Below are 52,345 nucleotides of genomic sequence, written 5' to 3' on the forward strand. Positions count from 1 at the left end.
GCCTCATGCGCTATTCCTGGCCGGGGAACGTGCGTGAGTTGTCCAATCTGGTAGAGCGGCTGGCGATTTTGCATCCTGATAGCGCCGTGAGTACGGCAGATCTGCCCGCGAAATTTGTTGCCGGGTGCGCGGTATCCCAAGTTGATGTTGCCGATGTCGTGCTGCGGGGTGATGAGGCCATGGCGATGGAGGGCTTGCTACGCGATAAGCCGAGCCCTGAAGAAACCGCCTCACCCGCTGCGCCGGCTCAGAATTCACCGACGCTATTGGGCGGTGATGGCATGGATCTCAAAGCTCATCTTGCTGAACTGGAGCGCTCTTTGATGGTTCAAGCCCTGGAGCAGAGCGTCTGGGTGGTTGCCCGGGCGGCCAAGATGTTGAATTTGCAGCGCACGACGCTGGTGGAAAAAATGCGTAAGTACGAGATAGTCAGGCCTGAGGGAGCGCCAGAGTCTTGACGCTAGCGGGCTTAGATAATCCTAAGTATTTGAAATAAAACAATAAACTTTTTGGGCACAAGCTTTGCATAGACCTGTATCGAGATACCGGAAACGGAATGTACAGGAATGGCACAGATTTCCACCTCAGAATCGGCTGAGAACCAGGGGCCAGCGCTACTGGATGAGCGCTCGCTAGCCTCGCTTACTCAGGTTTCCCGCGAACTCGATAGCAGCTATCGATCAATGCAGGAGCAGGTTCTGCGCTTGCGTGGAGAGCTGGCTATTAGTCGCAGCGCGCGATTGCGCGAACTCGCAGAGAAAGAGCGACTACTGGGTCGGTTGGCTTCACTGCTAGCGGTACTGCCCGGTGGCGTGATGATTCTGGACGCTGAACATACGATTCGTGACGCCAATCCCGCTGCCCTGGATATGCTGGGCGAGCCCTTATTGGGTGAGACATGGCCACAGGTAGCCCAGCGCAACCCCGAGCTTTACGAGAGCCAGCCAGGCCAGCGACGTTTATCCATTAACGGTCGCCCCCTGGATGACGATGGCGAGCAGGTTGTGTTGATTACCGACACAACCGAGCTTCACGACCTACAGGAGCAGCTTGGCCGACGTCAGCGCCTCGCGGCATTGGGTGAAATGGCCGCGCGACTCGCGCATCAGATTCGAACCCCTTTATCGTCAACCACCTTGTATCTGGCGCAGCTTGCTCGGGATGATCTGCCCGTGGAACAGCGCACAAAGATTTGTGATCGACTGTCGGGACGATTGCAGCATATGGAAGGCTTGATTGAATCGATGCTGAGCTTTGTGCGTGGAGGCAGTCCTGAGATGCGGCCCTTATTGCTTCGCGACGTGATGTCGGCTCTGGAGGCGGTGGTGCGTCCGACGCTCCCCGCCGCGACGACGTTCGCGGTGACACCCATAGATGACACAGTATCTTTGAGCGGAGCCGCCGACGACCTCGTGGGGGCTCTGGCTAACCTGATTCAGAATGCCGTGGATGTGGCCGGCGCAGCGGTGCGTATTGATGTCTGGGCCGGCGCTACCAGTCACAACTCCCTGCAAATATGCGTGCGGGACAACGGTCCGGGGATTTCCGCGGATGTCTTGCCGCGTCTATTCGATCCGTTTTTTACAACGCGGGCCCAGGGTACGGGTCTGGGATTGGCTGTTGTTGCCAGAACAGTGAGCCATCACGGAGGCGAAGTGCGCGCTCGTAATCACTCCCACGGTGGTGCCGAATTTTTGATTGATCTTCCCTTGCTGGATACCGCGACATCCTGCGGTGATACCGCGGTATCCAGCTCCCTTCTTAGTTCTGAGAGAGGCAAACCATGAACCAGGCGACAAGCGTATTGATTGTCGAGGATGACGACACCCTCCGAGATGCTCTTTGCGACACTATTGAGTTTGGTGGCTACCGAGCGGTTGCCGCCGGAAACGGTCGTGAGGCTTTATCGCGAATGGACGCAGAAAGCTTCGATATAATCATCAGTGATGTGCAGATGGATGGGATGGATGGTCACGGTTTGCTCCGAGAGGTTCGCAACCGGAAACCCGAGATGCCCTTTGTTATGATTACCGCACATGGCTCAGTGCGTGATGCCGTGTCGGCGATGCGCGATGGCGCTACCGATTATCTGCTCAAGCCATTCGAGGCACAGGTGCTGCTGGATATGGTGGCCCGCATGCAGCCTCCCGCAGAGTCCGACTTACCCATGATTGCCGAAGACCCCGTGAGTCAGCAGCTGTGTGCCCTCGCGAAGCGTCTCGCTCCGAGTGACGCCACGGTCTTGATTAGTGGTGAATCGGGAAGCGGCAAAGAGGTGCTTGCCCGTTACATTCACAGTGAGTCAAATCGTGCAGATAAGCCATTTCTTGCCGTTAACTGCGCTGCGATTCCAGAGAACATGCTGGAATCCATGCTCTTTGGTTATGAGAAAGGCGCCTATACCGGGGCGTATCAGTCACGTCCGGGGAAATTTGAACAAGCCAACGGCGGCACGTTACTCCTGGATGAAGTCTCAGAGATGGATCTGGGACTACAGGCAAAACTATTGCGGGTGCTGCAGGAACGTGAAGTTGAGCGCTTGGGCGGCAACAAACTGATTCCTCTGGACGTGCGCGTGATTGCGACCACGAACAGATTGCTGGAGGAAGAGGTACGCGATGGCAACTTCCGCGAGGACCTTTACTATCGACTGAACGTATTGCCGCTGAACGCGCCGCCTTTGCGGCAACGCCCCAGGGACATTCTGCCTCTCGCTCGACTGTTTCTTGATCGTTATGCACCGCGCTCTGGATCGTGTTTTGATGCTTCCGCTGAGGTGGCCCTGCAGCAGCACGCCTGGCGAGGCAACGTGCGAGAGCTAGAGAATTGTGTGCAGCGTGCGGTCATTCTTGCGCACGGCGAAGTGCTCGGTGAGGCTGATCTGATTCTCGCCGATCGGCTTTGTGCCGCTGTGGAACCTCTTGCCACTCTCTCGTGTGAGCGTCCGGCCCTCGAAGGTGACCTCAAGCTACGTGAGCAGGAGCTGATTTTGCAGGCGCTTGATTCAAGCGGAGGCAGCCGCAAGGAAACCGCTGAACGCCTCGGCATTAGCCCGAGAACCCTACGTTATAAATTGGCCCGGCTGCGAGAGCAGGGCATTAGCTTACCGATATCTGCCTGAGGGCAGTCTTTCTCGGGTAGAGAGTGAACACGGAGATAATGGACTATGAGTGATATAGCAATTAATCAGGTGATTGCGCAGATGCGTAGCATGGCATCGGCGGCGGGCAATGCGTCCGAGCTTGCCGGCCCTGAGCAGGTGACCGGTGCGAATTTCTCCACCTTGATGCAGGACTCTATTGAGGAGGTCAATGCGTCAATGATGCAGTCGAAGGCACTGGCGACTTCTTTTGAGTCCGGTGATCCGCAAATTTCAATCACCGAGGTGATGGTGGCTTCTCAGCGCGCGGGTCTGGAATTTCAGGCGATGACGGAAGTGCGCAACAAGCTGCTGACGGCCTATCAGGAAATTATGAGTATGCAGGTCTGACTTTTGCTTTTTATAGGCATCCACAGACCGCTGAATTAATGAGAGCGCAGAACCATGGCTGAAGCTACCGACAACACTTTATTTGCCCGCTTTAACGGGTTTTCCCGCCAGCCGGCGACCCGTCAGCTCGCGCTACTGATCGGCTTGGCGGCAAGTATTGCCATGGCCATGGGATTGGTTCAATGGGCTGTGGAGCCCAATTACAAGCCGCTCTACGGCACCATGGCGCCCGCGGACACCAACGATGTCATTGCTTCATTAGAGGCCAATGGGGTGGATTATCGAATGGATCGACGCAGCGGCATGGTCGCTGTGCCGGCCGGGGAGATTCATCGCGCGCGTTTGCTTCTGGCTGGTGATGGTTATCCCCGGGGAGAAGGTGTCGGTTTTGAGAGTCTTTATCGTGAGCAGGAAATCGGCCTTTCCAGCTTTATGGAGCAAGCGCGTTTTCACCGCGCCCTGGAATCTGAACTCGCGCGCACCATCGGGGCCATGGATAGTGTGCGGGGCGCTCGCGTGCATCTAGCCATGGCCAAGCAGTCGGCCTTTCTTCGCCAGCGGGAGCGGCCTGCAGCCTCGGTGATGCTTAATCTTTATGCTGGGCGAACACTAAATGAGCGTCAGCTTTCCGGAATTATTCACCTCGTAGCGTCCAGTGTGCCTAACCTTGATTCTGAGCAGGTGTCAGTGGTGGATCAACAGGGCAAGCTGTTGTCGGGCCAGGGTACGGACGAGGAGTTTGGGTTTACCCAGGATCAGTTTAGGTACACGCGGCAGCTTGAAGCGAACCTTAACCAGCGTATCGTCGATATTCTCGAACCTATTCTTGGTGCGGATGCGGTTCGAGCCCAGGTTGCCGCGGATTTGGATTTCACTCGAGTCGAGCGCACCTTAGAAACTTACGCGCCGGATACTCGGGTTCGCAGTGAGCAGACCTCTGAGGAAATTTCCAATCGGCCCTTCTCGGGAGGCGTGCCGGGGACACTGTCGAATGAGCCGCCCATTGATACGACGGTTGCGCTTCAGCAAGCGGCACCCACAGCGGGTGTAGGCGTTGAGGCCGCAGAGCAGGCTGCAGGGGTTCCGCCGGCGCGAACGAGCCGTCGATCAACCATTAACTACGAAATGGACAAGACCATCAGCCACGTTCGCGAAACACCGGGGACCCTGCAGAAGCTGTCTATCGCGGTAGTACTGGACTACATTGAGTCCACCGCCGACGATGGTACGACTAGCCGGGCAGCTATGCCTCAGGAGCGTATAGACGAGATAACATCTCTGGTGCGTGAAGCTGTAGGCTTCGACGCCAATCGAGGTGATACGGTCAGCGTAATCAGCGCATCGTTTATCGAGGTGCCAGCGATTGAAGATACCGTGATCGAGAGTTCACTCCTTGAACAGGATTGGATTTGGCAGCTAGCCAAAGGCCTGCTGGTTTTGATTGTCCTGTTAACTTTGGTGTTTGTGGTGGTCCGTCCGCTGGTGAAGTTTGCCGCCGTACCGATGCCGCTGATGCAGTCGCATCAGGGGCTTGCGGGTCTTGGGCAGCAGGCCATGGCAGGGGGCATGACTGACGATCAGGTAACCCTGGGTGGTCAGGGGCAGATGGGTCTGCCGGGCGCAGCTGGCGGCGGTGCCGGTGGGTATCAGCAACAATTACAAATGGCACGTTCCGTGGCAGCAGGTGAGCCGGATCGCGCTGCGCAGGTAGTAAGGGGTTGGGTGTCAGACGATGGCTGAGGCAGGTTCAAAGCTTAGCGGCGCACAGCGCGCAGCAATATTTTTGCTCGGCGTGGGGGAGGATTCCGCCGCGTCGATCATGCGTCATATGGAGCCGCGTGAGGTGCAACGCGTGGGTGAAGCGATGGCCTCACTGTCGGGCGTTTCTGATGACCAATTGACCGAGGTGCTTGGAGAATTCAACACCAAGGCCGGCGCGATCAATCCTCTGGGTATGGGGGCCTCGGATTTTGCTCAAAGGGTAATGATTCAGGCTCTCGGCGAAGAGAAGGCGAAGAGCATGTTGTCCAAGGTGATGCCGGGCAAGGCGAAAACGCGAGGTATCGAAGCACTTAAATGGATGGATGCCGGCAGTGTGGCCGATATCATTGTTGAGGAGCACCCCCAGATTATGGCCATTGTATTGGCCTCGCTGGAAGAAGATCAGGCGGCGGAGGTGCTGGGAGAGTTGCCCGAGCACATGCGCTCGGGTCTAGTGTTGCGGATTGCCAAGCTCGAAATGATCGACCCCGCGGCCATGGAAGAGCTCGACAAGGTGCTGGAAAAACAGCTGGGTCGTGTCTCCAGGACGCCACCTCGGTTAGTGAACGGTATGACCAGTGCCGCAGCGATTATGAATAGCGTAAATGCCGATCTCGAGGCCTCGGTAATGGGGGCATTACGCGAAAGTGATGCAGAAATCACCGATAGGATCGCTGAGCTGATGTTTGTGTTTGATGATCTTATGGGGCTCGATGATCGTGGTATGCAGCGCCTGATTCGTGAAATATCGGTGGATACCCTGGTGGTTGCGCTCAAAGGCGTGGACGATGAATTGCAGGAGAAGTTTTTTGGCAATATGTCGTCGCGAGCCGCGGACATGCTCCGTGAGGACCTCGAGGCCAAGGGACCTATGAAGTTAGCTGAAGTCGAGGCGGCTCAAAAAGAAATCCTGGGTACGGCCAAGCAACTGGCTGATGAGGGTGAGCTCATTATTGGTAAGGGCGGTGACGATTTTGTCTGATCCGATCGAGGCAGACAGCAGCTGGGCGCCCTCGGTCCTGAGCGCTTTGTCGCAGCACGGCGGCGCCGCTAAGCCGGCCGCTGATCGCGGCGTGGATGTTCAAGCTGAACGACAGAAAGCGTACGACGACGGTTACGTCGAGGGCCTTGCTGCCGGGCGCGCGCAGGCAGAAAGTATCGTAGCGGAGATGGGATCGTTGCTAGAGGCGATGTCGACCCCCTTTGAGGACACCGATGCAGTCTTGTTACGAGAGTTGCTGGCTGTCACCGAGCAGGTGGCCCGGGCGGTTATTCGTCGGGAGCTGGAGGCCGGTGTGGATATCGAGAGAGTGCTCTTCGATGCGCTGGCGGCCCTGGGATCCGTTTCTACCGCGGTACAGCTAACATTAAATCCTCTGGATGCATCTGTTTGCAAAGATCTGGGTCTGCTTGCCAGTGAGCGTTTTGAAGTACTTGAGAATTCAGATATGCAGCGCGGGGGATTGCAGCTGCGCGCCGGTCACAGTTTTGTCGATGCGTCGGTGGAGTCGCGCATCGAAGCGTCCTTTGCCGAGCTTCGATCGAATGCGGGCGTGCCAGAGCAGGCTCCTGGGTCGTCCTCTTTAGACGCTTCCGTGAGTACGGAACAATCCAGTAATTCTCCAGAGAGGGCTTAAACGGTGCAGTCGGCACAGCGACACGGTGAGGCTCAAACACAGCGACTGGGACTGCGCTTGCGGGCGCTGGCTGAGCACGTGAAGGCACCTGAGCTGCTTCGCGAGGGCCGGCTCATGCGTATGGTAGGCATGAAGCTCGAGGCCGAGGGCTGCGACGGCGCTATTGGTGAGCGTTGCCGGGTGGTCAGCGGTAGCACGGTGGTTGATACCGAAATTGTAGGCTTTGCCGAAGGTCGATTGGTGTTAATGCCCGAGGGTGATGTATCCGGGCTCCAGCTCGGCGCTCGGGTGCAGCCTCTGGGCGAGTATGCGTCGGTTTCGGTGGATGAACAATTGTTCGGACGGGTTATCGATGGCGCAGGCAGGTTCCTCGACGGCGGGCCCGCACCCAACTGCAGCCACAGTGTGGCTCTGCGTGCCAAGGCTTTAAATCCACTAGATCGAAGGCCGATTCGTGAGCCACTGGACGTGGGCGTGCGAGCGATTAATGCGTTTCTTACCATGGGTAAGGGGCAGCGCTTAGGCCTGTTTGCCGGCAGTGGCGTTGGAAAAAGCACGCTATTGGGCATGATGACACGCCACACCGATGCAGATGTCATTGTGGTGGGGCTGGTGGGAGAGCGTGGTCGCGAAGTGCGGGAGTTCATCGAGGATATTCTCGGTCCCGAAGGTCTGGCTCGGGCTATCGTCGTGGCTACTCCTGCGGACTATCCTCCATTAATGCGTGTTCACGGCGCCTGGCGGGCAACGGCGATTGCGGAGCACTTTAGAGATCAGGGGCGCGATGTATTACTGCTCATGGACTCTCTAACGCGCTTTGCTCAGGCGCAGCGCGAAATTGGACTTGCTGTGGGAGAGCCTCCGGTCTCCAAGGGCTATCCGCCATCGGTGTTCTCCCTGCTTCCTAATCTGGTGGAGAGGGCGGGTAACGGTCCCAAGGGGTCGATTACCGCTGTCTATACCGTGCTCGTAGAAGGCGATGATCACAATGATCCCATCGCGGACGCGGCGCGGGCGATTCTTGATGGGCATATTGTGCTGTCGCGGCAGGTGGCGGACTCGGGCTTGTTTCCGGCGATCGACCTTGAAGCATCGGTCAGTCGCGCCATGCCGAGCATCGCGGATGAAAGTCAGCAGGAGCTTGCCAGGGCACTCAAAGAGTTATACTCGGTATATCGTCAGAACCGGGATTTGATATCCATTGGTGCTTATGAGCCTGGCAGTGACCCCAAGATCGATCAGGCCTTGCGTGCCCATGAGCCCCTGCGCCAGCTTGTTCGTCAGCCCCAGCATCAAAAGGTGGGGATGGAGCAGAGCGTCAGTGACCTCCTTAACATGGCGCGGCAACTCACCAACATGCACCCGGGTAGCTGATGGAACTTGATAAACTGGACAAGGTTGCCATGCTCGCGCGCTCACGGGAGAGCCGGGCAGCGGGTAGCTTTCAGCGGAGTCAGCAAGCGCTTGACCAGTCCGCGGCGCGTCTTTCGCAGCTTGAGCAGTTCAAACAAGAGTACGAACTGCGTCTGCAGGCCGTGGCGAGTTCAGGGATGGATGCCCGACAGCTCGCCGATTACCGGCACTTTCTGCATAACCTCAATGACGCGATAAGTGTTCAGGATCAGGAATTCAGCCGCAGCGAAAACGAAGTCGAATCCAGTCGTGAGGCATTGGTGGATCGCAGCTTGCGTCGTTCCAGCGTCGATGAGTTGATTAATCGCGGTCGATTGAACCTCCTCAGAGAAGAAGATAAGCGCGAGCAGCTGCATAGTGATGAACTGAGCCTGCAGCGTTTTGAATCTACGAACTGATTTGGCATAGCGTTTGCTCTATGTATGCCAATAGAGAGCCCGAACCGAAAGAGACCGTCATGGCAGACCCTGTTAACGCCCGATTGCTAAGCGTCACGCCCACCGATTCACCGGGCGTAAAGAGCGCGAACGTCGGCAATTCGGCAACTAAAAGTGGCGAAAATAGCGAGTTTTCACGTGTTTTGGATACGCAGCGTGCCCGTGACAGGGATTCTGCTCGAAGCACGGCAGAGTCGTCCTCCGGTACCGATTCTAGCGGCAAGGCATTGCCGCCAGAAGGGAATGAAACTGCCGATTCACCAAGCAGTGGCTCTGCGGTAGCCGCCGATAATGCTGCTGTAGCGAACGACGATGGCCCTGCCGAAGCTGATGTAGATACCAGTGCGGGCCAGAATACGCCCGCGGGTGATGAGCCTGCGGAGCAGGGAACCGGCCAGTTTTCTTCTTCGCTTGATGATTCTCTGGCGCGGGAATCGCGGCTATTGCCTTCGGGTGATGCACAGGCGGGAGCCCTGCCTGAAGCCAGGCCCTCTAGCTTAAACCCGGCACCCGTTCTTCCGGGTGATGCATTGCCCAAGAACGCCTTAGCAGCGGCCGGGGTCGCCTCTGCCGCCAAGTCAGCATCTACTAATAGTGATGTGAGTTCTGCGATTCAGTCAGGGCCGGTTCAAACGGCCACGACGGCGCTGTCGTCGCCCACCAATGCGCCTCTGTCTGGCCTTGGAAATTTGAGCGGTTCTACTCCCGATATAGTCTCCAGCGCAGCTGCGGCCGCCTTGTTAACACCGGCTCTTAAGGACAGCGATGCGCTGGCTAGGTCACCTGCGTTGGGCGATACACTTTCCAGAGCTGTTGGGGCTAATGGGGCTAATGCCGGAGAGCGCAGTACTCTGTCGCAAATTGATTCCGGAACACTCAACCGGAGCACCGCAGATTGGTTGGGTTCAGGAATGGGATCGGAGGCAGCAGGGCAGCGTGGCCTTGCTGATATGCAGCTTGATAGCACGGCTGATCTCGCCCGCGGCCTGCTGTCGTCTCAGCGTGCCGACGGTTCGGCCCCGGTACTCGCCGCATCTACGGCAGCCGGTTTGACGCCGGCATCGAGTGTGGCGGGCTCCACTTTGCCTGCGGCAACAGCTACAACAGGGGCCATGGCAGAGTACTCCCTCGCTCGGGCTCCCGATGATACTGAGTTCCCCGGGGAACTCACCGCACGAATGAGGACCCTCGTGCGTGATGGTGTACACGAAGCCCGGCTTAACCTGCACCCCGCGGAACTGGGTCGCCTGCAGGTCACTGTGACTACTGAGGGTGACCTGACCAAAGTAGCTTTCACCACGGAAACCCTCGCTGCCCGCGATGCCATTGAGCAATCAATGCCCCGGCTGCGCGAGATGTTGGAGCAAAGCGGACTGCAACTGGCGCAATCAGATGTGGGTCAAAGGGATCTGCAGGGCAATGGTGAGCGAGGTGGAGATGAGCAGTTTGCCGCTCAACAGGGGGCGTCAGAAGACGCTGATGCCGATGCCCCGGTGCTTGTGACAGCACATCCCGCTAATTCGCGAATCGACACTTATATTTAGCCCGAGCCCGGGATCTACCTGTCGCCGTTTGAACCATTGGTGATAGCTGTCACCTAGAATCGTTTTTCTCCGAGCCCAATTCGTTCTACCATCCCCCCCCCTTGCGACAGTAACAGGGCGCTACAGCGCGCTGGTTTGCTGACGCCGGAGCGGTGTTCGTGCGTCAAAAAACCGGCGAAAGGCATCGCTGTAATACTATAACTCATTGTATTTATTGTGGATATTTCCACTGGTATGGCAATTGCTGAGTGTTTCCTGTGTATTCGTGCGCGGCGGACTTTCGGTAAGCCGATGACACGGGAGAGAACTGATGGCCGACAAAGGCAACTTGAATTTAGGTGGTGACGCTCCACAAGCCGAAGAAAAGTCCGGCGGCAAGGGAAAGCTGATCATTATCATCGTGGCCGTGGTAGTTCTCCTTGGCGGCGGTGCTGGAGCATTTCTATTCCTCTCTGGTGGCGATGAAGCCGAAGGAGAAGAGGCTGTAGAAGAGGTCGTGGAAGAAGCACCAAAGATTCCGCTGTACCGGGATATGGAAAAACTGTTGGTGAACCTGGAGCACGGTGGTCGCACGCGTTATGTGCAAGCCGAAATGCAGTTGATGTCCTACAAGCAAAAGGCCATCGATCAGGCGGCACGAGATATGCCAGCCATCAGAGATGGATTGATTACTTTGTTCAGTAGCCAGGATTTTGCGGCGCTGAAAACCATAGAGGGCAAGGACGCACTACGTGCGGACGCGCTCCAGGCGGTAAATCAAGCGCTGGGCCTAACGCCCCCGGACGCGATTGAAAAGATTTACTTCGAGAACTTTGTCTTGCAATGATCATGGAGCGGGAATGGCCAGTGACGACGTCCTGACAGAAGGTGAAATCAATGCGCTTATGGAAAGCGTTGACGATGGCACCTCGGCGGCTGATGCCGCCGACGACGGCCAGTTCCGCCGCTTTGATTTTGCCGCGCGGGAGCAATCGCTGCTCCGCGAATTTACCGCGCTTGGGCCTCTCATCGAACGGCATGCGGAGGTTTTGGGTGTAGCGCTGGAGTCCGGCTTTTCTATTGAATTTACCGTCCTTGCAGAAACTCCCGAGTTGCTTAGCGTTGCCGACGCGTTAGCCTCGCTGGAGCGCAGCGTTGCAGTTACTACCTCAACTTTGTCGCCCTTGGTCGGGCCGGTGTTCGCTATCGCGCCGGCCGCGCTACTTTCTTATGTCGTCAACGCCTATTTTGGCGGCGGCAGTACATCACCTTCCGAGTCAGCCCGCAGCAATCTGACGCCTACCGAGCTTCGCCTAGCCGAGCGTATCGCCGAGTTTCAGCTAAGCAGTATCAGCCAGGCCTGGGCGGATAAGTTGTCCCTGGAGGCTGGAGAGCTCGGCACGCTGGGTGTGCCGGATCGTCTCGAAATGGTGCCTTCTTCAGACATGCTCCTGCGTCTGGCATTCTCGCTCCGCGCGGGCGAGTTCTCGAGTCAAATCAGCTTGATGCTTCCATTCGCGGCTTTAGAGCCTTATCGCGAGCGTTTTTTTCCTCCGCGCAAAAAAGACGTAGTGTCGAATGGTCAGACCTGGGAGCCCTTTTTCCGACGAGAGCTCCCGAATATTGAATTGGAAATTGCGGGCGTGTTGGCCACTCAATCGATTGCGCTGGCAGATCTTCTGCAATTGCAGGTGGGCACGGTGATACCGCTAAAGCCGCCGGAAGAAGTGAGCCTGAATATTGACAACGTAAGCCTTGCAGAAGGGCGTTATGGAAGTTTTGACGGCGTTAAGGCCGTGCAACTCCATCGACTGGCCAGCCTGCTTCTTCCAACGAATTAGGGCAAGGAGAAACCTATGAGTGACGAGCAAACCACCGAAGCTGTTGCAGCACAGCCCCTCGAAGAACTGCAGAGCGCTGCGGCTCCCTCGGTCAGTGCCGGGGGCAAGATTGACCTTGATTTGCTAATGGATGTGCAGGTCACGTTGTCTGTGGAGATAGGCCGTACACGGCTCCCCATCAAAGACTTGCTGGCTCTCAATCAGGGGTCCATCGTCAGCCTCGATCGCGGTGTGAAAGAGCCTCTGGACCTAATGGTCAATGGCACGCTGATAGCCCGGGGTGAGGTTGTGGAATCCTCGGGACAGTTTGGACTTCGGCTCATTGATGTGGTGAGCCCCTCAGAGCGCCTTAAGAAGCTCAAATGAATAAAGCCATCCCACAGCTAAGTCTGCCTGGCTTGTCTCTTGCGTCCGTTGCAGGGGCTCAGGAGGCTGTGAGTACCGAGTCGGCCAGCGCGGCCCCGGAGCTGTTTAGCGCAAGCTATCTTTTCCAGGTGCTGGGTTCTTTGGTACTGGTGTTTGTGTGTCTGTTCGCCGTCGTCTATTTTCTCAAGCGATTTAACGGTGTGGGTGTTGGCTCAGGTTCTGCCTTGCGTGTCTTGGGTAGTGTCAACGTCGGGCAGCGAGAAAAAGTCGTGCTCATGGAAGTCGGTGGGGAGCAGTTGCTCATTGGCGTTGCTCCGGGGTCGGTGCGCAGGATCCATGTTCTTGCAGAGCCTGTGCTTGAGGGCGTGGGCTCAGAGTCGGCTTCGCCGGATTTTGCGGCCGTGTTGCGTGCGGCAAACCCATTGGGTAGTAAGTCATGAAGCGCTTGCTGCTGCTGTTGCCGCTACTGTTGTCACTGGTGCCTGAGGCCGCATTGGCGCAGACGGGTATTCCCCTTGTGTCAGTGCAGCCCAGCGCTGCGGGCGGCAGCGATTATTCCATGAGCATCCAGATACTGTTGCTCATGACGCTGCTGACTTTGATTCCTGCAGCACTGATTACCATGACCTCGTTTACGCGGATTCTGATTGTTCTGGCGATCTTGCGTCAGGCTCTGGGAACTGCACAGACGCCTTCTAATCAGATTATTTTAGGACTATCTTTGTTCTTGAGTCTCTTCATTATGGCTCCCGTTTTTGAAGTTGCCTGGGCAACAGCGCTAGAGCCTTACATGAACGAGACTGTGGGTTTCACTGAGGCCCTGGATGCAGCAAAGATACCGTTTCGCGAATTCATGTTTGGGCAAACGCGTGAAACTGATCTTTTGTTGTTCGCAGAACTCGGCGGTTACCCCGCGTTTAACACGCCGGACGATGTGCCCATGGTTGTGCTTCTGCCATCGTTTCTCACCAGTGAGTTGAAGACGGCATTTCAGATCGGATTTTTGATGTTTGTGCCATTTTTGATCATCGATCTCGTGGTGGCAGCGGTACTGATGTCCATGGGCATGATGATGTTATCGCCCATGCTTATTTCCTTACCGTTTAAACTCATGTTGTTCGTCCTCATTGATGGCTGGTCGCTTGTCGCCGCCACGCTCGTTACCAGTTTCGCGGTGTAGGAGCAGACTATGGGGCCGGAAACAGTACTTGCCATCGGAAAAGACGCCCTTTGGCTCGCAGTGCTCCTCGCGGGTCCCTTACTCTTGTCCGCCCTGACGGTGGGTCTGCTTATCGGTATTTTTCAGGCTGCAACCCAGATTCAGGAAATGACCCTTAGCTTTATCCCCAAGCTTCTGGCGCTTGTTGTGGCGCTGCTTGTGGCAGGGCCGTGGATGATTCAGGTGGTGGTTAGCTTTTCGCGACGCCTGTTTTTGGAAATTCCGTCCCTTCTGGGATGAATCCTATGGTGTTTACGCCAGATGAACTCATCCTCCTGTTCCATACTTATCTCTGGCCGTTTTTGCGCCTGTCCGCGATGCTGCTGGCAGCGCCTATTTTTAGCTATTCGTCGATTTCGATCAGGGTGCGTGTGCTGCTGGCGGTATTGGTATCAGCATTGGTTGCGCCGCTCTTACCTGCGACTCCCGTGGTAGAGCCCCTGTCAGCGCTGGGTCTGGTGCTGGCATTACGTGAAGTCGCCATTGGCCTTGTGATGGGCTTTGTTATGCAGTTGGTCTTTGCTGCGGTGGTGGTTGCCGGGCATAGCGTGGCAATGAGTATGGGCCTGGGTTTTGCCATGGCTGTGGATCCACAGAACGGGGTTCAGGTGCCGGTAGTGAGTCAGTTGAATGTGGTGCTGGCAACGCTGCTGTTTCTGGCGATTGATGGCCATCTCATGCTGATTACGGCGGTGGTAGATAGCTTTGAACTGATACCCGTGGGTAGCGGATTTAGTCCTGAAGGTATGTTTTCCAATGTAGCGGCGCTGGGTACACAGCTGTTTGCCAGCGCGTTGTTGTTGGCACTGCCGGTGCTAACGGCAATTCTAATGATCAACGTGGCGTTTGGCGTAATCACACGTGCTGCGCCGCAGCTAAATATTTTTGCCGTGGGCTTCCCGGTCACAATCATTGCCGGATTTGTATATATGCTCCTGGCGCTTCCTATGTTCATCTCCACCTTGCAACGTTTTCTCAGCCTTGGGCTGGAGCAGACCTTGCTGGTGTTGGGCTGATAAGGGGGTTCTGGCATGGCAGAAGAACAAACCGGTCAGGAACGCACGGAACAGCCGACGGAGCGCCGAAAAGAAGAGGCGCGACGCAAAGGCCAGGTTCCTCGATCCCGGGAGCTAAACACCATGCTCTCTTTGTTGATCACGGGCGTGGGCCTTTGGGTGCTCGGTGGTGGCTTGGTAGATAAACTCTTCGCCATCACTATCTCGGGCTTTAGTGTTGATCGAGCGCAAGCCTTTGACACAGAACAACTGCCGGTGCACTTCATGCACATGGCCATATCGGCGCTACTGGCGCTTGCTCCGCTTTTTGCCGTCACCGTTGTTGCTGCGCTCGCAGGCCCACTGATGATGGGGGGTTGGTCGTTCAGTCTTGAAGCGATGGCTTTTAAGTTAGAGAAACTCGACCCGGTAAAAGGCCTGGGCCGCGTATTCTCGCTAAAGGGACTGGCTGAGTTGGCTAAGGCCCTGCTGAAGTTTCTCCTGCTCATGGGCGTAGCCTATTTGATGATTAGGTCCTTCGAGCGCGAAATTCTCACGCTGAGTGCTTTGACGCCGGGGGAGGCCAGCGGCCGAGTAGTCAGCATGCTTGTCACGGCTCTGATTATTCTGAGTTCAGCGATGGTGCTCATTGTGATGTTCGATGTACCCTTTGAATTGTGGAACTATAACAAGCAGTTACGCATGACTCGCCAGGAAGTGCGCGACGAAATGAAAGAGACTGATGGTCGTCCCGAGGTCAAGCAGCGTATTCGAAACCTGCAACGGGAAATTTCCCAGCGGCGGATGATGCAGGACGTACCGACTGCCGACGTGGTGATCACCAACCCCACTCACTATTCCATCGCTCTGTCCTATTCCGATGGGACTGGTGCGCCCCGGGTTGTGGCTAAGGGTCGTGATTTGATCGCCCTGCAAATACGCACCATCGCCATTGAGCACGATGTTCCTCTCTATGAGGCGCCCCCGTTGGCGCGTGCACTCTATGCAAGCACAGAAGTCGGTGACGAAATACCCGGTGATTTGTATTTGGCGGTAGCTCGCGTTCTCGCCTATCTCTTTCAGCTGCGTCGATCGCGTCCCACAGATTACGTGCCGCGACCCGCAGAATTAGATGTACCTGATAATTATCAACACCTGATGGATGAGGAACCAAGTGATGGCGACGACTAACGCTTTGCCCGGTGCCACGACTGGCTCTATGGGCGTACTGTCGGGCATTGGTACGCCAATGGTAATGATGCTGTTGTTGGCAATGATTGTATTGCCACTGCCTCCGATCATGCTGGACATTTTGTTCACCTTTAACATTGCATTGGCGATTATCGTGCTGCTGGCCGCTGTTTATGCGGGGCGGCCGCTGGAATTTGCGGTGTTCCCTACGGTCCTTCTGATATCAACGCTGCTTAGACTTGGTCTTAACGTGGCCTCCACGCGGGTGGTGTTGCTGGAAGGTCATACCGGCACAGCTGCTGCGGGAAGCGTGATCGAATCCTTTGGTGAGTTCGTGGTAGGCGGCAGTTACGCGGTGGGTCTTGTGCTGTTTACCATCTTGGTCGTGATCAACTTTGTGGTGGTCACCAAGGGCGCGGGACGAATCTCAGAAGTTACTGCACGCTTTACTCTGGATGCAATGCCGGGCAAGCAAATGGCGATCGACGCAGATTTGAATGCCGGATTGATTACCCAGGATGATGCTCTGAGGCGACGCGAGGAAGTGGGCAACGAGGCCGACTTCTATGGCGCGATGGATGGTGCCAGCAAGTTTGTGCGCGGTGACGCGGTGGCCGGCATTCTGATCTTGTTTATCAACATTCTCGGTGGTTTTGCTATCGGGACCCTGCAGCATGATCTCAGTGCGAGTCAGGCGGCGGAAAACTACGTGCTGCTGACTATTGGTGATGGCCTGGTCGCGCAGATTCCTTCCATGCTTCTCTCCACTGCCGCGGCGATCATTGTTACCCGCATGTCCGGGACCGCTGATATGGGCGCTGAGGTGGTGTCGCAGCTGACGGACAAACCGCGGATTCTATTTGTCGCCGCGAGTATTATCGGCATCATTGGTCTTGTTCCCGGTATGCCTAACACCGTCTTTTTGGGGATTGCCGGAGTGCTCGGTGTACTCGGTTATCTCCGCGCCCAACCGTCACCGGAGGCCACGCTGGAACCTGAAGTCGTTGATACACCCAGGCCCGCTGAGTCCAAGGAGCTCAGTTGGGATGATGTTGCTCAAGTTGATGAAATAGGCCTGGAGGTGGGCTATCGACTGATTTCACTGGTAGATCGAAATCAAGGCGGCGATCTTTTGAGTCGCATCAAGGGCGTGCGCAAGAAGCTTTCCCAGGAACTTGGTTTTCTTGTGCACTCGGTGCACATCCGCGACAACCTGGATCTATCCCCCAATAACTACCGCATCAGTCTTCACGATGTAATCTCCGGCGAGGGCGAGGTGTTCCCGGGAAGAGAGCTGGCGATTAACCCCGGTCAGGTCTTTGGGGAGTTGGAGGGTGTGGCCACCAAGGATCCTACTTTCGGCCTGGATGCCGTGTGGATTGATGCCTCTCAGCGTGACGATGCGCAAACTATGGGCTACACAGTGGTCGACAGCAGTACGGTTATCGCCACGCACCTGAGCCAGATTTTGAAAAATCAGGCCCATGAACTCATCGGGCAGGATGGAGTGCAGCAATTACTGGATAAGCTCGGCAAAACGTCGCCAAAACTTGTGGAGAGCCTGGTGCCTGGCCTTATGAGTCTCGCGGAGCTCACCCGGGTCGTGCAAAACCTGTTGGAAGAGGGTATTCCGGTGCGTGACATGCGCACTATTACAGAGGCCCTCGCGGACAACGGGGGTAAAGGTCAGGATTCTGACGCTTTGACCGCCAAGGTTCGGGTCGCTCTGGGCCCTGCGATCTTCCAAACCGTCAATGGTACGACGCGCGAAATGCCCGTTATGGTGCTTGATTCACAACTGGAACAGATCTTGCTTTCTTCTGTACAGGGCTCTCCGGGTGGATTGGAGCCTTCGCTGATGGATACTGTGATTCAGCAGGTTATTCAGGGGTCGGGCAAGCTCGAAGCTGATGGCCACAATCCGGTGCTGCTGGTTGCCAGCAATATACGGTTGTTCTTATCGCGATTGTTGAAAGGGCGGATGAGTAATTTTTACATCCTCGCTTATGAGGAAATACCGCCCAGCAAATCAATAAGGGTTGTTGCGACTGTAGGCAGTAACCCTGGCGCTGATGCCAGCAAAGCAGCAGGTACAGGTTCCGGGACTGCCACGGCAGCGGCCTGAGAAGGAGGCACGAACTTATGAGAATTGAACGTTACACAGGACGAGACAGTCGCAGCGCTATGGCGCAGGTGCGTGCTGAGCTCGGATCAGATGCTCTGATACTCGCTAACAAGCGGGTCGGGGGGCAGATAGAAATAACGGCTGCAGTCGATGTTGAGCACGCGGTGGCATCTGCCATACCCGCCAGGTCTGGCAGTCCCGTGAGTGGGCGACGCGTGGTCAGCGCTGATACACCCACTAGTGAGATTCAGCTCAAGGCTCTGGAAAAAGAGCTTGACCGTCTTCGTGGTATCCTTGAAAAAGAGCTCGGTGGCCGCAATTGGCAGGAAGCAACAGTCGCGCGAGGTCCTTCGTCAGCACTACGTCAGCGACTTCTGCGCATGGGCTTATCGCGAGTGTTGGCCGGCGAGTTGCTGGATAGTCTCCCAAGCGTCGAAAGATTGAATGAGGGCTGGCAACTGACACAGCTATCTCTGGCTGAACGTTTACAGGCTAAAAGTATTGAGCAGATCCCGGGCAACATTACAGCGGTATATGGAGGCACCGGCGTAGGGAAAACCAGCACCGTAGCCCGTTTGGCCGGATCTCATATACAGCGTCTTGGACCTGAGATGGTGGGTTTGATTACCCTAGATAACTATCGCATTGGTGCGCAGGAGCAGTTGGCGAGTTTCGCAGATACTTTGGGCATCCCCTTGTTTACTGCGAATGATCGTCAAAGCCTGTCCTTGGCTGTGCGCAAAATGCAGGGTCGGCGCATCTATATTGATACGGCTGGCATGAGTCAGCATGACTCCCGTCTCAGGGGGCAGTACGCACTCATTCGCGAGCTGCGTAAGCCCGTGAGGCACTTGTTGGTGCTGGCTGCCTCCGCGCAGGCGTCGCAATGCCGGGCACTTGCAGCGAACTTTGCTCCTCGAGCGCTTAGCGGTGCTATTATTTCAAAAGTAGACGAAGCTCAAAGCCTTGGCGGCGTTTTGGATGTTGTGATTAGCGCGAATTTGCCCGTACTCGGATATAGCGACGGTCAGCGCATACCTGAAGATCTTTACGAGGCTGATGGCATAAAGCTCGTGCGTCGTGCGGTGCAACTCGCTGAAGTCGGTAGTGCTTCGGTAGTAAGCAGGCCACTGCGGTCCGCGGGCTAGCGAGCTTCCCGAACGTGCGCAGCGAGTATTTAGCAGTCGGCGCACAAAAAGCGAGGATCGCAAGTAAGCGATGACATGCGACAGGCATTGGGGCAGGAAGCAGTGATGAGCAGGAAGCAGTGATGACAGATACAGCCCCGGTAAATGTGATTGCTGTCACCAGCGGTAAAGGTGGCGTTGGTAAGACTAACGTGGCGGTGAATCTTGCTGTGAGCCTGGCTGAAAGCGGTCAGCAGGTGCTTCTCTTTGACGCCGACCTGGGGCTTGCTAACGTGGATATTGCGCTAGGACTCAAACCGCAGTTCGATATACAGCATGTCATTAGTGGTGAGCGCAGTCTCGAAGAAATTCTCATTCTAGGGCCTGCAGGTATTCGTGTGATACCAGCCTCGTCGGGTGTGGCTCGAATGGCCGCTTTGTCACAGACCGAGCAGGCAGGTCTGGTGCGGGCTTTTAGTGAACTTGCTATTCCCGTTGACACTTTGATCGTGGATACCGGAGCGGGAATCGATAACACCGTATTGACCTTTACCGCAGCCTGTCAGGAGCTGATTGTCGTTGTCTGCGATGAACCTACCTCTCTGACTGACGGTTATGCACTGGTCAAAGTGCTGAACCAACAGTGCAATATCAAGCGTTTTCAGGTGCTGGCCAATATGGTCGACAACGAGCTTCAGGGCCGTCAACTTTTCGAAAAACTCTGCAAAGTCACCGATCGTTTTCTGGATGTGCACTTGGGCTATCTTGGCGCCATTCCCAGAGATGAGTACCTCCGGCGGGCGGTACGGGCTCAGCGAGCGGTGGTTACCGAGTTTCCTCGCAGCGACTCAGCTAAAGCATTGCGTGCAATGAGCGAGCGGGTGCTGGCACTTCCAAAAATGCACTCAGAAGGAGGGCTGGGATTCTTTGTTGAGCGGCTCATCGAATACCGCAGCGGTAGCGTCTGAGCTGCAGATGAGCCCCGTGTCGGCCTACGCAGAACCGGTGGTGTCCAGTGCTGATGCACTGGTGCGCGAGTATCTGCCACTGGTTAAAAAAATCGGTTTGCGTCTTGCGGCCAAATTACCGGCCGAAATTGAACTCGACGATCTCATGCAGGTGGGACTCATTGGCTTACTGCGGGCCCGGGAGAGTTACGATGCCTCTCAGGGAGCCAGTTTCTCTACCTACGCGGGCATTCGCATTAAGGGCGCGATGCTCGACGAAATTCGTTCTCATGATTGGTTGCCGCGCTCCGTGCAATCACAGCTTCGGCAGGTATCTGAGGCCATAGATCGGGCCGATGCGCGCCTTGGGCGACCGGCTCAGGATGCTGAGATCGCTGCCGAACTCGACATGCCTCTGGACGCGTACCAGCAGCTTTCAGGGAAGCTTGCTTGCGCGAGAATGACCCATATAGAGGATAGCGTCGAAGCAGAGACTGCTGTATCGAATACCCATACGCCTCTTGAAGAAGTGGGCGAGGAAGGCTTTCGGGATGCATTGGCGGAATCTGTAACACAGCTTCCGGAAAAGGAGCGGTTGATGATGTCCTTGTATTACGCCGAGGGTCTCAACTTAAAGGAAATCGGTGCGGTACTGGGGGTCTCCGAATCTCGAGTATCTCAGTTGCACGGCCAAGCGCTGGCGCGGCTGCGCGTTACGCTTGCACACTGGCGCGGATAGGGGGCCAGAACGTGGCAAAGGAACCGGCAAAGTCGGCCAGGAATAAAGGCAATCCCGCGGGAGTCAGTTTTGACTTTTTGACCCTCATTGGGGTCACCATGGCTGTGGGTGCGATTCTTGGTGGCAACTGGCTCGAAGGCGGTCACATCACTGCGCTCCTGCAGCTCACGGCTTTTGTCATTGTTCTCGGCGGCACCCTCGGCGCTGTTCTGATTCAAACGCCGCTGCGCGATTTTCGTGAAGCGCTGCGTCGCTTCGCCTGGGTTTTTCTGCCGCCCAGCTACGATCGAGAGGCTGTTCTTGCTAAGACTATTGAGTGGAGCCGCACGGCGCGTCGCGATGGACTACTAGCACTGGAGCAGCTTGTGGATAAAGAGTCCGACCCCCTGACTCAAAAAGGCTTGCAGCTGCTTGTGGACGGTCTGGAGCCAGAAGCCATTCGCACCGTGATGGATGTGGAAATTGACAATGCTCTGGCCAAAGATGCTCGGGCAGCTAAAGTATACGATGCCATGGGAGGGTATTCCCCGACCATCGGTATCATCGGTGCGGTACTGGGTCTCATCGACGTTATGAATAATCTTTCAGACCCCACGCAGTTGGGGGCGGGTATCGCCGTTGCGTTTGTCGCTACGATCTATGGCGTGGGCTTCGCCAACTTGTTCTATCTGCCTATCGCCAATAAGCTTCGAGCGGTTTCCGGTGATCAGATGCAGTATCACGAGATGGTGGTTGATGGCATCGCGATGATCGCTGATGGGGATAACCCTCAGACGATACAGAGTAAGCTCGAAGGGTATCTCGATTAAGTATGGGCCGACGTAAGCCGCCAGAGAGTGTCGATAACCAGGATCGCTGGCTGGTTTCCTATGCGGACTTCATTACGCTCTTGTTTGCATTTTTTGTGGTGATGTACTCAACGTCGGCAGTGGATGTGGGCAATTTTCGGGTTCTGTCTGACTCCATAGTTCGTGCCTTTGGGCTTCCCGGAGTGTCCTATGACCCGAGTCGACCGGACGGTGATGGCGCGCAATCTTCGCGGTTGGGTATGCCTCAGCTAACTGCACAGAGTGAACAGGTACGAGTACCTTTACAGGCTGCCGCAAATATCGACTCTACGACTGCGGCACTGGGCGATGTTAAGGCAGAGGAAGAGATAGCTGGCGTTGAGATGGCCCTTCAGAGTGCCATAGGTGACCTGGTTGCTCCGGACCGCCTGGCCATCACCGGTAATGACAAATGGTTGGAGATCAAGATCCCGGCGCGTTTGTTATTCCCCTCGGGCTCTCGCTCACTATTGGCAAGCTCTATTCCGATGTTGCGGCGATTGGCAGAAACGCTCAGGGCGCTGCCCAATGAAGTCGTGGTGCAGGGGCACACCGATAATCAGCCGATTCGCAATGGCCAGTTTCCTTCGAACTGGGAGTTATCTACGGCGCGTGCGGCGGCGATCGCTCGGGTGTTTGAGGATGAGGGCGTTGATCCGGCCAAGCTAAGCGCCGTGGGCTTTGGTCCTAACAGGCCCATCGCTGATAACGAGAGCGATGAGGGTCGCACCGAGAACCGCCGAGTCGTTGTGCTGGTACGTAGCGCGCTATTGAGTCAGGTAGTGGGCGATGGCTGATCCCTCGGGACCTGGGCCTGTGACCGGGGTGTCCGGTACGCCGCCGCTGCGTAGGCTCCGGCGCAGCGGTGAGCGCAAGACGCGTAGAAAGCAGGAGCGAGAAGCGGAGCGTTCCGATCATGAAACTGCCAAGGATCCCCGGGGACGCAAGGGACGTTTTCTGGATGAGCGCTGTTAGCGCTTGTTATCAAGTGCCGGGCTGTCTGAGAGCAGGGCACCTTGTTTTTGCACAACATGCTGGATCAGTTGCTCCTGCGCCAGCAGATCATCATCAAAGTCCACACGAATCCAATACGGCATTGTGGCTGAGTCGAGTCGCTGCTCGCCGCTGATTACCGTTCCGGCAATAGACAGCGTTACCTGCGATGGCTTTAGAATAATGCTCAGTTGCAATCTGGTGCCCGGCGTCAATTGCTGTCGAGCCTCAAAGGCTATTCCGCAGCCGCTTAGATTGACCATGCTGCTGTCATAGGAATGTACGCTTGCTTCTTCGTATTCCAGTGCCTGGGTGGCGATGACCGAGACCTTGCGGTTGAGCAAGCCCAGGGCCTGAGCAACCATGGGGTTGTCGCGCCACACCGCGTTAATACTCTTGTTGAGTTCACGGTCCAGTTCAGCCAATAGCGTGCCGGTGCCGATTGCAAGTCCGCCTGTATCCTCCAGGGGTTGTTGTCCGGCCGGAGACTCTGGGGTGACTTCGTAACGCAGCAAGACCACGTCATTGATTCGGTAGTACTTTCGTCTTTCAACGCTATTAATGTGTGGCTCGCTCATAAATCTACTTTAGTCCCAGTATGTCCAGGGCGTCTGAGTTTATCTCACGAATACTGTCTAGTTCGGAGCTCTCAGCGCTCTCAATGCCCTGACGAATCACGATCTCGACGCGCCGGTTGGATGCTCTGCCCTCAATCGTATCGTTAAAAGTGAATGGGCGCGTGTCAGCAAAGCCAACGACCCTCATGCGCTCATCCTTAAGTAGGCCGTCTCGAAGCAACTCGTGGGTTACCGAGAGAGCCCGACTCGACGATAAGCCCCAGTTGGACTCATAGCGGCCCCCGCGTAAAGGTGTGCTATCGGTGTGCCCTTCAATAGAAATGGTGCCCGGAATCTCGGCAAGTGCATCGCGGATACGCTGCATGACCGGGACGAAATCGGTGTTCAGCGTCGCGGAACCGGAAGGAAATGACCCTTGCTCCCGGATGCGTACGGTGATGGTACGGCCATCTGATTCGACATCAACCTTGCCGGTTTGTGTCTCGTCTTCAAGCATATCTTTGAGTTTTTCGGCGTCGACCTGTGTTTCTGCAAGCAAAGCGGTGATCTTTTTCTGTAGCAGTTCCTCGGTTTCGGCGTCGTCCATTTCTCCGTCACCGACTCTCAATGAAGGGTCCGTGGTCTCGTCTGTAATTTGCTGGATTGTTTCGATAGGGGTATCGCTGGTCTGACCGGGGCTGAACTCCGTGGCCACGACACTGGTCCCCTTGGGGATGTCCTCGAGCTCAAATTCGCTCTGAACACCGAAGGCTACTTTCATGGAGCCGGCGATTTGTTTGAATTTTACTACATCCATTTCGGCGAAGGACAGCAGCAGTACAAAGAAGCACAGCATCAGCGACATTAGATCGGCAAATGTCGCCATCCATGCCGGTGATCCTGCGGGGCGGTCGTCAGACATGCTGGCTATACCTCGCTGCCGCGTTTTTCAGGCTCGAGGTAGGCTTTGAGCATTGATTCAATAATCCTAGGGTTTTGACCTTCCTGAATGGCTAAAACGCCATCGATGCACATGGACCGTACCCGTAACTCATCGGCTTTGCGCAGAGTAAGCTTGTCGGCAATGGGCATGGCAATCATGTTGGCCAGCATCGCACCATAGAGCGTGGTCAGCAGAGCAACAGCCATCGCCGGACCAATAGACTTGGGGTCCGACATGTTCGAGAGCATTTGTACCAGGCCGATCAGCGTCCCGATCATGCCCATAGCCGGTGCAACATCAGCGGTAGCGCTAAAAACTTTTGCTCCCCAGGTGTGCCGCTCAATGGTTTGCTGCATGTCTTTGCTCAGAACGGTGTTCACCACTTCGCGGCTGTTGCCATCGATGAGCATTTTGACCCCTTCATCGAGGAAGTGGTTGTCAACCTCCTGATTCTCCAGAGCGAGCATGCCTTCTTTGCGTGCAATGTTGGCGAGCTCAACGATCTTCACGATGAGAGCTTCTGGATCGACTGTCTTATTGACGAAGGCGGTGAGCGCGACTTTAAAGGCACCAAAGAACTGCCCCAAGGAGAATTTGATCATGACTACCATCACCGTGCCTCCCAGCACGATGAGAATCGATGGCACATTGATGAACACCACCGGTGAGCCGCCGGTCAGAATGGCTGCCAGGACGACTCCAATTGCCCCAACCATACCAAGTAGTGTCGCCAGATCCATTTCAGTCCTCAGTAAAGATCGTTGTAAATTTTGCCGCTAAAGTATACACAGGCTATGTAGAGATAGCGGCACTGTAACAACAATCTGAAGCGCGGTTTTGCGAAAGCGCTCCGGGCATTAAAGTTCGCACGTTCTTGGTACCGAGGTGGTCGTGGAAGAATTGCAACTGGCGTTAACGACGGCCCGTGTTGATCAGCGAAACTTCGGTTTGTGGATCAACAACTGGCAGATCGGTCAGACGCTCAATGCACTGGTGACGAATCAGTTGTCTACGGGGGAGTTGGTCCTGCGCGTCAGTGGTCAGCAGATCACCGCGACGGCTGATATTCCCATACAACAGGGCGCACGACTGAAACTGGAGGTGAGTCAGCTGCTACCGGTTCCGACCCTTCGTGTCTTGAATCCTGTGGTCAGTTCTGGTGCGGCAAATGTTGGAGGAACGCTGCAGTTGTTGCCGGGGAATTCCTCTGGTATTGCCAGTCCTCCGCTGGCAAATGTCGTTCAGGCACTGCAAACGAATCAGTTGGCCTCCGCGCTGCCGGCTATGGTCACGGAGTCTCTTGGGCAGTTGTTGAAGCAGGTCGGTCGTCCGGGCCTGGTGTCACAGCCCGAGGGCCTTGCAGCGGCCATGCGGGAGTCGGGTGTCTTTTTTGAGAGTGGCTTGCGTGCTTCGCTGGCGGGACAGCCTCCGGCCGTAGAGGGAGACTTCAAAGCCGGGCTGTTTCGGGTTCTTGCAAGGGTGGAGGCGGCGCTCGCGCGGATAGAGGCATTGGGTATGCCTGCAGCGGATGCCGAAGCGCTGCTCGATATGAAACGCGAACTCGAAGCCGGTTTGGGGCGGATTACCCTCCATCAGTTGAACTCCCAGCCCGACGAGATCCAAGCGTCCCGACACTGGCAACTAGAAATTCCGCTGCAGGTGGGAGGGTCTCTGCATAGCTTGCGCATGGAAATAGACAGGGAGGCTGGCGGTGGACCGAACTCTCAGAGCGATTCTGAGGAGGAATTGTGGCGAGTGAAGCTGCAGCTGGAGCCTAGAGCGCTAGGGGCGCTAGAAGTATCCATGCAGCTTCAAGGTGACCGGCTCTCACTGCGCATTGCAGCGGCTAACGACAGTGTCCGGCAACTTATCGACGCCGGAATGCCTGGTTTGGTGCTTGCCCTGGAGAATCGTGGGATCGCACTGACCACCAGTCCGAGCGCTGAGCTTGTTCCTAAAAAAGTCAGTACCGAAGGGCTGCGATCAAGCGCCGGATTGGATTTGCGAGCATGACAGATAAAGATAAGCGCTCTTTCGGGGCGTCGACTCATTCCGCGGCACTGTCTTACAGTGGAGAGGGTGCGCCGATACTAGTGGCAAAAGGAGAAAATGCTATCGCCGATCGTATTGTGGAGCTTGCTGCCGAAAACGGCGTGCCTATTGTGCAGGATGCGCAATTAACCGAGCTCCTGTGTCAGATACCTCTAGGCGATGAGGTTCCGCCCGCCTTGTATGTCGCTGTCGCAGAGGTTCTTGCCTACGTTTATCGCCTTAATGCACAGCTGGATCGTCGCGTCTAGGCCACTTTAGTACTGTCGCCTAGCGCGCATTGCTGTTGTATGCTTACTGGCGTTATTCTACGTTTGGCTACGGCAATGGACAAAGTAAAAGCGCTTGAACAACTGGTAACTCGCCTCTCGCATATGGCAGATGGCGTAGACGAGGAGGTCGATGCTCTTCTTGTGTCTATCCGCAAGGAGTTAAAAGATGGCGGTGACGCGAGCAAGATAGAAACCCTTTCCGGGCGCTTGGCTCGAACTATGATGGCCAGTGCGGGTGTTAATGCCGATAAAGGCAGGACGGTCGAAAGCGGGCACGACCTGTCAGGTTTGCGCAAGCTCATAAAGACCATGCCTGTGCGTTGTGACGAGCAGGAACGGATGGGTAGCTTGGTGCAGCAAGTGGCGTCGGGCACGACGGCCATGGCTCGACAGAAAGCACTCGTTGACTTACTCGGCACTGTTGCAGAAGCATTCCGTGAAGTCGCAACGCCAGACAAGTCAGCCAGTGGTGTGTTGGGTTGGCTGGGTAAGAAGTCAGGTCCCGGCGGCACGGATGATCGCTACGTCGCCTTGTTCGTCCAGTTATTGCAGCGGCTCTTGGAGCATATTGATGTTGTGAACGGCAACGCCCTTGGAAGTCATGCCATTAAAGAGTCTCTTGAGCAGGCGGTGCATCCCGAGCAGGCGCAAAAACTGCTGGCTGAGGTCACCGACGAAATAGAAACCATCGATGCCAGGATTCGCGCGGAGAGAAATCAAACCACAGACTTTCTCGGCGACCTTCGGGAGCGTCTCGATGGATTCGAGGAAGTAATTAATTTTCTCGGAGACGATTGCGACAGCTCTCTTAAGCGTTCGGAGCAGTTGCAAAGCAGTGTGGATGAAGACACCCGGGAAATGGGTGAAGCGGCCAAGTCCGATGACATCAATCAGGTTCGAAGTGTTATCTCCAGCGGTTTAACCAAGTTAACGAAGCGCCTGGCCGAGCATGTCCTGTCCGAACGCCAGCAACACGAGACTTCAAAGGCTCGGGTTACAGAGTTGAATGAACGTCTTTCGCACCTGGAAGACGAGGCTGACATTCTGCGAAGCGAAATTCGAAACAAGAATGATCTTGCACTGAAAGATGCGCTCACCGGGGTTTACAATCGCGCGGGCTACGATGAGCGCACGCATGAGTTATATGCGCGTTGGCAGCGCTCCGGCGCTCCGTTGTCAATCGTGTTTGTGGACTGCAATAAGTTCAAGAGAATCAATGATACTTACGGACATACTGCTGGTGATTTGGTGCTCGTAAAGATATCTGATGTTCTGCAGCTCAGGGCGCGGGCCAGCGATATCGTATGTCGATACGGTGGGGACGAGTTCGTGATCTTGCTGCCTGATACCCGTGTGCAGGGCGCTGAGGTATTTGCTCGAAGTGCCTGCGATGAAGTACGCAACGCCGGCTTCAACGACAATGGCAAGCCATTAGATGTATCAATTGCCTGTGGAGTTACCGAGCTGACCAAAGGTGACACATTGGAAAGCGCCGTCGGTCGCGCCGATGAAGCGATGTATCAGGCTAAAAAAATGGACGGCATGAAGGTCTGCGTAGTGACCTAAGAACCTTAGGGTTTCGCTGTACGCAGGACCATCGTCTTACTCTATAGCCTCCCTAGGCTCTCCCGCTTGATTCAGCGGATCGAGAATAGCGGGCCTCTTGGCTGCCCTTCTATTAAAGTTATCTAATATACAGCGTGGTCAATGCGCTGTTTGCCGCCTTCGGTCCGTAGGCGTTTGCTTACGGTTAGCCCCTTGGCTTATTGCCAAGGGGCTTTTTTATGTCTAACCAACAGGCGCGAATAAGCCGCGAGCTGGCTGTAGACCTGTTCGTCAGACCTTGTGCCAGCTTGCTGCCTTACATGCTCGGATCAAGCAGCCAGTGCCCGCAGCATCCATGCCGTCTTTTCATGCGCCCGCATACGGTCAGAGACCAGGGCCGCCGACGATTCGTCGTCTGCCCCCTGAGCTTTCACCAGAACTTCTCTGCAGGTTTTAACGATCTGCTCATGCCCTTGAGTGAGAATACGAATCATCTCCGAGGCGGATGGCACACCATCGACCTCGTCAATATTTGAGAGCTGTGCAAAGGCCTTATAGGTTCCGGGAGCGACTACATCCAGCGTTCGAATTCGTTCAGCAATCTCGTCAACGGCGAGTGCCAGCTCGTTGTAGTGCTCTTCAAACATCAGGTGTAACTCTCGAAACTGTGGGCCGGTTACATTCCAATGGAAATTGTGGGTTTGCAGGTACAGGGTGTACGAGTCCGCAAGTAAAATCTTCAGTCCGCCTGCAATACTCATTCGATCCGCTTCGTTGATACCAATGTCGATGCCGCTCATAGCTACTCCTTTACTCACTAATATTCTCTGGTTTCGTATGTATTATGCTCTTTGTTATGGTGGCGGCCTACCTAATTTCAAGTAATGGAATCCTATACTGTGACCACTCTAAAAGAACCGCTGACGCTGCCTTGTGGTGCTGTCGTTCCCAATCGTCTAGTCAAAGCGGCTATGACCGAGGGGCTTGCGAGTATCGGCGGTGTTCCCACGGGCTCGCTTGAGCGTCTCTATGGGATCTGGTCTCAGGGTGGATCGGGTGTATTGATCACCGGGAATGTTGTCGTAGATGCTCATCATCTGGAGCGTCCCGGCAATGTTGTGCTTGATCGAGTTCCGGATGCTGTGATGAAGGACGCTCTTGCAAGCTGGGCTTCGGCGGCGACAGCAGCGGGCAATCATGCCTGGGTTCAGATCAGTCACGCGGGTCGACAGACACTGAAGACCGTTAACCCTCACCCTAAAGCTCCCTCTGCGGTAAAGCTGGGACTGCCCGGAGGGCAGTTTGGTGAGCCTGTGGCCCTGACAGCTGATGAAATTACTGAATTGGTGCAGCGCTTTGCCATTGCGGCGAAAGCCATGAAAAATGCTGGTTTTACGGGTGTGCAGATTCACGGCGCCCACGGTTATTTGATCTCACAGTTCCTAAGTCCAAGAAGTAACCATCGTGATGATAGCTACGGCGGCGAGCTCGAGAATCGCGCACGTTTCCTCCTTGAAATTGTCGACGCAACTCGCGAAGCCGTGGGTCCAGAGTTCCCGGTATCGGTGAAGCTCAATAGTGCCGATTTTCAAAAGGGTGGTTTCGCCTTTGAGGACAGCCTCCGAGTCGCAAAGTGGCTTGAAGAGCATAGTGTTGATGTCATCGAGATTTCCGGCGGCACCTATGAGCAGCCGAAGTTGTTGGGCATGGAAGGTGTGGAGCCGGTGGAACAGCAACACGTGGCTGAGTCAACGCTGCGCCGGGAAGCGTACTTTGTTGACTTCGCTCTAGCTATGCAAAAACAGGTGTCTATTCCGCTGATGGTCACGGGTGGCTTTCGATCCCGCGCGGCTATGGAACAGGCGCTGGAGGAGGGCGGAGCATCGCTCATAGGTTTGGGTCGGCCGCTCTGTGTCCAGACTGATGGGCCCACAAGGTTACTGGCTGGCGCAGAATCTTTGCCTCGCTACGAGGATGATTTAGCGCTATTGCCATCCTGGCTTGGCTTCTTGAAAAGCATAAGCCTCATTCGCACCTTGAGTACCTTCGCAACGACCTACTGGTTTTATGCGCAGCTGGATTCTTTGGGGCAACGAGGTGAAGTCATACCTAAGCTATCTGTTTTCAAAGCAGCACTGCAGGTGAGCAAGCAACAGGCTTCGTTTATGAAAGCGAGGGAGCGCCAGGCTTGATCGTTGCGCCTGTTAACGTTTTTTCTGCGCAACCCATGAGACTTAGTGCTCTTGGGGGTATTCGCATGGCTGTAAACAGTGGGACGCTAGTCGACGAGCTCTAAATCCATCCAAACTAAGCGATGATCAGAGGATGAGTTACGCTTATTTACTAGGCGCCGCAAAGGGTCATCCGGTGCAGGCCAAAACACCCCTGCATCGATTACCCGCCATCCCGCCTTGCTGGGCACTACGTAATCGGCGCGCATGCCCCAGCTTGCTGTATGCGTGGGGCCAAAGGTACTGTCAGTTCGGTTTGCTCGTCCACCATCACTGGTGGGTAGGAGGCCCCGGCGAACCTTCTCGTGGCCTAGCAAGGCGGTTATTCCTTCGCGTCGCGCGTCGCCTTCTTCCGTGGAGGCATTGAGATCACCAACGACCACAAAGCGGTCGTCGGTCAGACCCCCGGATTGACCTTTATCATCGTAGATGTAAGCACCTTGCTTGCCGCCCTCAATGTAGTCTGCCCAAAAGCGAATTTCATCGTGATTGCGACGACCATTGCGATCTTCCGGCCCATCGAATACCGGAGGCGTGGGATGACTCGCTAACACATGTAAAGATCGGCCATTGATGCGTACGGGAATGTCCCAGTGCGACTTGGAGGACAGACGCAATTTCTCCTGCACGGCCTTGGGGTACCAAAGTTCGCCATCCGCACCACGCATGTCGGCCATGAGGTTTTCCGGCATGTCTTTCCATTTGAACAATTGGAAACTGCGAATGGCTTCGAAATCGATGGGGTAGCGACTCAGGATGAGCATGCCGTATTGACCGGGATAGAGGCCAAAGCCAAAGGCGTCGTTGCCAGTTCCTGACGCCTTACCATCTCGATCGAGATCCATGCCCGAATCAACACCTGCGTTGACGGGACCCTGATAGAAGTATGGGTAATCAATTGCTTCGGTTCCCGCTCGGGACTGTTGGAGATAGCGCTCGAGGAAGGGCTGCACGCCGCGGGCGGGGTCCGAGTGATAGTCAAACTCGTTGAGGAGCAGTATGTCCGGGCGCACGCGCTGGATAATCTCTGCAATATTGCTGATCTGCGGGTGGTCGCTATTACTCAGCGCCGCAGGTAGTTCATGGCCACTGGGCGTGACACCTTTGCCGACGTAATTACCCCCTTCCATGCTGACGTTAAAAGTGGCGACGCGGATCACGCGGCCCTCGCTGTGCGCACCTACGGGCACTAGCAGCGCAACAAGCAGTGAGACAACGCGGAGGCTGGGCATTTGAGCTCCATCATGGATTACTGAGTTATTCCCCTGAAAAGAGGGGCGTCACGTTAGCATGCCATTGGCAATTTCACCCATGGTTTTCGCAGCGTATCGAGTCGTGTTGACGTAGAATATGCCCTTCAATAGCGACATTGATTTAGTTGTTTGCCGGAGTAAAAGTTGAATGAGTATTGATGTTGATGCCGTAAGGAAGTTTCTGTCCCGGGATTTTATGGACTTTTGCATCAGACTGGGTTTGATCGTGGCGGTTGTCGTCGCCTGTGAGCGCATTTTCGCGCCCTTTATACCGATCATGCTCTGGGGCGTTATTTTGGCGGTCTCACTCTACCCGGTGTTTTTATCACTGTGTCAGCGCACAGGCTTTAGTGCCGGCCGCGCAGCGACTCTGATCGTCGTATTGGGGATATTGTTGTTAGGCGTCCCAAGCGTGATGTTGGGGAGTTCTTTTGCGACGCATGTTTTTGATGTTGTCGGTAACTTCGACGTTAATACGTTCACTGTTGAAGCCCCGGATGCTTCCGTAAAAGAGTGGCCGATTGTTGGCGAGAAAGCTTACGCCGCGTGGTCCGCCGCCTACACTGATTTGCCGGCGTTTATCGAGGGCCTTCAGCCCCAGCTGGGTAGCTTTAGTAAGAGTGCACTTAGAGCAGCTGCCAGCACAGCGGGAACTCTTTTGTTTTTCTTTGGTGCACTGATCATTGCAGGAATCATGATGGCCTACGGTGAGTCCGGGACCGCTGCCATGGGGCGTATTTTTTCTCGTATGGTTGGAGACCAAAAAGGTCCAGCGATGCATACGATTACCACGCTCACTGTCCGTTCAGTGGCCATGGGTGTCGTGGGTGTCGCATTTATTCAGGCGTTGCTACTAGGTGTCGGATTTATGCTGGCAGGTATTCCCGCTGCAGGGTTATTGGCATTGGTGGTACTGGTAATCGGGATTCTTCAGCTCCCGGCGTTATTGGTCTCTATTCCGGCGATTGCCTTTGTGTGGGGTATGGGTGATGGCGGTACTGTGGTGAATATCGCGCTCACTATTTACTTTGTAATTGCCGGGTTTGCCGACAACGTCCTCAAGCCGATGCTACTGGGTCGCGGTGTGAGTGTGCCAATGCCGGTTGTGCTCCTGGGCGCCTTGGGTGGAATGATGGGGGCTGGCATTGTGGGACTCTTCGTTGGAGCGGTCGTACTGAGCGTGGGTTATGAGCTGTTTATGGGTTGGGTGGATGATGAGTCTCTCGTGGCTGTGGCGTCCGAAGGAGAGGCGACAGGCACTTCCGATGGCGCAGCGGACTGATTGACTCTTTTTGATGATCTCTTCGATGCTGCGCAGTAGTCTTATTGCACTGATCGGTGTGGCGCTTATTGGATGCACGACACTGGGCCCTGACTACCAGGAGCCGACGCCCAGTTGGCTTGCCGAGTGGCAGCCGGATCTCTATGGGCACCTTGATAGCACAGTCGACAATACAAACCTGGAGTTGTCCGACTGGTGGCTGCGTTTTGACGATCCTGCTCTCAACGCACTGATCCAGCGGGTCGTTACGCGAAACCTCAGTTTACAGGTCGCGGGGCTGAGCGTTCTTGAGGCTCGAGCGCGGCTCGGTGGTGCGCAGGCGCTGCGCTTCCCTCAGTCTCAACAGTTAGGCGCGTCCGCAGCCTATATACGCCAGCGTCGCAGCGACGGCTTGCTGCCAGCCAGCGAAGACAATTTTGGTAGCTACGATGTGGGCCTCTCAGCGGGTTGGGAGATCGATTTTTGGGGGCGGTTTGCCCGGGGCGTAGAGTCTGCCGATGCTGCCTTTCTGGCGTCCATCGCGAATCAGCGAGATCTACAGGTGCTTCTGATCGCTCAGACCGCTGATGTTTATTACGCCTACCGGACGGTGCAGCTGCGAATTACCATCGCCGAGAAAAACGCGTCGATACAAAAGCGCAGCTTCGAAATCACGCAGCAACTGTTTGACAGCGGTCAGGAATCGGAACTCGATTTACAACAAGCTCGCACCCAGTATCTTGCGACTCTCGCTACGATCCCGGATTTGGAGCGCAGCCGTGTTCAGCTGCGCAATGCTCTTGCCGTACTACTTGCAAGACCTCCGGGTCCTATCCGCGAACTAGAGGGCGAGGTAAAGGCATTGCCAGGTATGGCGCCTGTCGCACTCAGTGGCATACCCGCGCAGTTGGTGCTTCGCAGGCCTGATGTGCGAGCCAGCGCCTGGCAAGCGGGAGCTCAGTCCGCGCAGATTGGTGTTGCCAAAGCGGACTTGTATCCCGCCCTATCACTGTTTGGAAGCTTTGGTTGGAATGGTGACAGTTTGGGCGTTACCAGAGATGGATTGACCTTTGCCGCGGGCCCTGCGATTAGCTGGAATATCTTTGATTATGGGCGGATCCGTTCAAATGTTCGGGTGCAGGACGCGCGACTACAGCAAGCTCTTACCGCCTTCGATGCGACTGTTTATCAGGCAGCTCGAGAAATTGATGACGCCGCAATTGCGGTGATCAAAACTGCCGAGGCTCGGGATGTGCTCAGTGAGTCGCGTTCCGCTGCTGAGCGGGCACTCGAACTTGCGAACCGACGGTATCGGGAAGGCTACGCGGATTTTCAGCGGGTACTTGATGCACAGCGATCGCTGTTTTCTCAAGCCGAAAAAGAGCTGATCAACGAAGGTGCGCATATCTCCGCGGTTATCACACTTTATAAAGCGCTGGGGGGCGGTTGGCAGTCCCAGTCCCTGGAAGACATGATTCCCCAAAGTGTGCGCGAGACTATGCGCAGCCGAGTTAACTGGGGTGAGCAATTGGAGGCTACGGTACCCGAGGTGCTGGACAACGCCCAATCAGGAGGAAGTTCGCAATGAGTGATACACAGGCAGAGGCGAACGCGGAAACAGAAACAGCCCCTGCGATCAAGCGTACTACCTGGATAGTGCTGGCAGTGATTGTGGGCAGCTTGGGCTGGTATCTGTTGTCTGATCGCTATGCACCGTACACGAGCCAGGCGCGAGTGCAGGGCTATGTGATTGGCGTTGCTCCAGAAGTTGCCGGCACCGTAAAAAAGGTTCTTGTCGGGAATAATCAGGAAGTAGAGGAGGGCGATGCACTCTTTGAGATTGATCCGTCGCAGTACCAAATAGCATTGTCCCGCGCTGAGTCCGACCTCGTGAATGCCCGCAGCCAGGTAGAAGCGGGCAACGCTACAGTGGCAAGTGCTCGCGCTAATCTAACTGCCGCGCAAGCCAATGAGCTCCGAGCGAGCCAGGATTACTCACGACTTAAGCGGCTTCGGGAAACGGACCCGGGAACTCTCTCTTTGCGTCGATTGGAGTCGTCCAAAGCCTCGTTAGATCAGGCCCGAGCCAAGGTCGTGGCGGCGGAGTCGGATATTCAGCGTGCCATCGAACAAAAAGGTGGGGATGACGTTGGCAGTAACGCGATTTTGCTGTCCGCGCAGTCCGCGGTGGAGAAAGCGCGATTGGATCTCGCAAATACTGTGGTCAAAGCGTCGTCACGAGGACTCATTACTGATTTGCGCGCGGATGTTGGTCAATATGCAGGAACCGGTAAGCCGGTCATGACGTTGATTGCGATTCATGATCTTTGGGTCAATGCTGCCTTTACCGAAAACAATCTTGGGCACATGCATTCCGGTAGCAGCGCAGAGATCGTGTTTGATGCTTTGCCGGGTACGGTTTTTGCTGGCAATGTTCGCAACGTCGGACTTGGCGTCAGTGCTGGGCAGGCTCCAGCGCCTGGCACCCTGCCTACAGTGAGCAACAGTCGCGACTGGCTTCGTCAGGCGCAGCGCTTTCCCGTGGAGGTAGGTTTCAAAATGACGGATAGTGCAATGCTCAGCCAGTTGCGAATCGGTGGTCAGGCCTCGGTGATTGTTTATAGTGATGATGCGACGGTACTGCGCCTGCTGGGTCGGCTGTACATCCGACTCATGAGTTGGTTCTCCTACGCCTATTAACCGCGACGTCCAGTTAAACGTGATCCCGTCATTGCTAAGAGCCTATCCAAAGTGAGCGTTGCCGAAAATCGCGCATTGCGATTTGCTTTTGCCACGGCTCTCGCTCTGGCGATGGCCTACGCTTTAGACTTTCCGCTGCCATTTCTGGCGCCTTTGTTCGTTGTGTTCTTGAGTGCCATGCCGGGCCCCCCTATGGGGCCAAAAGGCTTGTTTGGCTTGCTCATGGTCATAATTGCGTCACTCACGGTGGGGGTTCTGCTCATACCGTTGATTCGCTATTACCCCTTCAGTGCAGTCCTGATAGTTGCTGTGGGCCTGTATTTTTCGATGTATTTGACGCTGATACATGGAAAACGGCTTCTGGGTACTTTTTTGACGATCGGCTTTACGCTGATTTCTGTTGCGGGGAGCGTCGACTTTCTTCTAGCGACCACGGTCATCAAATCGCTTGTCTTGGGAATTTCTGCCGCCGTGCTCTGTCAATGGTTGGTGTATCCCTTTTTTCCCGAAAAGGCAACGGCGGTGCCTCCGTCAGAGGCTCCCAGTGGTGAGGCGCTTTCGAATTGGTTTGCCGTTCGAGCAACGCTCATTGTGATGCCAGCGTATTTGCTCGCGCTAACGAATCCCTCGCAGTACCTCATGACGATTATGAAGTCCGTGTCTCTTGGACAACAAACGTCGGCTATGGACGCGCGACATGCCGGGAGAGAGCTCATTGGATCGACCTTTGTGGGCGGGATCATGGCAATCCTGTTTTGGGTGCTACTGACTATCGCGCCCAATTTATGGATGTTTTCTTTGTGGATGTTCGTATTTGCGTTTTACACCGCTGCAAAGTTGTACGGCTTTTTGAAAACCCGGGTGGCCCCTTCATTCTGGATTAACGCGCTGGTCACTATGCTCATTCTCTTAGGGCCGGCGGTCGAAGACAGCGCAAATGGTAAAGATGCTTTGACCGCGTTTGTTCAGCGTTTTGCGACATTTATCGCCGTGACGCTCTACGCCTGGGGCGCATTGGCGTTTCTGGAGAGCTGGCGCAAACGCCGTCTTGCGAAGGCTGAGGCAGTAATAGCTGCAGGGCCCTAACGATAGTTTGGCGGCTTAGCGCGGTACATCTCGGTACAGCGCCAGCCTGGAAACAGCTACCCGGGCGGGTCCGGGGTCGCCAATTGAAATCAAGCCAATACGCCGGAGCCGACAACGGTCCAGCGGCTTTTCAATTCGGTGCGCGATAAAGTCTGAAAACGGCAGGTAGTGAGTTTTCCACTCCTCGGTGCTATCCATACGACTGCGGTAGCTCTGCCAGGGCCGCTGCGTGTCCGCGGTTCGCAGGTTGATCGCGTAGCTCCCACCATCGCCACACAGACAGACGGCAATGCCTCTTGCAGCACTAGCGTCGACAGTCTCCCCCAAGGCACCGAGGTCCAGAGCGACCTGAATAAAGCCTCCGTTGTTCTCGAGGCTCACAGTGCCCCCCAGTTGCAGTGCCGGGCGACTGGCCAGAACGCCGTGCCGGGCTGCGCCCTGAGAAACGCCACCCATCACCGTATCGCTGATGTACTGCCATTGAAAACCATTACTGGCGCGCTGTGGCTCACTGAAATCATCGAAGAGAAAGGTCTCTTCTACCGCTAAATTCATGCCCCGTTGACCCTTATCTATTGTCTCCCGTCTGTGCTGTGTATACGCTCGGTCCATCGCCGTGGCTCAGCGTGATTTCCTTTGAGCTAGTGACAACTCAGTTGCTGTCTAAAAATAATGAGAAACCTACACAAAGGACTTGCCCCATGAATCAAGCTCTCTCGACATCTACCAAGTTGGCGCTCGGTGTAACGGTGCTCTTTGGACTGCTGTACTTAAGCTTTGGATTAGCGTGGCTTGCGGCGCCTTCGACCATCGCAGCTGCTTTGGGTGCGTCTCTTTTACAGGGAACAGGTCTGACGACCCAGTTGGGCGATAGCGCTGCGTTTTTTCTCTGTGCAGGTGGGTTCATGCTCTACGGCGTTTTTCGACGTCAGCCTGACTATCTCATGGCTGGAGCGCTGATGATCGGTGTGGTGGCGCCGGCCCGTCTCGTAGCATGGCAGTTCCATGGCGCGGCCTTAACTGTCGAGCCTATGGTTGTAGAGATCCTTACCTTTCTGGCGGTGTTCTGGGCATCTCGTGCTCTGCGATCCGACTAATCTCCAACCAGGATTTGAGCTCCGTTGTCGCTCGGCGATTAGTTAAGTCGTGAATTATCTGGCGCATGCGCTACTTGCTGAGCCGTATGCACACAGTTTGATCGGGAACATCGCGGGTGATCTCGTAAAGGGCCCGTTGAGCAGACACGCTTTGCATCCCCGGGTTGCCGATGGCGTGCGCCGGCATCGTCGCGTTGATACACTTACCGACCGGCACAGCGCGTATCTTGCGCTTAAAACTCTATTTCCCAGTGGGTATAGGCGTTACGCCGGTCTGGTGTTAGACGTGCTTTTCGATCATTACCTGGTGCAACACTGGCATCGCTACAGCAATTGGAGTCGTGATGCCTTTTTGGACGACACCTATGCTGTGCTGCGCAACAATCCGCAACTTCTGCCCGAGGGTCTTGCAGTTGTCGCTTCGCGTTGGGTGGATGCTGATTGGCTGCGAGTGTACGAGACTCGGGAGGGTGTTGCCGCGGTACTCGAGCGCCTTTCCCAGAGGCTGTCGCGACCGGTAGATCTTGTTGCTCTACTGCAGGTAGCCGATGAGCATGCTGATGAATTTGAAGCGGGTTTTCTTGAGGTATTCACCGATGTGCAACTCACTATCAGTTATTAATAAGGATTGATCCATGACACTCACAGCTGAGCTCAGCCTGTATCCCCTTGATGAAGACTATATTCCGGTCATCCAATCGCTCATTGACAGCCTTAACGAGCGCGAGGGATTGCAGGTTGTCACCAATGCAATGAGTACGCAGATACAGGGAGAGCATCATGCAGTGATGAGCGCTGTAAGCGATACCTTGCTGGCCAGCTCCCAACGCTATGGTTCGCGGCAGGTCCTGGTCTGCAAGTTCATACCCATGGCTTTGGATATTCACTAGGGACCGGTCTTTTCGGTCGCGTACTGAACCAGGTCAATAATCCACTCTCGCGTTACGCTCAGGAGTCGGTCATGACTGGTGACCTTGGTTTCGAGAGCTTCATCGGGGGTAGCACATTATAAATGTGGTCAGCGCCGGCCAGCAGCACCAGTTGGCTCATGGGATGCGTTGACTGGCTGAGCAGATCCACGCTTTGTTGGTAGGGCGCAGTGGTGTCAGCGGCGCCGGCGAAATCAATGCGCAGCGATGCTATGCCAGCATCCATCAGCGGTTTTGCGAGTCGCATATATAGGTCGTCGACTTCGTTTTTCTGGGATGCAGTGCCGTGCAATAGAAGTACCGCGGGAGCCGGGCCTGCGGTGACCGACGGGAGAGAGAGCATCCCCGGTATGGAATAAACCCCATTTGATATTGAAATGCTTTGTTCTTCGCTGACGGCAGGGAATGCAGCAACTGCTGCAAGCGTGAGTAGCAGTCCGCTTACCCATGAATAGCGCATGCTTAGTCTCCAAAAACGCATAGCTACACTATAGCCGCTGACGCTTGGTTGCCAAATTCATCGCGTACAATGAGTCGCATGAGCGACCGATATATCCATGTAAAGCGGGGTGTTTTTGAGAGCATTCCCCTATTCATCCCCGCGCTGCCCTTTGCCCTCGTTTTTGGTGTGGTGGTAGGAGAGTCGGGTATTGCACCCTGGCTGGGTTGGAGTTCTTCGCCGCTGATATTTGGTGGCGCTGCGCAGATCACGATCATCAGCTTGTTGGGGGAGGGAGCTTCCATCGCCGCAGCGGTCACTGCAGCATTGATCGTTGGCGCACGCCATTTGTTGTACTCCGTCAGTATCGCACCGCGTTTTAAGGGACAGCCGCGGTGGTTTCGTTGGCTGGGCCCTTATGTATTGACTGATCAAACCTATGCCCTGGCGATGGTCCGCCAAGATGAAGATCCAGCAGCTTTTCGCGCTTACTTTTTGAGCGCAGGTTTTACGTTTTGGGGGCTGTGGATGTTGTGTACTGCCGGAGGACTGTTTGTGGGGCCGCTGGTGTCCCCACAATGGAATATCGCTTTCGCGGCGCCAGTGCTGTTTACCGCGTTGTTGGTGACGGCGATTGATCGTTGGGAAAAGATTGCTGTAGCGCTGCTGTCGGGAGTGTTCACCGTGATGCTCACCGATTTACCGAACCGTTCTGGTCTTTTAGCCGGAGCGGTAATCGGAGTGTTGCTGGGTTTGTTTCTGGAAAACAGGCGAAAAAGCGCATGAGCGAGTTTTTAGCGATCGTGCTGGCAGGCCTTGGTACCTACCTGAGTCGGGCGATATTTATCGTCGTACTCGCCGATCGAAGTTTTCCGCCCTTGGCGTTGCGGGCTCTGGAGTACGTTGCGCCGGCGGTTATGGGCGCGCTGATCGTGTCGATGTTGACCACAGCCGAGGGCGAGGTAGTGATTGGGGCACCCGAGGTAACGGGGCTGACTTGTGCGGCGCTGGTGGCCTGGAAGACCCGCAATCATATTTATACGTTGTTGACGGGAATGACGGTCTTCTGGTGCGTCGCTGCGATTGTTGTCTAGCCCGGCTTAGAGCTGCGGTACTAGCGGCTAAGCACCGTTAGCACTTCGATATGTGGAGTTTGTGGAAAGAGATCCAGTGGCTGCACCTCGCGCAGTTGAAATTTGTGGTCTATAGCTACCTGCAGGTCTCGGACGAGCGTTGCGAGATTGCAGGATATATAGATGATCGTGCTCAATTCGGGCGCTAGAGACAGGTAGTCCTGGATATTTTTTAGGCCTTCGCGCGGAGGGTCTAACAGCAGAAGCTTCGCAGTGGACAGCGGCGATTCGAGTTCGGAGGCGCTGCCGGTCCGGCCTAGGTCACTACAAAGTCCAGTAACGCCCGCTAATGATCGCTTCTGAAGAGCTTCGATGGCCGGGTGGTAGCTGTCCACGGCACAGACAGGTTTACAGCCAGCGGCGACCAGGACATCGGTGAAGTTCCCTGATCCGGCGAACAGTTCTACGACTGGCGAAGGCGTCTGCAATTGCAGGATCCGGTCTTGCAACCAATCACGCATACGCTGATTTTGCGCGCTATTGCCCTGGCGAAAGGGCCGGCGTTCATTAACAGTAACCTTGTCCGCGTCAATGTCGTCATCGATGTCCAAAGTCGTCCACTGTTTTGCGCGACCGGGCTTCCAGGATGGATCGGGTAGCTGGGCACGTAACTCGCTCAGGGTTTGACGATTCTTTGCGTTCAGAACCAGGCAATCACTAACCTCCACGAGGTCTCGGGAGCTTCCGGCGACATAGCCTAAACGCTTGCCATCCGATTTCAATTGCGCCCGGTTACGGTAGCCAAGCTCTTCCGGAGCGGCCCAGATGGCGGATAGTTCGAGTGCGGTATTCAGAGGCTGGAGCACTCGAAGCAACTGCTGTTGCTTGCTTTGTAGTTGTTCCTGGTAATCCATAAACAGCCAGGGGCAGCCGCCGCAGCTGTCACTGGTGAAGCCGTGATGGGGGCAGGGCGGGGTTCGACGCTGCTCAGATTCCTCGGTCAAAGAAACCACTCGAGCAAAGCCCATGCGGCCCTTCAGACTGGTGACTTCAAACAGACCGGATTCGCCACGCCAGGCCCCGGGCACAAAAAAGACGCGTCCACTAGGATGCGCGACCACGGCCTGCCCATCGCTACTGAGGTCACGCACCTCGCCCTCGAAGCGATGACCGGGCCTGAGTCCGGTATCGTGTTTCTTAGGTCCCTTAGGTATCTTGCGTAATGGTCGCTTAAACAATGACATTCTCCCTAGCACGCAAATTTAACACGCGATCAGTAATCATGACGCGCGATGCCAGGTGGCGGCGATAGCGGCTTAGGCTGATGTTGCTGAGGTGAGCGATAATCCGCCGCTCTCCCGTCGAATGCGCACACCGAGGCCCATGATCACTGCCAGCAGTATCGGCGCAAACACAATCACAAGGCCGAGCAAAGTCACCCGTATGCCCTGGGTATCCAGAGACCAGCCCAATAAGGGGCCGGTCACGATAAACAAGCTACGCACGGCCAAACTCACCAGCGAGTTGACGGTGGCGCGAAAATCTCCGGGGATTCGTCGATTCAAGGCATCATAAAACAAGGTAAGACTCATGCCGCGGCTCAGCTGGATAGAAAATCCAAACATCACACCTACCCATCCTCCCGCGTAAGCCATACCCATCAAGCCGATGAGCGGTAGGATTGCCGTTATTATCAACAGCCGTCGCCATCCCAGCTTGCTCTCGATGTAACTGGCATAACGTGCTCCCACGCTCACCGTAAGGGCAAACAGCGCCCATATGTACCCAAAGTGCTCAATCGGGATGCCCTGCATTTCCCAATACTTTTGATAAACCCAAAAGGCATACATGGCCAGAAGCCCAAAGGTCGCGATCGCAAAAGCAGTCCACAGCACCACCGGCTTACCTCGCAGGAGCATTTCTAGAATTGCTGCGGTATTTGCGCTGTGACTTTGTGTGAGCGTGGGTCGTGGCGACTCCATGAGCAAGAAACCCAGTATTAACGGTATGAAGCCGCAGAAGGCCTGCGCCGCAATCAACACTTGCATGTCGCCAATCAGCAACAGTAGCGCCGCGCCAATACCGGCTAGTCCGGAGGCAGCTGCTTCGATAGAGATTAGTCGGCTAAGTGCCTTGCTTGCGCCTGGCCCAGCTTCCTCAGTGCCTTCAAGCTGCTTCTGTGAGTCATAGAGCAACGCGAGGTCTGCGCCGGAGATAAGGCTGACACCTATACCCAACAGCACTTCGTAAATCAGGAAGTCGCCAAAGCCATCCGCAAAAATCAGCCACAAGAAACCACAGCCATTGATGCCAGAACCGATGATGATTACGCGGCGTCGGCCCCAGATGTCCGCGATATAGCCCGAGGGAACCTCGCAGCAAGCAATTGTGAGCGCGTATAGCGCTTGGGTCTGCAATATCTGCGTCATGGACAAGCCGTGCGCCTGCACCAGCGGCACAAAAATAGGCACGATCAGCACGAAGCTATGAAAGAAGCCCATGAGATAGATGACGTTTGCGTTGACTCTTAATGACCGTTGCACGGTACTCACCCTTTTTGCTACCGGGAACTCGGGCAGGGAGAGTCTTATTTCGGGTCTTAAACGAAAAAGGCCTCCGAGCCCTAAGTTCTCGGAGGCCTTTTTAAAACAGCGTTTAATTACGCGTTTAGCTTCCTCGAACCACTTATTGCGTGGCGCATGCAAACCCCTACGGTCGTCTGCGTTTTGCGCAGAACCACAGGTACCGCCCCAAAGTCAGGGGTATGCGTGCAGCAAGTGTGTGAATGAAGCTTATTCATTGGTCCACAGATCCGGACGTATTTTTACAGCCGCGCATCATCCTCTACCTCGCGGCCACTACGCAATCAGTAAATGTCTGCTTGTGACTTTTTCACCACGAACGGAGGCAACATAGATATCGTGACGTAATTCTTTGTCAGGCAGGCCAGAGGCTTCCCAAAAGGATAGTCAGGCCTACGGTCCAAGGACGACCGAGGCCTGACTATCCAGGACTAGAACGAGTAAGAGCCCGTAAGTCCGTAGGAGCGTGGCGGTAGCATGGAGCCTACGCGCAGGGAGTTGTAGAGTGGAGCGGTGATGATGTTGTTAGAGATAACTTCTTCGTCACTCAGGTTGCGACCCCAGAGGCTCAGCATCAACCGTCCATCGGGACCAAAACTGTAGTCCGCATTGGCATTGATGAGCCCGTAGCCCTCTTGAAAGGCGTCACTACGATTCCACTCGGTAAAGTACACATCATCCTGGTAGTAGCCTTCGCCGCGAACTCGCAAATTGCCGTCGCCAAGAGCCGTTTGATAGGTGACACCGAGTTTGAATGTGTATTCCGGCGCGTTCGGGAGCGTGTTTCCACTCAGGTCCGTTGGGGTGAAGCCGTTGGCATAGTCGCCGTTGATGAACTCTTTATATTCGGCGCTCAGATAGGTCGCAAACAGATCGACGGTGAGTGTTTCGGTCATAGCATAGGTCAGCTCAAGCTCTGCGCCGTAGTTTTCGGCCTCTGCTGCGTTGACGGTGCTGACGGTGCTGGTTTCGTCCACAAAAGATATTTGTACGTTCTGGTAGTCATAGAAGAACGCGGCGAGGGAATAGTTCAGCCGGCCGTCACTGCTGCTGCCTTTGTAGCCGAGTTCAAAGGCATCCACGGTCTCGGGATCGAGAGGGGGGCTGAGGCTACCAGTGTTGATCACGCCGGATTTAAAGGCCTGATTATAGGTCGCATACATCAAGGTATCGTCGTTGGGTCGATACTCTAAGGTGACGCGCGGAGTAATGTCATCCCAGTCAGCTTTTGCATCAGTAGGTACGTTTATTCCCGCGGCATCAAAGATGAATGCGCCGGTCCCTTCCCGCTCTTCGTAGTTGTAGCGAGCACCGGCAATCACTGTGAATTGCTCGCTTAGGGGAACCGTGACCTCCACAAATGCCGCGTAGGCCGTGATGTCCACATTGCCATCTTGCAAGTATTTGCCGCTGTTCAGAAAATCTCCGATGGGGGTTCCACAGGTGGCTGGCGCAGCGAAGAAGCAAAAGTTTGTGAGAGGTACAAACACTTCACCAAATAGCTCCTCTTCAAAATACATCGCTCCTGCAAGAATGCTGTAGTTGTTGCGCTCTACGTTGAACGTAAATTCCTGCCCGAAGGAGTCACTCTCTTCTGTGTAGTTATTCTGACCGAACAGATCCACTTCGGTGGAATCCAGGTCGTCACGAAGGAAGCGCTCCATATTCTGTGCTGAGGTGGTTGAGCGTAGCGATACGTTCTCGGAAAATTCAAAGTTAAGGATCATGTTCGCCATGAAGCCTTCTCGGGTATTGATGGCTTCCTGATCGGAGTAGATGTCATACGGTGAGCCACCCACATCGAATATGGTGCTTCCCCCTAAGGCTGTTACTGCCGGCGGTAGGCCGCCCGCTGTGCCTGCAGAAGGTCCGAAGTAGTGGAAGGCATAGTTGTTGTCGTCTTCTTCATAGTACTGATAGGACAGCGTTGCATCCCAGTTAGCGTCTGGGTTGTAGCTCAGCGTCGCTCGATAGGCTTCCGCATCCCGATCATCGACGTCATTGCCGGTAAACAGGTTGGTTCCGTAACCATCACGACGCTCTATCTTGGTGGCGAGGCGTAAGGCAAGAGAGTCGGTGATAGGGAGGTCAACAGCACCCTCAAGCGTTCCCATGCTGTAATTGCCGGCGGTGAGGTTGATGTAACCACCTAGCTCATCTCCGGGTTTAGCGGTAACAGCATTAATGGCCCCAGCGGTTGCACCTCGTCCGTAGAGTGTGCCCTGGGGGCCACGGAGAACTTCGAGCTGCTCGAGGTCGAACATTCCGACCAGTTGGGCAGCGGGGCGCGGAATAATGGCGCCATCTTGAAGTATTGATACCGCACCTTCACCGCCGATATCGATACTGGTCATGCCAATACCGCGCATAAATATTCGGGCAAAACCAAATTGGTCACCGATCGACATGTTAGGTACTTCGGTATACATGTCCCGAACGGTTTGCACGCCACCCGGCCCGATAGCATCGGCCCCAATTACGTTAGCCGCAACGGATAGGTCCGAGAGGCTGGCGTTTCGTTTAGTTGCCGTTACCACCACCTCTTCGAGTGCGTTTTGCGCGACGGCCAGACCTGGTGTTAGTACTGCGGCCGTGACGGCAGCGGCTAATATTTTCGACGGTATGCTTTGCATGATATTTCCCTGCCCTGTTATTAAATTATGGTTTTGCATGGGTGAATTCTGCAGTTTTCTCGTGTGTTGTCTTTTAGTTAGTTGCCCAGTGTCTCCCGTTTTACTTTGATCCCTGCTTTTTCTCGGTCCCAGGTATCGTTTGTGATGGCCTCCGCGCGGAGTAGGTGTTTTAAGACCTTCGCCGATGGGGTTTTTGGTAGTTCGTCCATGATTCGGATGTATCGCGGTACCATAAAATAGGCCATGCGTTCGATCAGGAACTGCGTCAGCTCCGCCGGATCAATACTCCGCCCTTCGACGGCGGCTACGCAGATCATGACATCGTCTTCACTGAGTGCGCTGGGTACGCCATAGGCTGCGGCTTCGCGGACTTCAGGGTAGGCGACCACCTCTGCTTCAACTTCGAAGGAGGAGATATTCTCACCCCGACGACGGATGGCGTCTTTGCGACGGTCAACAAAGTAGTAATAGCCTTCGTCGTCTTGACGGAAACAGTCGCCCGTATGAAACCAGCCATTGCGCCACGCTTCAGATGTTGCTGCCGGGTTTTTGTAATAGCCCGAGTTCATGCCCCAGGGCCGGTCGGTTCGAACCAACATTTCGCCAACGTTTCCTATGGCTACTTCGCAGTCGTTTTCGTCCACGAGACGCACGTCAACGCCCTCGCGCTTTTTGCCGCAGGTCCCGCGGCTGGTGGGGTTGGGGTCAGAGACAATCGGTGACGAAATTTCAGTCATGTTAAAGATCGTGTAAATATCCATCCCAAAGCGCGTATGCAGGTCGCCTGCTGCTTCAGTCATGGGCACCATGAATGCGAGCCTCAGGCTATGGTTCTGATCATCCGGAGATGGCGGTTGTTTGAGCAAAAAGGTCGCCATCACTCCCAGCAGGAATGCAGCGCTGGTTTTTGTTTCGCGTACAAAGGGCCAAAAGCGCTCGGTGTCAAAAGTCTCCATTACCGCTATGGACCCACCGCGCGCCAGCATTACCGAAATGATGCCCATGCCCCCGATGTGAAATAGCGGCATATTGATAAGAAAGCGATCCTCACCATTTACAAAGTGCCAGGTCTCTGGTCCCGCATTAGTGAACAAATGGAGGTACGAAGACAGCACGCCCTTGGAAGGGCCCGTAGTGCCCGACGTGTAGATTATCGATTGATTGTTCCAAGGTTCGATGGGGTGTTGCAGTGCCGGGAGTTCGTTGCTTTGGTCGACGAGCTGTTCGAAGGCTTCACAGGGTAAGGGCGAGCTTTGTACGTCGCCGCCCACAGCGATAACGGCGCTAAGGTCTGCGGTATTGACATCTGCCAGCCGCGGAACCAGATCGCGATGGGAAACGAGTAGTTTTGCATCGGAGTTGTGGAGTACATGCTCTAAAAGCCCGCCTTTGTAAGCGGTGTTAAAGGGTACGAAAACGGCACCAAGATAATTGATGGCAAAGAAGGTGAGAATGCCTTCTCGACCACCAAACAGCCAAACGGCAACGTGGTCACCCTGACACACACCACGCTTTGCCAGCCCAGCGGCCACGCTGATCACCTCATCGCGTAGCTCTTTGTAGGTCCAGGTGTCACCATCTTCAAAGATGGCGTATACGGTGTCGGGGATTTCCTTGGCCCACTTGTCGATGAGGTAACGTATAACGCAGTCTTCTCGCGCTGGCACTCGTGGGTCCTGATGAACTGCACTCACAAAGCTCTCCTCTATTGATTGGTACCTGTTATTGGGGTTCCCAGGGTCTTTTTGGAGGTGGCCTGGCCTTCTTTTCGTAATTCAAGGTCAAGGGTCTCGATACGAATCGGCGAGCAGACGATTCTGGCAACGTTTTGTATGAGCGTTGCCAAAACTTCGGTCTCTGACCAGTGTCCGCCCGGGGTATACCAAAGCGCTACCCAGCTCATCATGCCGCCAATAGTCGTGGCGGTGAGGCCAGCGTTGTCGACGGTGAATTCGCCGGCATTGATGCCCTCTAGCAGTAAGGCGGCAATACGATGATCAAAGAGTGAGCGTAGTTCGCGGATTTCTCTCGCTGACGCCTCATCGAGGTTTTTCTCTTCGCGAAGGTAAACCACGATATTTTCTTCGTTATCAAGAATCAGTCGCGTGACGTTGTCGACAATGAGCTTTAGCCGGTCCCAAGGTGATCCGGGAGACGCCAGGCAATTGTCCAGCGCTTCCAATGACAAGCTGATGCCTAGATTGGATATGTCGAACAGGATCTCGCCTTTGTTCTTGTAGTAACTATAAATAAAGGGTTTGGTGACTTTCAGACGTTCGGCGATGGCATCGATCGTGGCGCTTTCATAGCCTTGCTGAAAAAAGAGATGCGCAGCTTCCTCGCGAATTCGCCGGCGTTTAAAAGTGGCGAGCTCGCTCTTGAGCCCGCCCCCCGCGGATTGTTTGTCGGCCAGTGAGGGTTCTGCTGTCACCGCGTGTTTTATCCGGCGGCCATTTTTAGTACCGGCAATACATCTTCGGCTTTTTCTACGGTTCGTGGATTGGTGCGTGCCCAGAAGTCATGCATGGTGTTTTCAGCAACCAGCGCATGGTCGGCCTCGGTGACCCCTACAGCCGCCAGCGAGCGTGGCATGCCCAGGCTCGTGATGAACTCATCGACGATTACTGAGGCAGCCTCGTCCGGGCGGCCAAAGGCCCGGCTAATACGCTTTTGACGATCGCCGTTGACGGATGCATTAAAGGCCAGTACCGCGGGTGCCATGACGCAGGAGCAATATCCGTGAGGCACATCAAAACTGCCGCCCAGTACATGCCCGACAGCGTGACTGAGGCCCATTTGGACGCCGCCAACAATAGGGATCATGGACTGCCAGGCGCCGACCTGACACTTGAGTCGTGCTTCCAGGTCGCTAGGATCAGCTTTAACGCGGGACAGGCCTTCGCTTAATAATTCCAGCGCGCTGGCCGCCATGCCGTCAGCAAAATGATTGGATTGCAGTGAGCCCAGTGCTTCCAGGGCGTGATCAACGGAGCGAACGCCGGTAGATAACCATAGCCACTCGGGTGTGTGCACAGTGAGTGCGGGATCGAGAATCACCGTGACGGGGGCCATGAGACGTGTTTCGTAAGCCTGCTTAAGCTTCACTTTCTCGTCGGTGGCGCCGCTCAAGGGGTTGAATTCTCCGCCGGACAGGGTCGTAGGGCAGATGATGGCGCGCACATCCGGGCCGTCAAATACCGGCTTGATGACTTCGCCTTCATCATTGACGTAAACCCGAAAGTTATCCATCTCATCGTGCTCGCGGATATTGTGCTTGAGGCAGATAGTGACTATTTTTCCGGCATCTGTGACGGATCCACCACCGACGGTAACGACCAGGTCGGCATTGGCATCCCTGGCAATAGCCGCCGCTTCCAGCACGGCAGCGCGCGGAGCATGGGCAGGCATACCGTGATAGGTCGCTACGACTTTGCTTCCCAAAGCCTTGCGGATCTGGTCGATCTCATCGGTTTGTGCATTAAGGCTCGAGCTTACGAGCAGGAACACCCTTTGGGCTCCCATTCGATCGGCTTCCTGGGCGATAGCGACGGAAGCACGCTCGCCCATATACACCTTTTCTGTGGCCGTCAGATCAAAAACTGAGGGAGACACCATTGCTGGATCCTTATATTTATTTATGTCAGCTTGCGCGGTTACATAGCTAGAGTAATATTTTCTTATTGACAGTCAAGCAAATCTTTACTCAGTATACAGGGGTTCATTGGAGTTAGTATCTTCGGCGGGGTGTTCCCATCGAATAATCCAACAATCAGGGCGTCTTATGCAGCAACCACCCGATGATTCTGGCGACTGGGTCAGTGCCTCCGGCATCCCCCTAAAAAGCTATTACATGGCAGAGGACATTCCCGCGGCGCACCAAAAAGTCCTCGATGCGGCGCCAGGCGAAGCGCCATTCCATCGCGGCAGCTACCCCACGGGATATCGCACCAAGCCTTGGCGTATTTTTCAGCTCAGTGGTTTCGGCAAGCCCGAGGACGAAAACGCACGTATTCAGTTTCTGCTGGAGCAGGGTGAAACCGGTTTCATCATGGAGCATGACCGCAACACTGGGGATCATCTGTACAACGTTGATCACCCCGAGGTTATGGCTCGCCGCGAGGATGTAGGTTTGACCGGCGCGGTGATGCAAAGTGTGCGGGATATTGATATCTGCATGAAGGACCTTCCCATTGAAACCAGCTACGGGCATGCCGGCGGCGCGGTGGTTCAGCACGCGCCTTTCGCCCTTGCGGGCTACTGGACAGTGGCCAAGCAACGGGGCTTTGATTTGTCTCGACTTCCCGGTACGGGTCAAAGCGACTTCTTTTTGACCTACCTCGGTTGCGTTACCAAACAGCAAATTCCCACGGATGCGGGGTTACGGTTTAACGCCGATATTATGGAGTTCTGCGATCAACATCTGCCTCGGTGGGTGCCCGTATCAATTGCAGGCTACAACGGTGCCGATAGCGGTTTGAATGCCCCGCAGGAGCTAGGGGCCTTGTTTGCCAATGCTGTGGAGTATCTCGATGAGATTAATCGGCGGGGTACGATGCCTATCGCCCGTGCGGCCCGTGCCTGCGGTGGTGTGAGTTTTCGTATGTCCATGGATATTTTTGAGGAGGCGAGTAAGTTGCGAGCGGCACGTCTTATGTGGACACAGCTGCTCAGAGAGCGCTATGACGTACACGACCCCAAAGTCAGCAACTTACGCATCCACTGCGTAACAGCGGGCTCTCGCATGACTTACCAGCAGCCTATTAACAATATCGTCAGAGGTACCTTAATGGGCCTGGCAGCGGCACTTGGCGGTGTGCAGTCGTTGGGGGTGAGTGGCTATGACGAGGCGCTTTCTATTCCGTCTGAGCATGCCCATCAAATGTCTGTGCGCATTCAGCAGGTATTGCAGGAAGAGACGAATATTGCCGCGGTTACGGATCCTTTGGGTGGTTCCTACTACGTCGAAACCCTGACGGCACAACTGATTGAACGGGCTTGGGTGTTCTTTGAAGAGATTCAGGAGCAAGGTGGATTCTTGGCGGTACTGGATAGTGGCTGGATACATCAGAAAGCTGCGGAAAATCAGCATAAAGAGTTCATGGCGCAATCCGATGGCACCCAGAAAATCATCGGTGTGACGCATCATACAGATGATATCTCTCCCTACGAGATAGACGGCTTTATGGGGGTCGATGATGCCTTCGACGTAGCGCTTGCGCGCCTCGAAGAAGTCAAACGCACTCGCCATGAAAAAGCGGCAGGGAATGCTATGCGAGAACTTGAGACGGTGCTTCGATCGGATAGCAATATTATGCCGGCAATGATGAATGCGCTGGAGTCCGAAGTCACTCTGGGCGAAGTCGGTGATATATACCGAGACGCGTTTGGCGACTGGGCAACCCCCATACAGACCTAAGGACAATAAGAATGGCTGACACTGGTAAACGTATTCTCATGGCCAAAACGGGTCTTGATGGACATTGGCGCGGCCCTACGATTGTGGCGACGGCACTTCGAGATGCTGGCTTTGAGGTCATTATGATCGGCATGGCCCGCTCGGATGAAGTGTTACAAGCCGCTATTGATGAAGATGTTGATTTGGTCGGCCTCAACATAGGCGGACACATTGACGTCGCACTTCGCGCGGTGGAGTCAGTGCAAAAAGAATGCAAAGGCATGCCGATTTTTTGTGGTGGTGTTGTTCCTCCTCACGCAAAACGTCGGCTTGAGGCGTTGGGTGTCGAGGTGTTTCCGCCGGGCTCGCAATTACCTGACATCGTCGATTCAGCGCGTCGTCTCACCGGAATTGCCTGAGTCGTTTCTAGCGTGACGACGTCAATGGATACTCTCGTGAGCATGCTCGATCTAGCTCGAGCCGGCGATAGGCGTGCCTTAGCGCGTTTAATCAGTGCTGTTGAGCGCGGAGAGCGGCTCCCGGGTATTCCCCTGGGCGATGCAGATGACGGGAGCAGGCTTTGCATTGGCATTACCGGCGCCCCGGGTGCCGGGAAGTCGACCCTGGTGAGTGGGCTTACGAAGGAGTTACTCAAGACATCTCCCTCGGCGGCGGTGCTCGCCGTGGATCCTTCATCACCGATCAGTCGTGGTGCTTTGTTGGGGGACAGAGTGCGGATGCATCAGCACGCGACGCGTCCCGAAGTTTTTATCCGCTCCATGGCCACCCGTAGTCACCACGGAGGATTGGCCGGTGCTACACAGGCCGCACGGCGCCTACTGCAGTATTGTACCTGGCCTCTCGTGCTCATTGAGACCGTCGGTGTTGGACAGGTCGAACTCGATATTGTGAACACCGCAGATATCGCCGTGGTCGTACTCAACCCTGGCTGGGGTGATGAGATACAGGCCAATAAAGCTGGCTTAATGGAAGTCGCCGATATTTTTGTTATCAACAAAGCCGATCGACCCGGTCTTGAGTCGACGCGGCGGGACATTGACGCCGTGATCATGACTCGCCCGGAATCCCAGCGTCCACCGGTTATCGAAACGGTGGCTACGGAAGGAACCGGCATGGAGTCCCTTGCCGAGGCTATTGTTAGTGTTCATCAATCCTTGCGGGATTCCGGGGAGCTTGCACGTCGTCGATATGCGCAATTGGGTATGGAGCTTTCTCAGCAGTTGAGTCGTCGTTTTACTACGCACCTCCAGCGGTATGAGGGTTGCCCGGACTTTGCCGCTTCCGTCGCCGAGCTGGCCGCGGGTTCTCTAAACATTGAAGCTGTTATTGACGACATGTTGCCACAGGTGCTCAACTGCGAAAGCCTCACTCAGAATACGTCTGTTACCCACCGGGAGAGCAATACGGAATGAGCAGTAATCCTGTGTGTTTTGAGCGCGAAGACGCGTTACTCACCGTGACCCTCAGTCGCCCGGGCAATGGTAATGCTCTGGGCACGCAGGTGGTGGAGGCGCTGGTCGAATGCCTTGAGGAACTCGCTTACGACGAATCCGTGCGCGTGGTGCTTTTGCGGGCTGAAGGTAAGCACTTCTGTAGTGGACTGAATCTCAAAGATCCCAGCATGTCACCGACGCAGCAGACACCTGCT

The 52,345-nt window shown here is 55.3% G+C and carries 55 protein-coding genes; 42 read left to right on the forward strand and 13 right to left on the reverse strand.

What is annotated here, in order from left to right; all coding sequences use genetic code 11:
- From ACI9KD_RS05515 to ACI9KD_RS05635, 25 genes are all read left to right on the forward strand, one after another.
- Nucleotides 1-458: helix-turn-helix domain-containing protein (locus ACI9KD_RS05515; protein ID WP_414980156.1), on the forward strand; the 458-nt coding region annotated here is incomplete at its 5' end.
- Nucleotides 459-566: 108 nt separating this feature from the next.
- Nucleotides 567-1,787 (forward strand): sensor histidine kinase, encoded by a 1,221-nt coding sequence (locus ACI9KD_RS05520; protein WP_414980157.1) that lies wholly within the window; start codon nt 567-569, stop codon nt 1,785-1,787.
- The gene (locus tag ACI9KD_RS05525) at nt 1,784-3,121 is read left to right on the forward strand and encodes a sigma-54-dependent transcriptional regulator (RefSeq protein WP_414980158.1); all 1,338 of its coding nucleotides are present in this window, start codon (nt 1,784-1,786) and stop codon (nt 3,119-3,121) included. The genes ACI9KD_RS05520 and ACI9KD_RS05525 overlap by 4 nt, the downstream gene beginning before the upstream one ends.
- Nucleotides 3,122-3,166: 45 nt before the next feature.
- The gene (gene fliE, locus ACI9KD_RS05530; RefSeq protein ID WP_414980159.1) at nt 3,167-3,490 is read left to right on the forward strand and encodes a flagellar hook-basal body complex protein FliE; all 324 of its coding nucleotides are present in this window, start codon (nt 3,167-3,169) and stop codon (nt 3,488-3,490) included.
- A 54-nt stretch (nt 3,491-3,544) separates the two neighbouring features.
- Nucleotides 3,545-5,230, forward strand: a complete 1,686-nt coding sequence (gene fliF / locus ACI9KD_RS05535) for a flagellar basal-body MS-ring/collar protein FliF (protein WP_414980160.1) — start codon at nt 3,545-3,547, stop codon at nt 5,228-5,230.
- Nucleotides 5,223-6,233, forward strand: coding sequence for a flagellar motor switch protein FliG (gene fliG / locus ACI9KD_RS05540; RefSeq protein WP_414980161.1), 1,011 nt, complete (start codon nt 5,223-5,225; stop codon nt 6,231-6,233). The genes fliF and fliG overlap by 8 nt, the downstream gene beginning before the upstream one ends.
- Nucleotides 6,217-6,888 (forward strand): FliH/SctL family protein, encoded by a 672-nt coding sequence (locus ACI9KD_RS05545; protein WP_414980162.1) that lies wholly within the window; start codon nt 6,217-6,219, stop codon nt 6,886-6,888. The genes fliG and ACI9KD_RS05545 overlap by 17 nt, the downstream gene beginning before the upstream one ends.
- 3 nt (nt 6,889-6,891) lie before the next feature.
- Nucleotides 6,892-8,262, forward strand: coding sequence for a FliI/YscN family ATPase (locus tag ACI9KD_RS05550; RefSeq protein WP_414980163.1), 1,371 nt, complete (start codon nt 6,892-6,894; stop codon nt 8,260-8,262).
- Nucleotides 8,262-8,699: a flagellar export protein FliJ gene (gene fliJ, locus ACI9KD_RS05555; protein WP_414980164.1), complete on the forward strand. Its 438-nt coding sequence runs from the start codon at nt 8,262-8,264 to the stop codon at nt 8,697-8,699. Before ACI9KD_RS05550 ends, fliJ begins: the two co-directional genes overlap by 1 nt.
- Nucleotides 8,700-8,758: 59 nt before the next feature.
- On the forward strand, nt 8,759-10,282 hold the full coding sequence (locus ACI9KD_RS05560) for a flagellar hook-length control protein FliK (RefSeq protein WP_414980165.1): 1,524 nt from the start codon (nt 8,759-8,761) through the stop codon (nt 10,280-10,282).
- Between the two features lie 310 nt (nt 10,283-10,592).
- The gene (fliL, locus tag ACI9KD_RS05565; RefSeq protein WP_414980166.1) at nt 10,593-11,108 is read left to right on the forward strand and encodes a flagellar basal body-associated protein FliL; all 516 of its coding nucleotides are present in this window, start codon (nt 10,593-10,595) and stop codon (nt 11,106-11,108) included.
- A 13-nt stretch (nt 11,109-11,121) separates the two neighbouring features.
- Complete coding sequence (locus ACI9KD_RS05570) at nt 11,122-12,102, forward strand: flagellar motor switch protein FliM (protein ID WP_414980167.1); 981 nt, start codon at nt 11,122-11,124, stop codon at nt 12,100-12,102.
- Nucleotides 12,103-12,117: 15 nt separating this feature from the next.
- Entirely contained in the window at nt 12,118-12,468 is a 351-nt protein-coding gene (fliN, locus tag ACI9KD_RS05575) for a flagellar motor switch protein FliN (RefSeq protein ID WP_414980168.1), read from the forward strand.
- Nucleotides 12,465-12,908 carry a flagellar biosynthetic protein FliO gene (gene fliO / locus ACI9KD_RS05580; RefSeq protein WP_414980169.1) on the forward strand — a complete coding sequence of 148 codons (444 nt, stop codon included), beginning with the start codon at nt 12,465-12,467 and terminating at the stop codon, nt 12,906-12,908. The genes fliN and fliO overlap by 4 nt, the downstream gene beginning before the upstream one ends.
- The gene (fliP, locus tag ACI9KD_RS05585; protein WP_414980170.1) at nt 12,905-13,648 is read left to right on the forward strand and encodes a flagellar type III secretion system pore protein FliP; all 744 of its coding nucleotides are present in this window, start codon (nt 12,905-12,907) and stop codon (nt 13,646-13,648) included. The genes fliO and fliP overlap by 4 nt, the downstream gene beginning before the upstream one ends.
- A gap of 9 nt (nt 13,649-13,657) precedes the next feature.
- Nucleotides 13,658-13,927 carry a flagellar biosynthesis protein FliQ gene (fliQ, locus tag ACI9KD_RS05590; RefSeq protein WP_414980171.1) on the forward strand — a complete coding sequence of 90 codons (270 nt, stop codon included), beginning with the start codon at nt 13,658-13,660 and terminating at the stop codon, nt 13,925-13,927.
- A gap of 5 nt (nt 13,928-13,932) precedes the next feature.
- Nucleotides 13,933-14,703, forward strand: a complete 771-nt coding sequence (fliR, locus tag ACI9KD_RS05595) for a flagellar biosynthetic protein FliR (RefSeq protein ID WP_414980172.1) — start codon at nt 13,933-13,935, stop codon at nt 14,701-14,703.
- A 15-nt stretch (nt 14,704-14,718) separates the two neighbouring features.
- A complete protein-coding gene (gene flhB / locus ACI9KD_RS05600; protein WP_414980173.1) occupies nt 14,719-15,873 on the forward strand; it encodes a flagellar biosynthesis protein FlhB in 1,155 nt (384 codons plus the stop codon).
- Nucleotides 15,860-17,998: a flagellar biosynthesis protein FlhA gene (gene flhA / locus ACI9KD_RS05605; protein WP_414980174.1), complete on the forward strand. Its 2,139-nt coding sequence runs from the start codon at nt 15,860-15,862 to the stop codon at nt 17,996-17,998. The genes flhB and flhA overlap by 14 nt, the downstream gene beginning before the upstream one ends.
- A gap of 17 nt (nt 17,999-18,015) precedes the next feature.
- Entirely contained in the window at nt 18,016-19,146 is a 1,131-nt protein-coding gene (gene flhF / locus ACI9KD_RS05610) for a flagellar biosynthesis protein FlhF (protein ID WP_414980175.1), read from the forward strand.
- A gap of 122 nt (nt 19,147-19,268) precedes the next feature.
- Nucleotides 19,269-20,093 (forward strand): MinD/ParA family protein, encoded by an 825-nt coding sequence (locus ACI9KD_RS05615; protein ID WP_414980176.1) that lies wholly within the window; start codon nt 19,269-19,271, stop codon nt 20,091-20,093.
- A complete protein-coding gene (locus tag ACI9KD_RS05620) occupies nt 20,056-20,811 on the forward strand; it encodes an RNA polymerase sigma factor FliA (RefSeq protein WP_414980177.1) in 756 nt (251 codons plus the stop codon). Before ACI9KD_RS05615 ends, ACI9KD_RS05620 begins: the two co-directional genes overlap by 38 nt.
- A gap of 11 nt (nt 20,812-20,822) precedes the next feature.
- The gene (locus tag ACI9KD_RS05625; protein WP_414980178.1) at nt 20,823-21,620 is read left to right on the forward strand and encodes a flagellar motor protein; all 798 of its coding nucleotides are present in this window, start codon (nt 20,823-20,825) and stop codon (nt 21,618-21,620) included.
- A gap of 2 nt (nt 21,621-21,622) precedes the next feature.
- Nucleotides 21,623-22,435: an OmpA family protein gene (locus ACI9KD_RS05630; RefSeq protein ID WP_414980179.1), complete on the forward strand. Its 813-nt coding sequence runs from the start codon at nt 21,623-21,625 to the stop codon at nt 22,433-22,435.
- Nucleotides 22,428-22,613 carry a hypothetical protein gene (locus ACI9KD_RS05635; protein ID WP_414980180.1) on the forward strand — a complete coding sequence of 62 codons (186 nt, stop codon included), beginning with the start codon at nt 22,428-22,430 and terminating at the stop codon, nt 22,611-22,613. Before ACI9KD_RS05630 ends, ACI9KD_RS05635 begins: the two co-directional genes overlap by 8 nt.
- Here ACI9KD_RS05635 and ACI9KD_RS05640 read toward each other — a convergent pair.
- The 3 genes from ACI9KD_RS05640 to pomA are packed head-to-tail and all read right to left on the reverse strand — an operon-like array spanning nt 22,610 to nt 24,871.
- Nucleotides 22,610-23,209, reverse strand: coding sequence for a PilZ domain-containing protein (locus ACI9KD_RS05640; protein WP_414980181.1), 600 nt, complete (start codon nt 23,207-23,209; stop codon nt 22,610-22,612). The two genes, ACI9KD_RS05635 and ACI9KD_RS05640, sit on opposite strands and share 4 nt — an antisense overlap.
- 4 nt (nt 23,210-23,213) lie before the next feature.
- Entirely contained in the window at nt 23,214-24,110 is an 897-nt protein-coding gene (locus ACI9KD_RS05645; RefSeq protein WP_414980182.1) for a flagellar motor protein MotB, read from the reverse strand.
- 5 nt (nt 24,111-24,115) lie between these two features.
- Complete coding sequence (gene pomA, locus ACI9KD_RS05650; protein WP_414980183.1) at nt 24,116-24,871, reverse strand: flagellar motor protein PomA; 756 nt, start codon at nt 24,869-24,871, stop codon at nt 24,116-24,118.
- Nucleotides 24,872-25,022: 151 nt separating this feature from the next.
- Between pomA and ACI9KD_RS05655 the strand changes: the two genes are divergently transcribed.
- From ACI9KD_RS05655 to ACI9KD_RS05665, 3 genes are all read left to right on the forward strand, one after another.
- Complete coding sequence (locus tag ACI9KD_RS05655) at nt 25,023-26,144, forward strand: flagellar hook-length control protein FliK (RefSeq protein WP_414980184.1); 1,122 nt, start codon at nt 25,023-25,025, stop codon at nt 26,142-26,144.
- Nucleotides 26,141-26,431, forward strand: a complete 291-nt coding sequence (locus tag ACI9KD_RS05660) for an EscU/YscU/HrcU family type III secretion system export apparatus switch protein (RefSeq protein WP_414980185.1) — start codon at nt 26,141-26,143, stop codon at nt 26,429-26,431. The genes ACI9KD_RS05655 and ACI9KD_RS05660 overlap by 4 nt, the downstream gene beginning before the upstream one ends.
- Before the next feature lie 75 nt (nt 26,432-26,506).
- Nucleotides 26,507-28,018, forward strand: coding sequence for a diguanylate cyclase (locus tag ACI9KD_RS05665; protein WP_414980186.1), 1,512 nt, complete (start codon nt 26,507-26,509; stop codon nt 28,016-28,018).
- Between the two features lie 308 nt (nt 28,019-28,326).
- On the opposite strand, the gene ACI9KD_RS05670 is transcribed toward ACI9KD_RS05665, so the two are convergent.
- The gene (locus tag ACI9KD_RS05670) at nt 28,327-28,797 is read right to left on the reverse strand and encodes a Dps family protein (protein ID WP_414980187.1); all 471 of its coding nucleotides are present in this window, start codon (nt 28,795-28,797) and stop codon (nt 28,327-28,329) included.
- 99 nt (nt 28,798-28,896) lie between these two features.
- Here ACI9KD_RS05670 and ACI9KD_RS05675 point away from each other — a divergent pair, with 99 nt between their 5' ends.
- A complete protein-coding gene (locus ACI9KD_RS05675; RefSeq protein WP_414980188.1) occupies nt 28,897-30,189 on the forward strand; it encodes an NADH:flavin oxidoreductase/NADH oxidase family protein in 1,293 nt (430 codons plus the stop codon).
- A gap of 86 nt (nt 30,190-30,275) precedes the next feature.
- On the opposite strand, the gene ACI9KD_RS05680 is transcribed toward ACI9KD_RS05675, so the two are convergent.
- Nucleotides 30,276-31,460 (reverse strand): endonuclease/exonuclease/phosphatase family protein, encoded by a 1,185-nt coding sequence (locus tag ACI9KD_RS05680; protein ID WP_414980189.1) that lies wholly within the window; start codon nt 31,458-31,460, stop codon nt 30,276-30,278.
- A 169-nt stretch (nt 31,461-31,629) separates the two neighbouring features.
- Here ACI9KD_RS05680 and ACI9KD_RS05685 point away from each other — a divergent pair, with 169 nt between their 5' ends.
- Genes ACI9KD_RS05685 through ACI9KD_RS05700 form a run of 4 tightly spaced genes read left to right on the forward strand, consistent with a single transcriptional unit; the run spans nt 31,630 to nt 36,528 of the window.
- Nucleotides 31,630-32,763, forward strand: coding sequence for an AI-2E family transporter (locus ACI9KD_RS05685; RefSeq protein ID WP_414980190.1), 1,134 nt, complete (start codon nt 31,630-31,632; stop codon nt 32,761-32,763).
- A gap of 25 nt (nt 32,764-32,788) precedes the next feature.
- Nucleotides 32,789-34,330 carry an efflux transporter outer membrane subunit gene (locus tag ACI9KD_RS05690; protein ID WP_414980191.1) on the forward strand — a complete coding sequence of 514 codons (1,542 nt, stop codon included), beginning with the start codon at nt 32,789-32,791 and terminating at the stop codon, nt 34,328-34,330.
- The gene (locus tag ACI9KD_RS05695) at nt 34,327-35,442 is read left to right on the forward strand and encodes an HlyD family secretion protein (RefSeq protein WP_414980192.1); all 1,116 of its coding nucleotides are present in this window, start codon (nt 34,327-34,329) and stop codon (nt 35,440-35,442) included. Before ACI9KD_RS05690 ends, ACI9KD_RS05695 begins: the two co-directional genes overlap by 4 nt.
- Before the next feature lie 51 nt (nt 35,443-35,493).
- Nucleotides 35,494-36,528: a DUF2955 domain-containing protein gene (locus ACI9KD_RS05700; RefSeq protein WP_414980193.1), complete on the forward strand. Its 1,035-nt coding sequence runs from the start codon at nt 35,494-35,496 to the stop codon at nt 36,526-36,528.
- Between the two features lie 15 nt (nt 36,529-36,543).
- On the opposite strand, the gene ACI9KD_RS05705 is transcribed toward ACI9KD_RS05700, so the two are convergent.
- Nucleotides 36,544-37,083: a CIA30 family protein gene (locus ACI9KD_RS05705; protein WP_414980194.1), complete on the reverse strand. Its 540-nt coding sequence runs from the start codon at nt 37,081-37,083 to the stop codon at nt 36,544-36,546.
- Nucleotides 37,084-37,229: 146 nt separating this feature from the next.
- Here ACI9KD_RS05705 and ACI9KD_RS05710 point away from each other — a divergent pair, with 146 nt between their 5' ends.
- From ACI9KD_RS05710 to ACI9KD_RS05720, 3 genes are read left to right on the forward strand one after another with little or no spacing between them, the layout of a single operon-like run.
- Nucleotides 37,230-37,625 carry a hypothetical protein gene (locus ACI9KD_RS05710; RefSeq protein WP_414980195.1) on the forward strand — a complete coding sequence of 132 codons (396 nt, stop codon included), beginning with the start codon at nt 37,230-37,232 and terminating at the stop codon, nt 37,623-37,625.
- A gap of 49 nt (nt 37,626-37,674) precedes the next feature.
- On the forward strand, nt 37,675-38,247 hold the full coding sequence (locus ACI9KD_RS05715; protein ID WP_414980196.1) for an ACP phosphodiesterase: 573 nt from the start codon (nt 37,675-37,677) through the stop codon (nt 38,245-38,247).
- Nucleotides 38,248-38,260: 13 nt separating this feature from the next.
- Nucleotides 38,261-38,515, forward strand: a complete 255-nt coding sequence (locus tag ACI9KD_RS05720; RefSeq protein WP_414980197.1) for a YkoF family thiamine/hydroxymethylpyrimidine-binding protein — start codon at nt 38,261-38,263, stop codon at nt 38,513-38,515.
- 58 nt (nt 38,516-38,573) lie between these two features.
- On the opposite strand, the gene ACI9KD_RS05725 is transcribed toward ACI9KD_RS05720, so the two are convergent.
- Nucleotides 38,574-39,014: an alpha/beta hydrolase family protein gene (locus tag ACI9KD_RS05725; protein WP_414980198.1), complete on the reverse strand. Its 441-nt coding sequence runs from the start codon at nt 39,012-39,014 to the stop codon at nt 38,574-38,576.
- Nucleotides 39,015-39,092: 78 nt separating this feature from the next.
- Between ACI9KD_RS05725 and ACI9KD_RS05730 the strand changes: the two genes are divergently transcribed.
- Together ACI9KD_RS05730 and ACI9KD_RS05735 are read left to right on the forward strand one after the other, a co-directional pair.
- Nucleotides 39,093-39,779, forward strand: coding sequence for an AzlC family ABC transporter permease (locus ACI9KD_RS05730; protein ID WP_414980199.1), 687 nt, complete (start codon nt 39,093-39,095; stop codon nt 39,777-39,779).
- On the forward strand, nt 39,776-40,087 hold the full coding sequence (locus ACI9KD_RS05735) for an AzlD domain-containing protein (RefSeq protein ID WP_414980200.1): 312 nt from the start codon (nt 39,776-39,778) through the stop codon (nt 40,085-40,087). The genes ACI9KD_RS05730 and ACI9KD_RS05735 overlap by 4 nt, the downstream gene beginning before the upstream one ends.
- Before the next feature lie 20 nt (nt 40,088-40,107).
- On the opposite strand, the gene ACI9KD_RS05740 is transcribed toward ACI9KD_RS05735, so the two are convergent.
- From ACI9KD_RS05740 to ACI9KD_RS05765, 6 genes are all read right to left on the reverse strand, one after another.
- Nucleotides 40,108-41,304 carry a class I SAM-dependent RNA methyltransferase gene (locus ACI9KD_RS05740; protein ID WP_414980201.1) on the reverse strand — a complete coding sequence of 399 codons (1,197 nt, stop codon included), beginning with the start codon at nt 41,302-41,304 and terminating at the stop codon, nt 40,108-40,110.
- 78 nt (nt 41,305-41,382) lie between these two features.
- Complete coding sequence (locus tag ACI9KD_RS05745) at nt 41,383-42,609, reverse strand: MFS transporter (protein WP_414980202.1); 1,227 nt, start codon at nt 42,607-42,609, stop codon at nt 41,383-41,385.
- Between the two features lie 470 nt (nt 42,610-43,079).
- Nucleotides 43,080-45,281, reverse strand: a complete 2,202-nt coding sequence (locus ACI9KD_RS05750) for a TonB-dependent receptor (protein WP_414980203.1) — start codon at nt 45,279-45,281, stop codon at nt 43,080-43,082.
- A gap of 77 nt (nt 45,282-45,358) precedes the next feature.
- Complete coding sequence (locus tag ACI9KD_RS05755) at nt 45,359-46,975, reverse strand: AMP-binding protein (protein ID WP_414980204.1); 1,617 nt, start codon at nt 46,973-46,975, stop codon at nt 45,359-45,361.
- Between the two features lie 11 nt (nt 46,976-46,986).
- Nucleotides 46,987-47,712: a TetR/AcrR family transcriptional regulator gene (locus ACI9KD_RS05760; protein WP_414980205.1), complete on the reverse strand. Its 726-nt coding sequence runs from the start codon at nt 47,710-47,712 to the stop codon at nt 46,987-46,989.
- A gap of 8 nt (nt 47,713-47,720) precedes the next feature.
- Nucleotides 47,721-48,896: an iron-containing alcohol dehydrogenase gene (locus ACI9KD_RS05765; RefSeq protein ID WP_414980206.1), complete on the reverse strand. Its 1,176-nt coding sequence runs from the start codon at nt 48,894-48,896 to the stop codon at nt 47,721-47,723.
- A 166-nt stretch (nt 48,897-49,062) separates the two neighbouring features.
- Between ACI9KD_RS05765 and ACI9KD_RS05770 the strand changes: the two genes are divergently transcribed.
- From ACI9KD_RS05770 to ACI9KD_RS05785, 4 genes are all read left to right on the forward strand, one after another.
- Nucleotides 49,063-50,697, forward strand: a complete 1,635-nt coding sequence (locus tag ACI9KD_RS05770; RefSeq protein WP_414980207.1) for a methylmalonyl-CoA mutase family protein — start codon at nt 49,063-49,065, stop codon at nt 50,695-50,697.
- A gap of 11 nt (nt 50,698-50,708) precedes the next feature.
- Nucleotides 50,709-51,095 (forward strand): cobalamin B12-binding domain-containing protein, encoded by a 387-nt coding sequence (locus tag ACI9KD_RS05775; RefSeq protein WP_414980208.1) that lies wholly within the window; start codon nt 50,709-50,711, stop codon nt 51,093-51,095.
- 24 nt (nt 51,096-51,119) lie between these two features.
- Complete coding sequence (gene meaB, locus ACI9KD_RS05780) at nt 51,120-52,109, forward strand: methylmalonyl Co-A mutase-associated GTPase MeaB (RefSeq protein ID WP_414980209.1); 990 nt, start codon at nt 51,120-51,122, stop codon at nt 52,107-52,109.
- Nucleotides 52,106-52,345: enoyl-CoA hydratase/isomerase family protein (locus tag ACI9KD_RS05785; RefSeq protein ID WP_414980210.1), on the forward strand; the 240-nt coding region annotated here is incomplete at its 3' end. The genes meaB and ACI9KD_RS05785, both read left to right, overlap by 4 nt.

It is taken from the genome of Congregibacter sp. (assembly GCF_047617445.1).
Taxonomy (GTDB): Bacteria; Pseudomonadota; Gammaproteobacteria; order Pseudomonadales; family Halieaceae; genus Congregibacter.

What these genes read in the sequence shown, in the direction of transcription:
- ACI9KD_RS05520 (WP_414980157.1), top strand. Translation starts at nt 567, where the DNA reads ATGGCACAGATTTCCACCTCAGAATCGGCTGAGAACCAGGGGCCAGCG.
- ACI9KD_RS05525 (WP_414980158.1), top strand. Translation starts at nt 1,784, where the DNA reads ATGAACCAGGCGACAAGCGTATTGATTGTCGAGGATGACGACACCCTC.
- fliE (WP_414980159.1), top strand. Translation starts at nt 3,167, where the DNA reads ATGAGTGATATAGCAATTAATCAGGTGATTGCGCAGATGCGTAGCATG.
- fliF (WP_414980160.1), top strand. Translation starts at nt 3,545, where the DNA reads ATGGCTGAAGCTACCGACAACACTTTATTTGCCCGCTTTAACGGGTTT.
- fliG (WP_414980161.1), top strand. Translation starts at nt 5,223, where the DNA reads ATGGCTGAGGCAGGTTCAAAGCTTAGCGGCGCACAGCGCGCAGCAATA.
- fliJ (WP_414980164.1), top strand. Translation starts at nt 8,262, where the DNA reads ATGGAACTTGATAAACTGGACAAGGTTGCCATGCTCGCGCGCTCACGG.
- ACI9KD_RS05560 (WP_414980165.1), top strand. Translation starts at nt 8,759, where the DNA reads ATGGCAGACCCTGTTAACGCCCGATTGCTAAGCGTCACGCCCACCGAT.
- fliL (WP_414980166.1), top strand. Translation starts at nt 10,593, where the DNA reads ATGGCCGACAAAGGCAACTTGAATTTAGGTGGTGACGCTCCACAAGCC.
- ACI9KD_RS05570 (WP_414980167.1), top strand. Translation starts at nt 11,122, where the DNA reads ATGGCCAGTGACGACGTCCTGACAGAAGGTGAAATCAATGCGCTTATG.
- fliN (WP_414980168.1), top strand. Translation starts at nt 12,118, where the DNA reads ATGAGTGACGAGCAAACCACCGAAGCTGTTGCAGCACAGCCCCTCGAA.
- fliO (WP_414980169.1), top strand. Translation starts at nt 12,465, where the DNA reads ATGAATAAAGCCATCCCACAGCTAAGTCTGCCTGGCTTGTCTCTTGCG.
- fliP (WP_414980170.1), top strand. Translation starts at nt 12,905, where the DNA reads ATGAAGCGCTTGCTGCTGCTGTTGCCGCTACTGTTGTCACTGGTGCCT.
- fliQ (WP_414980171.1), top strand. Translation starts at nt 13,658, where the DNA reads ATGGGGCCGGAAACAGTACTTGCCATCGGAAAAGACGCCCTTTGGCTC.
- fliR (WP_414980172.1), top strand. Translation starts at nt 13,933, where the DNA reads ATGGTGTTTACGCCAGATGAACTCATCCTCCTGTTCCATACTTATCTC.
- flhB (WP_414980173.1), top strand. Translation starts at nt 14,719, where the DNA reads ATGGCAGAAGAACAAACCGGTCAGGAACGCACGGAACAGCCGACGGAG.
- flhA (WP_414980174.1), top strand. Translation starts at nt 15,860, where the DNA reads ATGGCGACGACTAACGCTTTGCCCGGTGCCACGACTGGCTCTATGGGC.
- flhF (WP_414980175.1), top strand. Translation starts at nt 18,016, where the DNA reads ATGAGAATTGAACGTTACACAGGACGAGACAGTCGCAGCGCTATGGCG.
- ACI9KD_RS05615 (WP_414980176.1), top strand. Translation starts at nt 19,269, where the DNA reads ATGACAGATACAGCCCCGGTAAATGTGATTGCTGTCACCAGCGGTAAA.
- ACI9KD_RS05630 (WP_414980179.1), top strand. Translation starts at nt 21,623, where the DNA reads ATGGGCCGACGTAAGCCGCCAGAGAGTGTCGATAACCAGGATCGCTGG.
- ACI9KD_RS05635 (WP_414980180.1), top strand. Translation starts at nt 22,428, where the DNA reads ATGGCTGATCCCTCGGGACCTGGGCCTGTGACCGGGGTGTCCGGTACG.
- ACI9KD_RS05640 (WP_414980181.1), bottom strand. Translation starts at nt 23,209, where the DNA reads ATGAGCGAGCCACACATTAATAGCGTTGAAAGACGAAAGTACTACCGA.
- ACI9KD_RS05645 (WP_414980182.1), bottom strand. Translation starts at nt 24,110, where the DNA reads ATGTCTGACGACCGCCCCGCAGGATCACCGGCATGGATGGCGACATTT.
- pomA (WP_414980183.1), bottom strand. Translation starts at nt 24,871, where the DNA reads ATGGATCTGGCGACACTACTTGGTATGGTTGGGGCAATTGGAGTCGTC.
- ACI9KD_RS05660 (WP_414980185.1), top strand. Translation starts at nt 26,141, where the DNA reads ATGACAGATAAAGATAAGCGCTCTTTCGGGGCGTCGACTCATTCCGCG.
- ACI9KD_RS05665 (WP_414980186.1), top strand. Translation starts at nt 26,507, where the DNA reads ATGGACAAAGTAAAAGCGCTTGAACAACTGGTAACTCGCCTCTCGCAT.
- ACI9KD_RS05670 (WP_414980187.1), bottom strand. Translation starts at nt 28,797, where the DNA reads ATGAGCGGCATCGACATTGGTATCAACGAAGCGGATCGAATGAGTATT.
- ACI9KD_RS05680 (WP_414980189.1), bottom strand. Translation starts at nt 31,460, where the DNA reads ATGCCCAGCCTCCGCGTTGTCTCACTGCTTGTTGCGCTGCTAGTGCCC.
- ACI9KD_RS05685 (WP_414980190.1), top strand. Translation starts at nt 31,630, where the DNA reads ATGAGTATTGATGTTGATGCCGTAAGGAAGTTTCTGTCCCGGGATTTT.
- ACI9KD_RS05690 (WP_414980191.1), top strand. Translation starts at nt 32,789, where the DNA reads ATGCTGCGCAGTAGTCTTATTGCACTGATCGGTGTGGCGCTTATTGGA.
- ACI9KD_RS05695 (WP_414980192.1), top strand. Translation starts at nt 34,327, where the DNA reads ATGAGTGATACACAGGCAGAGGCGAACGCGGAAACAGAAACAGCCCCT.
- ACI9KD_RS05705 (WP_414980194.1), bottom strand. Translation starts at nt 37,083, where the DNA reads ATGAATTTAGCGGTAGAAGAGACCTTTCTCTTCGATGATTTCAGTGAG.
- ACI9KD_RS05710 (WP_414980195.1), top strand. Translation starts at nt 37,230, where the DNA reads ATGAATCAAGCTCTCTCGACATCTACCAAGTTGGCGCTCGGTGTAACG.
- ACI9KD_RS05720 (WP_414980197.1), top strand. Translation starts at nt 38,261, where the DNA reads ATGACACTCACAGCTGAGCTCAGCCTGTATCCCCTTGATGAAGACTAT.
- ACI9KD_RS05725 (WP_414980198.1), bottom strand. Translation starts at nt 39,014, where the DNA reads ATGCGCTATTCATGGGTAAGCGGACTGCTACTCACGCTTGCAGCAGTT.
- ACI9KD_RS05730 (WP_414980199.1), top strand. Translation starts at nt 39,093, where the DNA reads ATGAGCGACCGATATATCCATGTAAAGCGGGGTGTTTTTGAGAGCATT.
- ACI9KD_RS05735 (WP_414980200.1), top strand. Translation starts at nt 39,776, where the DNA reads ATGAGCGAGTTTTTAGCGATCGTGCTGGCAGGCCTTGGTACCTACCTG.
- ACI9KD_RS05750 (WP_414980203.1), bottom strand. Translation starts at nt 45,281, where the DNA reads ATGCAAAGCATACCGTCGAAAATATTAGCCGCTGCCGTCACGGCCGCA.
- ACI9KD_RS05765 (WP_414980206.1), bottom strand. Translation starts at nt 48,896, where the DNA reads ATGGTGTCTCCCTCAGTTTTTGATCTGACGGCCACAGAAAAGGTGTAT.
- ACI9KD_RS05770 (WP_414980207.1), top strand. Translation starts at nt 49,063, where the DNA reads ATGCAGCAACCACCCGATGATTCTGGCGACTGGGTCAGTGCCTCCGGC.
- ACI9KD_RS05775 (WP_414980208.1), top strand. Translation starts at nt 50,709, where the DNA reads ATGGCTGACACTGGTAAACGTATTCTCATGGCCAAAACGGGTCTTGAT.
- meaB (WP_414980209.1), top strand. Translation starts at nt 51,120, where the DNA reads ATGGATACTCTCGTGAGCATGCTCGATCTAGCTCGAGCCGGCGATAGG.